Genomic DNA, 57,671 nt, shown 5'->3' with positions numbered 1-57,671 from the left:
ATGCGCGTGGCCATGTCGCAGATGACCCGTGTCGGCGCGGAAGTCGCGCCTGATGCGAGCACGTCACGTTATCACAACGCCAAATTCGCCGTGTTTCAGGCGATGCATGACGAGCAGCTTCACCATCGTGCCCTGATGGCCGAAGCCCTCGCTCACTAGACCTCAAAGCCCCCACCTCACGTGGGGGACATCATCCGGACTGCCCACAAGACACGCTGAACTTTTCCCTTACAGCCAGGACGAGCGGCCTTACGCTCGTGGAGCTTGCCTATGGAAGCTGTCATCGCCACACCAGAGCGGGTGAAGCGCAAAGCGGGAGCAGGTGTATTCCTCTCCCCTGCGGTCATCATCCTGCTGATCTGGTCTCTGATCCCCCTCGTCCTGACACTCTGGTATTCGTTCCAGAACTATAATCTGGTCGACCCGACCCTCAAGGGTTTCGCCGGGTTCAGTAATTACGTCTACCTGCTGACTGACCCGGATTTCCTCTACGCGCTGCTGAATACCGTTCTGCTCGTGCTCGGGGTTCTTGTCATAAGCGTTGGCGGCGGCGTGCTACTGGCCGTGCTGTATGACCAGGATTTCTTCGGGCGCGGCATCGCGCGTGTGCTGGTCATCTCGCCGTTCTTCGTCATGCCCACAGTGTCAGCCCTGTTGTGGAAAAACCTGATGCTGCACCCAATTTATGGCGTCTACAGCGCCATGATGCGGGCAGTCGGGCTACAACCCATCGACTGGCTTGCCCATTATCCCATGCAGACAGTCATGATGATTGTTGCCTGGGAGTGGCTGCCTTTTGCCGTGCTTATCCTGCTTACGGCGGTCCAGTCGCTCGATCATGAGCAGAAAGAAGCGGCACGTATGGATGGTGCGGGGCCGATCGCCCGGTTTCGCTACATCGTCCTGCCGCATCTGAGCCGCGCCATCACGGTCGTGATCATGATCGAGACCATCTATCTGCTGACCGTGTTCGCCGAGATTTCGGTCACAACCTCAGGCGGACCGGGCGTTGCCTCCACCAATCTGGCCTTCCTGATCTATGCACGCGCCCTGCTGCAATTCGATATCGGGGGTGCCTCGGCCGGTGGCGTGATTGCAATCATCATCGCCAATATCATTGCCGCATTCCTCGTTCGTGCGGTCGCCCGCAATCTGGAGGCATGAGATCATGGCCCGGAAAACGCAACTCCTCCCCAAAATCGCGCTTGGTGTCGTCGGCTGGGCCGTCGCGCTGTGGATCTTCTTTCCGATCCTCTGGATGGTCCTTACCGGCTTCAAGAGCGAGATGGACGCAATCTCGACACCGCCCCATCTGATCTTCAAGCCGACGCTGCAAAGCTATCACGACGTCTTTGCCCAGGAGAATTACTGGCACTTTACCTTCAACACCGTGTTCATGTCGGTGCTTGCCACTGGCGGCGCGCTGCTTCTTGGCGTTCCAGCAGCCTATTCGATGGCGTTTTTTCCCACCAAACGCACACGTGGCACCCTGCTCTGGATGCTCTCGACGCGCATGTTGCCGCCTGTCGGCGTGCTCGTGCCGGTCTATCTGATCGCGCGGTCGACGCACATGCTCGACACGGTGATCGGTCTCGCGATCATCAATCTGCTGACCAACCTGCCGATCATCGTCTGGATGCTTTACACCTTCTTCAAGGAAGTGCCGGTGCCAATCCTCGAGGCCGGACGTATGGACGGGGCCAATCGCTGGCAGGAGATCAGCGTCGTGCTGCTTCCGCTCGCCCTGCCTGGCATTGCCTCTACCGCGCTGCTCTCTCTCATCCTGTGCTGGAACGAGGCCTTCTGGTCGCTCAACCTTACCTCGTCGCGCGCTGCCCCTCTGGCGAGCTTCATCGCCTCGTTCTCGTCGCCCGAGGGACTGTTTTTCGCCAAGCTCTCCGCCGCCTCCACGCTTGCCGTCGCACCGATCCTTGTCTTTGGCTGGTTCAGCCAGAAGCAGCTCGTACGTGGCCTTACGTTTGGCGCCGTGAAATGACCCTCTCTGAAATGACCTTCCCTTTCGGCTTCTCACGCTCTTTCGGAGTGAACAATGGCTAAAGTTGAACTGCGCGATATCCGCAAGACCTATCACGCCGAAGAAATCATCAAGGGCGTCTCCCTTGAGATCAATGATGAGGAATTTGTGGTTTTCGTTGGCCCCTCAGGCTGCGGAAAATCCACTCTTCTGCGTATGATCGCCGGACTGGAAGAAATCTCTGGCGGTGACCTGCTGATTGACGGCAAGCGCGTCAATGATGTCGAGCCCGCCAAGCGCGGCCTCGCGATGGTCTTTCAGTCCTATGCGCTCTACCCGCATATGAATGTCTACCAGAACATGGAATTCGGCCTGAAGCTGGCCGGCATGCCCGAAGCCGAACGTCGCCAGAAAATCACCGACGTGGCCAAGACCCTGCAGCTCGATTCCTATCTCAAGCACAAGCCAGGACAACTCTCGGGCGGCCAGAGGCAGCGCGTTGCAATCGGCCGGGCCATCGTGCGCAACCCCAAGGTGTTCCTGTTCGACGAGCCCCTTTCCAATCTCGACGCGGCACTGCGTGGCCAGATGCGTGTCGAGCTTGCCACCCTGCACCGTCGCCTCAAGGCAACGACCATTTACGTCACCCATGATCAGGTTGAAGCCATGACAATGGCTGACAAGATCGTGGTCCTGCAAAAGGGTGTCGTGGAGCAGGTTGGCTCACCGCTCGAGCTCTACCATCACCCCCGCAATCTGTTCGTCGCGCGCTTCATCGGCTCACCCCCAATGAATTTCCTGCCCGTGACCGTGCGCAGCATCGGTGAAGAAGGCATGACCGTTGCCCTCGATCACGGAACGCCCATCACAGTGCCCGTGCTTCCGGGTGAGTCCGCTTCTGCCGAAGCCATGACACTGGGTGTTCGACCAGAGCATATCGTGCTCGACCCACATGGCGAGATCTCAGGTGTGATCCGCATGGTCGAGCGGCTTGGCGCCCTCACGCTCTTGCATGTCGCGCTTCCGGATGGCGCGTTGATTATCGTGCAGACAGATGGCGATCACGGTGGCGAAGTGGATGCTACCGTCGGTCTGCGCCTGCTCTCGGAAAATTGTCACCTCTTCGACGCAAGAGGGATGGCGCTGACAAAGCTCGTGCGCCACCGTCTCGCCGGTTAACAAGAAAGTCACTCCCCATGTATATGGAAAAACTTCGCCTCGATGGTCGTGTTGCAGTGGTCACGGGCGGCGCGCAAAACATCGGTCTGTGCTGTGCTACCGCGCTAGCCGAAGCTGGCGCCCATGTGGTCATCGCCGACCTTGACGCGGCCAAGGCAGCTGAATCGGCCAAGAGCCTGACCGATCAGGGTATGAAAGCCTGCAGCGTCGCGATGGATGTCACTTCCGAGAGCAGTGTCACCCAGGCCGTGGATACCATTGTCCAGCGTCATGGTCGCCTCGATATTCTGGTCGCTAATGCCGGTCTGTGCATCTCCGAGGTCAAGGCCGAGGACATGACGGAAGATCAGTGGCTCAAGCAGATCAATGTCAATCTCAACGGCGTGTTCCGCTGCTGCCAGGCCGTTGGACGGGTGATGATCAAGCAAAAATCGGGCGCGATTGTTGCAATCGGGTCGATGTCCGGCCTCATTGTCAACCGTCCGCAGGAGCAGGCTGCCTATAACGCTTCGAAGGCAGGGGTGCATCAGTACATCCGCTCACTGGCCGCCGAGTGGGCCCCGCATGGCATCCGTGCCAATGCCGTTGCCCCCACCTATATCGAAACCACCCTCACCCGCTTTGGTATGCAGAAGCCCGCGCTGTACGACCGCTGGGTCGATGGTACCCCGATGGGCCGCGTTGGACAGCCTGAAGAAGTGGCTTCGGTTGTCCAGTTCCTGGCCTCGGATGCAGCAAGCCTGATGACCGGCTCAATCGTCAGTGTCGATGGTGGCTTTACCGTCTGGTGATTTGACGGGAAACGGGCCGCAACCCGCTCTTTGCGACCTTGAGCATGAAAAAACACCCGGTACCGTAATGGCACCGGGTGTTTTTCTTTGAGGCAAGAGTGGAAGCAAACCGAATGATGCCGTCCAACCATCTGAGCTTTCAGGACTTCACTTCATCTGCACGCGCCAGGGCACGCTGTGTGGCCGGTCGCGCCTCGATGATCTCGCGCCAGGCTTTCACCGCAGGGAAGGCTTCGATATCGATCCCCTGCTCTTTCCAGGTGCGTGTCCACGGATAGGTCGCCATATCGGCAATGCCGTATTGCTCCCCACTTACGAAGGCGCTTTCTTTCAGGCGTGTCTCCAGCACCGCATAGAGGCGCTTCGTCTCGTCCTGATAGCGCTTGATGGCATAAGCGATCTTCTCGGGGGCATAGAGCGTGAAATGATGGTTCTGTCCCAGCATGGGCCCGAAGCCCCCCATCTGCCAGAACAGCCACTCGAGGGTCTTGATCTTCTCACGTGGCGCGGAAGAGAGGAATAATTCGGTTTTCTCGGCCAGATAAAGCAGGATCTCGCCGGACTCGAACACGCTGACCGGTTCACCGCCGTCAGCAGGCGCGTGGTCGACGATCGCTGGCATCTTGTTGTTGGGCGAAATCTTGAGAAATGCGGGAGCGAATTGATCGCCCTTGCTGATATTGACCGGAATGATCCGGTAATCCAGCCCGGCCTCTTCAAGGAAAAGCGTTATCTTGTGGCCATTAGGCGTTGGCCAGTAATACAGATCAATCACGCGTCGAACTCCTGATCACAGTTGATCAGGTGGCAACGTCCCCCAGCACGTAACGTTCGAGCCCAATCGCAAAGCCCTCTTCCTCACACGAGGTTGAGACATAGGTCGCCGCAGCCTTGACCGTGTCATTCGCCTGCCCCATCGCAATCGACATACCCGTCTTTGCAAACATGAGCATATCGTTGGGCTGGTCTCCCAATGTGACCATCGACGCGGCCGGAATGTCGAACAACGCTTCGAGCGTCGTCACCACGCCGCCCTTGTTGGCCTCGCGATTGGTTACATCAACATAATAGGGCTGCGAACACGCGGCCGACGCTGTCTGGCCGAGCGCTTCCTGCAGGTCACGCTCGAGTTTCTGCATCAGCGTAGCATCGTCACTGACACCGGTAATCTTGACGACGTCGTCCAGATGACGGGAGACGTCATCCACTCGAGGCGCGAACTTCACCGTCCATTCCTCACGCGAGACATGGGGCGCATCGTGGTCATGAACAAACCAGTCCTGGCTCGTATAGACCCAAGGGTCGGCCCCATGATCGGTGATGATCTTGAGCACCTGCTCCGCCTGGGCATGAGTCAGGCGTTTGGTTTCGAAGACGCTCCAGTCCGGATGGACCAGAACGCCACCATTGAAACCGGCAATCGGCATGTCGATTGCCAGCGGCTCAATCAGCATCGCCATGCCGCGAGGCGGTCGCCCGCTTGTCACGGCAAATCGTATACCCTTCTCCCGAAGGGTATGAACGGCGCGGATGGCGCGGGGTGTCAGGATCTTGTCCCTCGTCACCAGTGTTCCATCCACGTCGGCGAGGACGAGTTGAACCGCTTGCTTCATCAGCCCCGGCTTCCCTGCCACTTCCAGTTGAGGATCTCGGGCATATCCTCACCATACTGGGCGATGTAACGCTTATGCTCAACGAGCTTGTCATTGATCATCTGCGTGACATAGGCGGCATGTCCCGACAGGGCCGGAACACGGCGAACGGCGTTCAGCACGATGTGGTAGCGATCGAGGTTGTTGCGCACGGTCATGTCGAACGGCGTGGTGGTGGTGCCTTCTTCGCGGAAACCGTGCACGTGGAAGTTGGCACGATTGCTGCGACGATAGATCAGACGATGCACGAGCTGCGGATAGCCATGGAAGGCGAACAGTACTGGTTTGTCCTTTGTGAAGAGGTTGTCGAAAGTCACGTCGTCCAGACCATGCGGATGTTCGCTGGGTGATTGAAGTGTCATGAGATCGACAACGTTCACGAAGCGCACCTTGAGATCAGGCGTATGCTCGCGAAGCAGCTGCACAGCGGCGAGTGCCTCGACCGTGGGAACGTCACCCGCAGAAGCAATGACCAGATCCGGCTCGGAGCCCTTGTCATTGCTGGCCCACTGCCAGATGCCGATACCCTGGCTGCAATGCGCGATGGCCGCATCGATATCAAGCCACTGATGTTCCGGCTGCTTGCCAGCCACGATCACGTTGATACGATCCCAGCTTTCAAGGCAGTGCTTGGCCACATAAAGCAGGGTGTTCGCATCAGGCGGCAGATACACGCGGGCGATATCAGCCTTCTTATTCACCACATGATCCATGAACCCCGGATCCTGATGGCTGAAGCCGTTATGATCCTGACGCCAGACATGCGAGGTCAGCAGATAGTTGAGTGAAGCGATCGGACGGCGCCACTGAACTTCCTTCGCCGACTTGATCCATTTCGCATGCTGATTGACCATCGAATCAACCAGATGGACGAAGGCTTCGTAGCATGAGAAGAAGCCATGGCGCCCGGTCAGCAGATAGCCTTCCAGCCAACCCTGAATGGTATGCTCACTCAGAATTTCCATGACGAGACCATCCGGTGCCAGATGATCATCATAGGAATACGTTTCCGCTGTCCAGGCACGGTTTGTCACCTCAAGGACGTCATTGAGGCGGTTCGAGTTGTTTTCATCCGGCGACAGCACGCGGAAATTGCGGCTCTCGAGGTTCATGCGCATCACATCACGGAGCCATGCTCCGAGAATTCGTGTGCTTTCGCCCTGCACAGCGCCCGGAGATGGAACGGTAAGCGCGTGAGTCTCAATCTCAGGCATGCGAAGGGGACGACGGAGCTGGCCACCATTTGCATGGGGGTTATCGCTCATACGAAGGGCACCTTCGGGCGCCAGTGCTGCGATTTCAGCGTGGAGACGACCGTTCTCGTCGAACAGCGTCTCAGGCTTGTAGCTGCGCATCCAGTCTTCGAGGATCTTCAGATGGCCCGGCTTTTCCAGATCCGTCAGGGGGACCTGATGGGAACGCCAGTAGCCCTCGCAACGCTGGCCATCGACTTCCTTAGGGCCAGTCCAGCCTTTAGGCGTGCGCATAATGATCATGGGCCAGGTTGGACGATCCGCGCTGTTTTCGCTGCGCGCGTGCTTCTGGATCTCGGCGATCTTGTCGAAACAGGTGTCCATGGCCTTTGCCATGAGCTGATGCACGGTGTCACGATCATCGCCGGCAACGATCACCGGATCGTAACCATAGCCGCGGAACAGGGCCAGAAGCTCTTCCTCGGGGATACGAGCCAACACCGTCGGGTTGGCGATCTTGTAGCCGTTGAGATGGAGGATCGGCAGCACCGCACCGTCATTGCGCGGGTCCAGGAACTTGTTGCTATGCCATGAGGTTGCGAGCGGGCCAGTTTCGGCTTCACCATCACCAACAACGCAGGCCACCACCAGATCTGGGTTGTCCAGCACGGCGCCATAGGCGTGAGAAAGCGAATAGCCGAGTTCACCACCCTCATGGATTGAGCCAGGTGTTGTCGCAGCGACATGGCTCGGAATACCGCCGGGGAAAGAGAACTGCTTGACCAGACGGCCAACACCTTCCACATCTTGCGACACCTCCGGGAAGTACTCGCTATACGTCCCTTCGAGATAGGTCGCAGCGACAACACCCGGCGCGCCATGGCCCGGCCCCGCAATGAACAGGATGCTCTTCTGGCGCTCCTTGATGATGCGGTTGAGGTGCAGATAGAGCAGCGTCAGGCCGGGTGTGGTCCCAAAATGCCCTAGCAGGCGAGGCTTCACGTGCTCAAGCTTGAGCGGGTCACGCAGCAGTGGATTGTCGAGCAGATAAATCTGCGCAACCGAGAGATAATTGGCAGCCTGCCACCACTGGTCGAACAGGGCGATCTGCTTTGCAGAGAGCGGACCTTGAATGGTCATGATCACTGTTTTCCTTTCATTATTCTTTTTGTTTGACGGAAGATCGTTGCTTCTTCATCCGCAGGGATGACCAGAACAGTCACCCTGCCCGATCTCTGACTAATTGTGGGGCGTCCGGCGAGATTGGCATCTTCACAAAGCTGCACATCGAGCCATTTCAACCTCTGACATACGGTGCGCCTGAACGACGCATCGTGTTGTCCGATCCCCCCTGTGAAAACAATAGCGTCCACACCACCCATCTGGGCAATCAGACCACCTGCCTGCTGAACGAAACGCTCAACAAACATCTCAAGAGCGAGCTGGACATTCTCGTCAGCATCATGCTCTCGCAGAACGCGCATATCGCTGGATAGCCCAGATACACCCTTGAGGCCCGACCGGTAGTAGAGGGTGTCCTGCACCTGAGCCGGCGTCATGTTTTTCTGCTGCAACAGGTAGAGGATAGCGCCAGGATCAATCGTCCCGCACCGCGTTCCCATCATCAGACCGTCGAGAACGGTCAGTCCCATTGTTGTGGCTACGCTGCGACCGTGCATCAGCGCGCACAGGCTGGCCCCGTTGCCGATATGCGCAATGAGGACACGCTTCGAGGCGATCGCCGGAAAACGTAGCTCGAGCTCACTCGCGATATAATCGTATGAGAGGCCATGAAAACCGTAGATCCGCGCTCCATGATCCAGAAGATCCTCAGGCAGCGGAAGGCGGGTACGGACCGTCGGAATGGTATGATGGAAAGAGGTGTCGAAGCAGGCAACCTGCAGAAGCTCGGGCTTTTCCTCCAGCAGCAGTTTCATTGGTGCAATGCTGGGCGGCTGGTGCAAGGGCGCGAGAGACACCAGCTCTTCGAGACGACCGAGGACCTCGGTGTTGATCGCCGTCGGCCCCTCGAAATAACTGCCGCCATGCACGACGCGATGTCCAACCGCCCCGATCCGGTTACCGCCATCATGACTTTCAACAAAATTCAGAACATGGCGGATCATGTCTCCATGGGCCGAGCCATGTTCCCCCGCTGACTCTATGACCATGCGCTTGCTGACCCCATCGGGGGTTCGCGTCGTGAGTACGGCTCCACCAGGCTGATATTCAACCAGACCGGTCAGAAGGCGCTCCGCCGAGCTCTCTTCGTCGAACAAGGCAAACTTGATGCTTGACGAGCCGGAGTTGAGGGTAAGGATAATTCTGCTCTGGGACACGTGGGAACCTCGGGTTGCCTGGCGTCATTGCCAGCATCCGAAGTGTTAAACCGCGTAATCACCCGATGGTTTTAACATAACGTGGCGGTAATTAGGGAGGAGAATAATCCTGATTGCGAAAAATCCAAGTATTTCATCAGATTTTCGCTTGGATTGAGGTCAATCACACACGAATATGTGAATTCTCATGGCCTCTATGCGAGATAAGCGGCAGAAACTTGAGTGCCAACGTGTATATTTTGGCCCGATTTCACACAGATTTCTGACCAATCTTGTCTGATTTCCTGGAGTGTTCGACACCCCTGCCCCAACCGTATGGCCGACTGGGGAACGGTTCAGTTTGGAACGTGATACGCCATGACTCCACGGTCAGACGCACCCTGGCCCATTTGGGGCGAGGTGCGAACCGGATGCAATGACCACCAAACCCAAGTCGCAGCATCACATGATACGAACGGGCTCGATCCTGATGGAGCAAACTGAACTGTAGCACCTTGCTGGGTGGCGAGACATAATTGCCTCTTAAGGTCACCCTAGCCCACCCTGATCAAGTTCTCAGCGAGGACGCGGCGAGCGATTGCCAGAAGGTTTGCCACCACCACCCTGGCGCGGAACGCCGCCAGGACGTCCACCACCACTCGGGCGCTGTCCACCACCCGGACGACCGCTGCCACCAGCGCGCTGGCCACCGCCACGCGGCTGATTACGTCCGCGACCGCCACCTCCCAGTACGGGTGGGCGCATCGTGGAATTCTGCGCTTCTTCCGAATGATAGGGATGGTCGGTCACGACCGGTACCAATTTACCAATGAGCTTCTCGATGTCACGCAGCCAGGCGCGCTGCTCTGCATCGCACAGCGAGACAGCCCATCCATCACGCCCGGCGCGCGCAGTGCGTCCAATACGGTGGACATAGCTCTCAGCGACATTGGGCAGATCGTAGTTGAACACGTGGCTCACGTCGTCCACGTCAATGCCGCGCGCTGCGATATCAGTGGCTACGAGGACCTTGACCGATCCATCACGGAAACCTGCCATCGCACGCTCACGTGCACCCTGCGACTTGTTGCCGTGGATTGCCTCGGCACGGATGCCTTCGGCGTTGAGGAAGTCGGCCACCTTGTTCGCTTCATGCTTCATGAGCGTGAAGACCACCGCGCGCTGGACCTTTTCATTCTTGACCAGCAGCAGCGTTGCGGCGCGCTTGTCCTCGGCCTTGACGAACATCACGGCCTGGCGAATGCGGTCGACAGTCGATGATGGCGGGGTTACCTCAACCTTGGCCGGGTCACGCAGAAGCGAATGCGCGAGCTCTTCGATGGCCTTCGGCATGGTGGCGGAGAACAGGACCGTCTGACGCTCCTTGGGGAGCAGTGCCACGATGCGGCGAATGTCGCGCACAAAGCCCATATCGAGCATACGATCAGCCTCATCGAGCACCAGCATCTCGAGATCATGCAGATCGATATGACCCTGACCGATCAGATCGAGCAGACGGCCAGGGGCCGCAGTCAGCACATCGACGCCCCGACGCATTGCCTCGACCTGCCGCCCCTGACCGACACCACCGAAGATGACAGCGTGGCGCAGCTTCATGTGGCGGGCATAGGCCTTGAAGCTGTCGTCAATCTGGGCTGCCAGCTCACGGGTCGGCGCAAGCACAAGGACGCGAGCGCTTTTGGGTGTCAGGGGACGATGATGCGTTGCGAGACGATGAAGGGCGGGAAGCGCAAAGGCTGCGGTTTTGCCGGTACCTGTCTGGGCCAGCCCCAGAAGATCGCGACCCTGCAGCAGGTACGGGATGGAGCCTGCCTGAATTGGCGTCGGGTTGGTGTAACCCTCTTCACTCAGGGCACGCTGAATGGGCATGGCGAGCTGAAGATCGGCAAAACTGGTCATGGTCGAAAACGCCTCCTTGGGCACGAGCGATGCCAACGGGGGCAGGCTCACAGGATGACGTCTCTTGGCCCGGACGTCGTCAGGATAAGTAAAGATCCAGAAACGACGACGCAGGAAACACGGCGGCTGCCATAAGCATGACAGCCGGGCCACCTGGATCAATCTGGACCGGGAAGAGCCCATATAGGCAGAGGCTTGCTTTCGTGCAAGCCATCACGCTCATCAAACCGTGATCGGAACCAGATGATCTACAGAGCTCTAGTGCTAGGCCAGACCTATCAGCCAAACCGATTATGGATAATGGTTTCCTCCAACGGCAGATGGCCGCCATGCGGGGGATAATCGCCAGCCTTTTTGCCTATGGCGACGAACATGACAACCTCATGATCCTTGGGCAGGTTGACCAGTTCACCTACGGCCTTGAAGTCGAATCCATCCATGGGGCAACTCTGATATCCATGGGCCGCTGCGGCCAGCATCAGGGCATACGCCGCCATGCCACATGACCGGATACCCTCGTCGCGCTGCATCTGCTCGTTGCCGCTGTAGAACTTCTGGATCATGCCCTCATAGGTCGCCTGCATCTTCTCAGGGGCTTCGGCCCAGTAACGCGCCGGGTTCTTTTCCCAAGCCTTGAAATCGGCGCAGAGCACAATAAGGGCACTCGCCTCTTCCACCTGCGGCTGGTTCCATGAAACTGCCCGGATTTGCTTGCGTAGCGCCGGGTCTGACACGACGACAAAGCGCCAGTGCTGGATGTTGAATGCTGTAGGCGCATGACGCCCGGCATCAAGAATGGCGCGCAATTCATGCTCGGGAATCGTCACATCCGGCTCGAAACGCTTGGTCGCTCGACGTTCGGCAATGGCAGTCAGAATGTCTGTCATGAATAACTCCGCTATCCTGAGAACCCCGGCAGGGTTGTGAACTCTGGAAACGCGTGATGCAAACACAGGGTTCACGCCGACGTAAAGCGATATTTCGATTAAATTCGTAATATGCCGTTGCGAAGGGTGCGCCCGCTCAACGCTTGCGCAAAAGAAAGAGCGCCTGTTCGCCAAACAGATTGGCCAGACGGATCGACCGACGCCACGGCGCACGCTCTCCGGCCTCATCAATGGCCAGCCAGCGATCAATCACATAGCCTTCGCTCTCACAGAGCTCGAGAAAGTCCTGAATGGTGCATGGATGGATATTGGGTGTCTCGTACCAGGGCGTATGCCACACCTTGTTCATGGGCATACGCCCACTAAGCAGGATCTGCAGGCGCAGGCGCCAATGGCCGAAATTCGGGAAGGAAATGATTGCGTGACGCCCGATGCGCAACATCTGGCGTAGCACCTCGCGCGGCTTCTCGACCGCCTGCAGCGTGCGTTGCAATACCACATAATCGAAGGCGTCATCGGAGTAGTGGATCAGATCCTGATCGGCATCACCATGCATGACCGGCAGGCCATGCGCGACCGAGCGCGTTACCTCGCGCATGTCGATTTCGATGCCGCGCGCATCGCACTGGCGGGTGCGAAACAGATGGTCGATCAGGGCGCCATCGCCACTGCCGACATCCAGAACGCGCGTTCCGGGCTCGATCATCTCGGCGATAAGGTGCTGATCAAGGCGCATGGCTTGCCTCCATCACTTTGTCGATGAGTCCGGCCTGTTCAGCCGCGCCGTTGATGAAGCCGCGCATGGTGCGATCGAGATCGGGCTCCTCCAGCAGAAATGCGTCATGACCCCGGTCGCTCTCAATCTCTACAAAAGAGACATTCACCCCCGCCCGGTTCAGGGCGCGGGCCAGAAGCCGCGACTGCGACGTGGGAAACAACCAGTCGGAGGTGAAGGAGATGATACAAAAGCGCGTCTTGCAGTGGCGGAAGGGTGCCGACAGATCGCCATCGTAATCCGCGCTCAGATCGAAATAATCGAGAGCACGCGTAATGGTGAGATAGGAATTGGCATCGAAGCGACGCACGAAGCTCGATCCCTGATGACGCAGATAACTCTCGACCTCAAAGATCTCGCCAAAAAGGGAATTCCCTGACGCAGCAGGCTCCTGCGAGGGGATGGCATCACGCCGCGTGCGACGACCGAACTTCTGGGTCAGGGCCTCTTCGGACAGATAGGTGATATGCGCCATCATACGTGCCACGGCGAGGCCCTTGGCGGGTATCGTGCCATGCGCCCAATAGCGACCACCGCACCAGTCGGGATCTCCACAGATCGCCTGGCGACTTACCTCATTGAACGCGATGTTCTGGGCGGAATGAAACGGCGCCGTTGCGATGGGCATCGCGGCACCGACACGCTCGGGAAAACTCGCCACCCATTGCAGCACCTGCATGCCCCCCATCGAGCCGCCAATGGCGGCGAACAGGCGCTCTATCCCCAGATGGTCCAGCAGCTTCGCCTGGGCAAAGACCATATCCCTGATGGTGATGGGCGGAAAATCGGTACCCCAGGGTTCGCCATTGTCTCTCACGGTACGCGGGCCCGATGACCCCATGCAGCCGCCGAGCACATTGACGCAGAGAACATAGAACCGTTCGGTATCGATCGCGCATCCAGGCCCGACAGCACGGTTCCACCATCCTGGCTTGCCAGTCACAGGATGGGTTTCCGCGACGTACTGATCACCCGTCAGGGCATGGCACACGAGAATGACATTATCCCGCTGAGGCGAGAGCGTTCCATAGGCGCAATAAGCAATATCAAGCGGAGCAATATGCGCTCCGCATTCGAGCGTCATCCCCTGATCAAGCCTAACCTGAAACGATGTCGGAGAGATATTTTTCACTCTCTCCGGTGCCCTGCCGTGCTCGCCCCCCGCGGACGTCTCTACCGAAGGGTTGCTACCGGGAGGCTCTGCTTTCGCGTCAGCCCTGGCACGATCGTTCGTCAGGCGCACGGCGGGGTCAAGATGATATTGCATGGCTCCATGTTCCGCCCCGGCCCGCCAGAACACGACGCTGCCTTTCGACGATTGCTGATGGTGACAAATGCTTCCTGTCAGTGCCGATAGCCTTCCAGGCCCGGGCACCGCACGAAGCACAAGATATGGCACCGGATTTGTCCGGCTGCAATTCCACTGCGCCACCTGTCAATGCCCTCATACCTTTTCCTGCGGAAAGCACGGGCATGCTCACAAGAATGCGTGGCGAAGAGTCAGAATCTGGTTTAATGTTTTTTTAACGAATCGCCGGAGAGAAAGAGATGCCAACCATCCTGAAAATGATCGGACATTCCGGGCTTTTCGACACGGCATTTTACCTCTCCCGCAATCCTGACCTGCGTGACATCGGCAGCGGCGCCCTTCTTCATTACCATGCCACTGGCTGGCGCGAGGGGCGCAAGCCAAACGCCTTTTTCGATCCTGCCTGGTACCTGATGACGAACAGGGATGTCACCGAGGATCCTTTGATTCATTATCTGACCAAGGGTGAATATGAGGGGCGACGCCCCGTCGCCTGGTTCGATCCTGTCTGGTACCGCCAGGCCAATCTGGTTCCTGCCAACACAAATGCTCTTGCCCATTACCTTGCCAATCGTCAGTCATTGCATGTGCGGCCCATGCCAGAGTTCGATACGGCCTTCTATCTTCGCACCTATCCTGACGTGGCGGCATCCGGCATGGATCCGGTCGAGCATTATATGGTGCAGGGTTATCGTGAAGTACGCCGACCATTCGAGGGTTTTGACCCCGCATTCTACCGGATGCGCTACCTGCGCCATCAGCCCGACACAAACCCGTTCCTGCACTGGCTAGCCCACCGCCACGATAATGGCGTTTTTCCTTGCCTTCCTGAGCATGAGACAACGATCGCTCGCGAAGTCAGGCGACGGACCCAGCCCGGCCCGCAGTTCGAGACCCATCATCCGCTACCGGATGCGGCCATACGTCGCGCGCGCGTGCTCGCCTATTATCTTCCCCAGTTCCATCCCAATGCCGACAATGACACCTGGTGGGGAAAAGGCTTCACCGAGTGGACAAATATCGCACGTGCCCTGCCGCGCTTTGCCGATCACTATCAGCCACGTATCCCACGCGATCTGGGCCATTACCGACTGGATAACGAAGCGCCGCTACGCGAACAGGCGAAAATGGCGCGAGAAAGCGGCATCGAGGGTTTCGTCTTTTACCATTACTGGTTCAGCGGCAAGAGGCTGCTCGACACGCCCATGGAAACGCTACTGCGTTGCCCGGATATCGACATTCCCTTCTGCCTGATGTGGGCCAATGAAAGCTGGAGCCGTCGGTGGGACGGCAGCGACAAGGATGTTCTTATCTCGCAGGACTATTGCGAGCATGACGACGATGCCATGATTGCCGATCTTGCTCGCCATATGGCGGACCCGCGGTATATCAGGATTGATAATCGCCCTCTCTTCATGATCTACCGCCCCGGCACCATCCCCGATGCATCCCGTCGCATCGCGAAGTGGCGCAACCTCTTTACAGAGAGCCACGGCGTGACGCCCATCGTGATCATGGCTCAGGCCTTTGATGATCATGACCCGAGACAGTTTGGCCTGGACGGTGCGATCGAGTTCCCTCCCCACAAGCTGACACTGGACTGCACGCCCATTGAAAGCGGGTTGCAGATCCTCGACGAAGACATGACGGCGCGCGTGTACGATTATGCCGAACTGGTCGATAAGGCGCTGGCCGACCCCGAACCGGATTTCCCGCGCATACGCACAGTGAGTCCATCATGGGACAATGATCCCAGACGCCAGGGCGCAGGCCTTGTCTTGCACGGATCGAGCCCGCGGCTCTATGAACGATGGCTGGGGGAGACGATCCGCCAGGCCCACGCTGCGCCGTTTTTCAACGAGCCCATCGTTTGCGTAAATGCCTGGAATGAATGGGCCGAAGGCGCCTATCTCGAACCTGACGTCCACTTCGGTGCGGCCTATCTCAATGCGACAGCACGTGCCGTAACTGGCTTTCACAGCTGTTTTTCACCGCACCGCCTGCTCCTCGTTGGTCACGACGCGTTTCCTGCCGGAGCGCAAATGTTGCTCCTCGCGATCGGCGAGACGCTGCGATGCAATCATGGGATAGAGATTACGTTCATTCTCCTTGGTGGCGGTGATCTCCTCGGGCGATACCGTCAGGTTGGCACCGTCGAGATACTCAAGCCAAACACGCCTGCGGGACGTGAGCGCCTTCAAACGCTCAGGAATGAGGGCTTTACCGCTGCTCTGGTCAATAGCGCGGCCTCGTCCTGGCTGGCTTCTGACCTCACCGGCGCCGGGATCGACTTCACCCTTCTCGTGCACGAACTCCCCGGCATGATAAGGCAGCACGCCCTGGAAGCACCGCTTGCCGCAGCGCGCCTCGTGGCAAGATCGGTTATCGTGCCCGGCGCTCAACTGACCCGGCTGTGCCCCGAAGCCATTATCCTGCCACAAGGGCTTTATCATCCCGTGGTTTTTTCGGATTCTGACCGCCGCCGCGTGAGGCTTGCCTATGGTATCGGCTCGAACGATCTTGTTGTGATTGGCGTTGGATATGGCGACATACGCAAAGGATTCGATCTGTTCCTGCAACTCTGGCAGATGATCAGAAGCCCGGCATTTCAGCCGACAAATGCTCCGGTCGCTGGCATACCCGACCCCGGTGCGCGCGGTGCGAAAGCACCCGGTAGTTCACGGTCCATTCATTTCATGTGGTTGGGTGCCATTGATGAAAGCCTCACACGGGCGCTCGCTTCAGATATCGAGGCCGCGCAGGCGACCCATTTTTTTCATTTGCCCGGTCGTGTTGAGGATGTCGGTCCCTTCCTGGCGGCAGCCGACCTTTTCACTCTCACATCCCGGGAGGATCCTTACCCCTCAGTCGTGCTCGAAGCCCTTGCCTCAGGTCTCTCCTGTATGGCGTTTGCCCGCAACGGCATGATACCCGATCTGCTCGATGAACTCAGGCAGGAGGGTGACAACGCTCACGCAGTAATCGCACCCGGAGATCTCCCAGCCACCGCAGGCTGGATTTTATCCAGCCCCGCCATCAGCAAGGCTGCACTATCGGAACGTAAGCAGCGCGGTAAATCTTTGGGAGAACGCTTTTCATTTGATCGCTATGTGCAGCAGCTCCTCACATTGGCAGTGCCGGACCTGCCAACGATCTCGGTGGTGGTTCTTTCATACAACTACGCACAGTATCTTGCTGCAAGGCTAGCGACGATCTTTGCCCAGAACTGCCCCGTGATAGAAATCATCGTTATCGACGATGCATCATCTGATGGCAGCGCAGAACTTGCTGAAAAGACAGCTTCCTCGTTCAACCGGACGATCAGGCTTGTCAGACAGACCAGGCAGAGCGGCTCTGTCTTCAATCAGTGGCAACTGGCTGCGCAGCTGGCGCAAGGCGAATGGCTCTGGATCGCCGAGGCTGACGATTTGTGCGAACCAGAGTTCCTGAGTGAACTTGCAGCCGTGGTAGGCCAAACACCGCAATTGAGCATGGCATTCTGCGACAGCCGGTCGATAGACCGGGACGGTGTTTCCATCTCGCCTGATTACAAGGGTTATTACCACAGATATGTTGGTCATGATTTCGACCGCGATCTGCTGATGGATGGCGAACATTTCGTCCGTCACTGTCTCTCGAGTTGCAATCTGATCCTGAACGTGAGCGCAGCCCTTTTCCGACGCTCGGCGTTCGAGGTCGCCATGGCAAACTGCCGGGCCGATCTGGATAACTTCCGCCTAGCTGGTGACTGGCGCCTATACATAGAGCTTCTGCTACAACCCGGCGCCCAAATAGCCTACCTCGCCAAGCCCCTTAATATCCATCGCCGTCATGCGCGCTCGGTTACGGGCGCCCTCGATCTGACCGAGCATCTGGACGAGATCGAGACCATGCATGATCTCATCGGGCGAAAACTTGGCCCCGGCAAGGCGCTGGCGGCGAGACAGGCTCAGTACCGTGCGGAGCTTAGGGCACAGTTCGGTCTCCGCACACCCGCAAGGAAAAAGCGCTTGAGACTCTCCTGACCCGCCTTTTCCTCAGACTATCTTTCAAGCAGACGCGGCATGAGCTCCACGAAATTACACGGCTTGTGCCGGCTATCGAGCTGGTGAACAAGGATATCATCCCATCCATCGCGCACGGCGCCGGTTGAGCCTGGCAAGGCGAAAAGAAAAGTACCTCGCGCTACGCCAGCCGTGGCGCGCGACTGAATGGTCGAGGTCCCGATCTTGGCGTAGGAAAGCATACGAAAGAGCTCGCCAAAACCGGGGATTTCCTTCTCGATCACTCGAGCGAAGGCTTCAGGTGTAACGTCCCTCCCGGTCACGCCAGTCCCGCCGGTGGTAATCACGACATCCACATCATCGCGGTCGATCCACTCCCGCAGACGCGACACGATCAGTTCGAGATCATCGGAGACGACGTCACGCGAAGCCAGCTCATGCCCAGCGGTCTGCACGCGTTCGGCGAGGATCGCACCTGAGCGATCCGATGAGAGATCGCGCGTATCCGATATGGTGAGTACGGCAATCCGACAAGGTAGAAAGCTGACCTGTTTTTCTGCCTGGCTCATGGCTGGAAGCACCTTGCTGATGGAGTTCGAACATCCGGGATAGCGCCAACCGTACCGGGCCGCCAAGGGTAACGCCTGATGGCGCACGAAATGTATGGCGCGACACCCTGTTGCGGTGTCGTGCCGGGCCCGTTACTGTCGCATTCTCCTTCTGCGTTTCCCCATTGGAATGGACAGATCGTTGCTTATTGTCAGGTTAGCTCAATCGACCCTTGTACAGCGGTGTGTGGCGCTGGGATGACCCTTGCACCCACGCCCCAACGCTGGTTCAGGCAGCCGCCACAACGTATCGCTTTCCTTGCCTCCCCCACCGATATTGCGCAGAAAACCCGCCAGCGATTTATCGAATGCCACGGTGATTGCGCTATCGAGCAGGCGGAAGTGGTGGTTTGCCTGGGTGGCGATGGCTTCCTGCTCGAGGTCCTCCACAAGGTCGCCGAGCACGGCATTCCAGTTTATGGACTGAATTGCGGTTCTGTCGGCTTTCTGCTCAACACGATCTCCGACGAAGACCTGATTTCACGCCTGACGCGAGCACAGTCCTCAGAACTCCACCCTCTGCGCATGAAAGCGACAGGGCGCGACGGAACATTGCATGAAGGTATCGCCTTCAACGATGTCTTTCTTTTCCGACAAACACGCCAAGCCGTCAAAATCAGAATTGAGGTTGATCAGCGCGTCAGGCTACCCGAACTTATTTGTGACGGCGTAATCGTCGCCACGCCGGCAGGTTCAACGGCCTATAATCTCTCGGCACATGGGCCAATCGTCCCGCTCACGGCAAATCTTCTTCCCCTCACCCCCATTTCGGCTTTTCGGCCGCGGCGCTGGCGCGGTGCCCTGCTTCCATCATCCGCGATCGTGCGCTTTACACTGCTCGAGCAGGATAAGCGCCCCTGCGCTGCCGTGGCGGACTTTCTTGAGGTCCGTGATGTTGTGGAGGCTGTGGTCTGTGAAGACCGCTCGATAACTGCAACAATTCTGTTCGACCCCGATCATGGCCTTTCCGAGCGGATCATCGCGGAGCAGTTTGCAGAATAAGCGCAGGCAAAATCGGTATAACAAGCAAGAAGGCGCAGCCCATGAGCAGTCCCGTCATAAAACCGAGTTTTGACCCTTACCCCGATACGTTGGTCAGCGCAGCGCACCGTCTGGAACGAGGAGATGTTTCCAGCCGCTCCCTGGTCGAGCATTGCCTCGAGAAGATCGAGACCTGCGAGAATGCGCGAGCCGCCTATACCAGCGATTTCTCGCCCGAAAGGGCACGTCAGTATGCCGATGCAGCGGACAGGGTGAGAGCAAAGGGCTATCACGCCTCACCTTGGGCCGGACTGCCAATCTCGATCAAAGATCTTTTCGACATCCGGGGTCAGATAACACGTGCTGGGTCGCTCATTCTGGCAGACAGGCCCCCGGCCCTTGCCGATGCGCAAGCCATCGAGCCTCTTCGCGCTACGGGGTTTCTCTTCATCGGTCGTACGCAGATGACCGAGTTCGCCTATTCCGGGCTCGGGCTTAATCCTCACGCCCCGCAACCATGGAATACGCTGGTTGATGACATGAAGGCCGTTCCGGGTGGCTCCAGTTCCGGAGGGGCCGTCTCTGTGGCCACGGGGGCCGCTCTTGCGACAATCGGGTCCGATACCGGAGGGTCATGTCGCATACCCGCTGCCTTGAATGCGTTGACCGGTTTCAAGCCCACGGCCGGTCGCATCAGCCGTGCGGGGATGATCCCTCTCTCACCCAGTTTCGACAGCGTGGGCAGCATCGCGCAAGATGTCACCGATTGTGCATTGCTCGACCATCTCATGTCGGGAGGGACGCCAGCAGAATGGAACCCTCCGGAGCCTGTCGACGGAAATCTTCGGCTGCTCCTGCCCACCTCTTTCATTCGCGATGATGCCGATGCCCAGATCCTGGCGGTGTTTGAGACTGTCCTGCGTCACCTTGAAAATGGCGGGATCACAATCGTTCGCCAGCCTCTCCCGTTACTTCAGGATATCGCAGATCTCAACATTCAGGCTCAGGTCGTTGCTGCAGAGGCATTTCATTTTTTCCATGATGATCTTATCCATCATGCAGGCCAGATCGACCCACGCGTCAGCGAAAGAATGATGACCGGCGAGCACATCGGCGTGCAGACCTTGCGACAACTCTTCATCGAACGACAAAGGCTGATCGCACGCTTCAACGCCGACATGACAGGGTTCGATGCCATGATCTGCCCGACCAGCCCGGTTTTACCACCCGCCATAGAGGCTTGTGCGAATACCGACACCTATGCGCGCTACAATCGTCTCGTTCTGCGCAATCCATCGCTCGCCAATCTTCTCGACGGCTGTTCCTTCAGCCTCCCCCTCAACTGGAAAGGGCTCCCCGCAGGAATCATGCTGACAGCATGCAATGGGCAGGACAGGAAACTGCAATGCATTGCCCGCCGATGCGAGACCCGGTTGAAGGCCTGAGAGATCAATGTTGAGAGCGTGATGTCACGCAGGCCCTTCAAGATCGGTGGCTCGCCTTGCGCTGTATCGACACGGTGATGAACAGATGAAATCCCTAATCGGCGCATCTCTTTGAAGGATAACGGCGTGACCTGACGCGTCACCACAGCGTTATTTGAGTGGTACCTGCAGAGACGTTAGCGTCATTTCCTTTCAACGGCACCGCCATATCGATCGATCGGGCCCGCTGGGCGGTTAAACACCCCTCTTGCCCACAGGTTAGCGAAGGGCGCAGCGTTCAGGGGAAGCATGCGATGAGCAGACAGAGCCACAAAGTTTGCACAAATTGCGACTCTATCGGGCGAGGTGACGCGGCAGACGGGACGGACCAGCGTTTTCTGCCGTTTCTCACCATAGCCCTCCTGCTGTCCTATATGGCCGTTGCCATGCCGCTTGCCGTTATACCGCCCTTCATTACTTCGTGGCCCGGCTATGGGAACGCCCTGGCTGGCATTGCTGTGGGATGTGCCTTTGTCTCGACCATTCTCACGCGCACCGTCGCGGGTAGCTTTGCCGATCGATGTGGCGGCCGTACCGCCATGCGGTTGGGCCTCTGCCTCTATGCCGTGGCAAGTGCGATCTGCCTGGTTTCGGGGTTTGGCTTTTTTCCCCGTCCGCTAGGTTTTGGCCTGCTGATCGTCGGCCGACTGCTTCTTGGTGTTGGAGAAAGTTATACGCTTGTCGGTATGCATGGCTGGGGTATTGGTCTGACGGGAGCCACGGGCGCGGGGAAAGTCCTGACATGGACCGGCGCAGCCATGTATGGAGCGTTTGCGTTTGGCGGACCGATAGGGCTTGAGATCTATCACTTTGCGGGGTTTATCCCTCTCATGGCCGCGTCTGTTACGCTACCATGTCTGGGGCTCGCCATTGTCCAGAGCGTACCTTCTGCTCCCGTATTATCGGGCGAACGGGACTCTTTCTGGCCGGTTTTGGGCGTTATACGCCCCTATGGCACCATTGTTGCCTTACAAGGCGTCGGCTTCGCTGTTCTCGGCGCTTTTCTCTCGGTTTATTTCCTACACGAGCATTGGCACTTTGGCAGTCTGGGCTTGACCTGCTTTGGTCTGGCCTTTGTCGCTGGCCGGATTTTCTGTGGGCATATGCCAGATCGATTGGGTGGACTTAACGTCGCCATGATCTCACTCATTGTCGAATGCATCGGTCAGGCATGTATTGCCCTTGCACCTGCGCCAGCCCTTGCCCTGGTTGGCGCCGTTCTGACGGGCGCCGGTTGCTCGCTCATCTATCCGTCGATGGGTGTTGAGGTCGTAAAGCGGGTATCCGGCACGATGCGCGCCACGGCTCTCGGCGGCTTTGCCGCCTTCCAGGACCTCTCTTATGCCGTGAGCGGCCCTGCGGCAGGTGTGATATCGGATTGCCTCGGCTACAAGGCAATCTTTCTGACGGGTATGATATGCGCTTTTCTCGGCCTCGTCCTGGTGATCAGACTACGCCGGAACGAACCGCAAGGAAGAAGCGATCAAACCCCGTGCTCGACATGAAATCGTGAAAATTCGAGGTTGCTGAAAAGATCATGCGCAGGCTCCTGACGGGGCAAACGACGGGTCGGGATCGGTATCTCGCGCATGCCCTGCCCTTCTCGCCCCTCCGCCGCTGCCTCGTGATCGACAGGTGCTGCGACTGGCTCGTGAACCATCTCGGGAAGGACATTGGAGACGTTTTCAGCCCCGGCGGATATCGTGGGAGATCCGGTATCATCTGATGACTGCAGGCTCGGGAGAAACGCCAGGAGAGCCTCGAAATCAACCGTATCAAAGCCGGATGGCCGCTCACCGCGCGCGCGTTGCGTCAACCAGCCATCAAGGGTCGTCCGCATATTCTGAAGCGCGCTATCCATTGCCAACCCAGCTTGGCCGGCCACCAGGCGGGTCAGAAAATCGACATCTTCATCTGCAATACGACGAGGCGAGGCATCAGTGTCACGCTTGACGACCCAACCCTTCGTGTAAGCTGCGATATAATCTGCAAGCATTGAGATGATCTCCTTTTTTAATAGTTCCTTTAGCATGATTTCTATTCAGGGCACAGGTGGCCAAACGCAAACATAGGGCATTTGATCGTGATTGTGATTCCTGGTTCGCGTAGCCATCCTGATTCCATATTCCACTACCCGGCCATGTTTTCGTCAGGGATCGGGCGCAGGGATGTGACATGCTGGAAATTAACATTGCGAAGACGATCGTTTCCTGCTCCCTGATATGAGACTTGCGGTCATCCGCATTGCAAAAACTCCGCTATCGCATAACTGGACCATGCCTGTGCCGCCCAAATCCCGAAAAATGCTCCTTTCGCCCCGTCGAAATGATCTGCTTTGTGGCGTCTGCGGGCTAGGGCTGTGCATCGCTCCAGCTCCCACTCTCGCTGCAGACGCATCGATAGGGAGTCATAAGGCTCAGGCGACGCGAAACACGATGACGCGCAGGCCTGAGCAGATTACGGTCAAGGCCACAGAGCCTGAAAAGCGCGATGCCGAACGCGGCGGTGGTCTCATCCATCCGCAGCACGGCATCAAGGCAGTCAGTACGGTCGATAGCACCTTCATTGCCAGACAGGCCCCGATATCGAGCGCCTATCAGCTTGTCTCCATGTTGCCAGGGGCCAATGTAGCCTCGTCCGACGCGATGGGGCTTTCCCCCCAGACAACAATCTCGGTGCGTGGGCTGAATACGGATTCCATCGGCTATGTGCTTGAGGGCATGCCTCTCAATGATCTGGCATTCTATTCCGGCTATCCGAGCCAGTTTGCCGATAGTGAGAATTATCGGCAGATCGCCCTTGCCCAGGGTGAGGCGGATCTGGACAGTCCCGTGCTCAACGCCGCGGGCGGATTGATGAGCCTCGATTTTCGCGATCCGGCGCACAAGGCCGGGGGGACGATGTCGGCCTCCTATGGCTCGTACAACACCAACCGCGAATTCATCCGGCTGGATACGGGAATGATCGGGCACACAGGGCTGCGGGGCTTTGTTTCCTATTCCCATACCAGCGCCGAGAACTGGCGTGGCCCCGGCCATGACATGCGCCACCATATCGACTTCAAGCTCGTGCGTGACATCGGAGAGCGTTCCCACGCAGGACTTGTCGGCAGCTTCAACAGCACGATCACCAGTTATTACCCGCAGGTGTCGAAGGACCAGTTCAGGGAATATGGGGTCTCGTCGGGCAATGCGCTGGCATCGCGCTACGACCCGCAGGACCAGGAAGCTGGCCCCTATTATCAACGCCTGTGGCGTGCGCCCGAACGGACGCTCTACATGGGAGCGCCGGTCTCGCTCGCGCTCACCGATCACCTTACGCTAAAGGCCACACCCTATGCGCAGGGCGCCTATGGCAATGTGCCGGGCGGTTCGACCCTGCCGCTAAGCGGTCTCTATACCGGTACGCAGGCTCTTACGGACACGCTTACCCTCCCCAGCTCTGATGATGGTTCGGCCATCGTACGTGCCAATTATACCCAGCGCAGCTATCGCTCAGGATTCACATCGGAGCTTGCCTGGAAACAGGGATGGAATGAACTTTATGCCGGCTACTGGTTCGATTACGGCGATGATCACGAAATCCAGTCCTTCTCACCCGTGAGCGAGAACGGCGCTTCGGCCAACATCTGGGGCAGCGGTACCGGCAATTTCGTGCGGCTGAGCAACGGGCGCATCTATCTTGCAGGCGACACGCACACCATCAGCATGGCGAATGCGCTCTATGTGGGTGACAGGATGCATTTCCTGTCTGACCGCCTGCTCGTCGAGGCCGGGTTCAAGGAGGTTATGGTCAGCCGCGTTGGTACCAATGCCGTCCCCGGACCGCAGTATCGTGTTGCAAGCAATAGCGCAGTGCCGCTCCCCCGTCTGGGTTTGCGCTTCCAGATCACGCCGACGCATCAGATCTTTTTGAACGCCACGACCAATTTCCGCGCTCCGGCTTTCACTGCGCTGTACAATGTTTATGACACCAGTTCCGGCGACATCAGTACGACTGGCACGCATAATCTGCGCAACGAATATTCGATCTCTGAAGAAATCGGTTATCGCTATACCGGGCCACTCGTGACTGGAAGCCTGACTTTCTTCAACTACAACTTCACCAACAGGCAAATCCAGACTCAGGTGCTGGTCAACAACACGCCCATCCAGTCCACCATGAATGCCGGTGGCCAGACATCGCGTGGTGTGGATATCGAGCTTGGATTGAAACCCTGGCATCATTTTGCGCCATATCTCTCAGGCGAGTACCTCCATGCAACGATCGACAACGATATCGCGAGCGGCGGTGACCTGCTGCCCACCTCCGGCAAGACAGCCGTGCGCAGCCCGAAACTCCAGGCTTCAGCCGGCCTGACTTATGATGACGGGCACGTTTTCGGTTTTGCAGCGGTTCAGTACACGGGACGCCAATACGCAACGTTCATGAATGACGAGCGCATAAGCGATCATACGACTGGCAATCTCACGGTCGGATATCGTTTCTCGGATCTCTCCCGACTTAAGGCACCGTCTCTGCGGCTCAACTTCATCAACATCACCAATGAGCATTACCTTTCGGGGATTGCCGACCCCACACTCAATGCCCGCGACACGACAGGGCGGTATGGATCGACCATCGCAGGATCATCGCCGGATTATTATATCGGCGGAGGGTTTTCGGCCCTGGCCACTGCGACCGCCGGGTTCTGATGACAGAGCCGGGCGCGTCAGAACAGATCGGGCAATTCGGCCTCTGGGGTAAGGAGGCACAGCGCGACTGGCCGCTCATCACCAAGGATGAGGCAAAGCACGTCCTCGCAGCTTTCGGACTTGAAAGCAAAGCGCCGATCTCGTGGCATAGCGCACGGCCCTTTTCTGCGGTCGCGCGTGTCAGCAATCCGGGCGGTCAGGTATGGTTCCTCAAGCGCCACCATCATCAACTTCGTGACAGGGGGGCGCTGGCGGAAGAGCACCGTCTGATCTCTCACCTCTCACGGAATGGCTTGCCGGTCGCCTGCCCCCGCGAATGCGCGAACGAAAGCGCAGGGTCACGCAGCACAATCCTTGTGAGCGGCGCATGGTGCTATGAATGTTTCCCCGCCCTCAACGGGCTGGACGTCTACCGTGACACCATGTCATGGGAGCCCTATCGCAGCCCTGACGAGGCTTTTGAGGCAGGGAGCGCCCTCGCCCGGTTTCACCGCGCTGCGTGCAGTTTCAAGGCATCCTCGCGTTCGACACGCCCACTGGTTTCTGCCCTCACCCCTTTTCTCGGAGAGGCTGATCCCGAGATAGCCTTTCGCGGCTGGATCAAGGCTCAACCTGCGCTGAGCGAAGCGCTCGACCGGCAAGGCGGATTGTCCCCGCTGATTGCAGCGCTCACGCCCGCCATCACGCAGGCCCGACCGTTTCTCAAAACGCCGGCCCTGCATTGGGGGCATGGCGATTGGCACGGGTCCAACCTGATCTGGGACAGCGAGGCAGGAGGGCAAAGCCTGCCTGACCGCATGATCGTCAGGGCACCGTTCGATTTCGGGATGGCCGATCTCACGACCCGCGCTTTCGATATCGCCGTAGCCCTAGAACGCAGCATGGTTGACTGGATGAACCCGCACGCCGTGTTGCGAACCCGCGATTGCGACGCTGGGCAGGTGGAGCAGTCGGTGGATTATGCCACAAAGCCCGATCACACGGCCGCTTTCCTCGCCGGATACGATCAGGAAGAGGGGCTAAGCCTGCGTGATCGGGAGGAAATCGCCGCCATGCTCCCTCTTGCCCATGTCGCCTTCGCCTGCTCGGAGGTCTGGTATTACGACACGCTGCTGCGCGCTCCTGATACCGCACGAGTGACGTGGGAGACCTATCTGATCGGTCATCTCAGCTGGTTTGCTTCACCACCCGGTCGTGATCTTTGCAAGCTTGTCGCCACGCCTCCGGCGAGAGCCTGATGTCCCCTCTCGAAGCCATTGCGGCGCTGTTCACCGTGGCGGGGATCTGGCTGACTGGCCAACGCCGGGTGTCAGGGTGGCCAGTTTCCCTGATTGCGGCTCTGCTCTATCTGCTCGTCTTTGCCCAGGCACGACTTTGGGCAGATTCGGCCTTGCAGCTTGTATTTTGCGCGTTTCTGCTTCGTGGCTGGTACGCATGGTCTTACGCCCCCCGCGAGCAGACTGGCGTGCGTGTGGAAACACACCGTCATACGGCGTTGGCACGAGATATTCTTGTTGGCCTGATCGCCAGTGCGGCACTGGGCTATGGTCTGGCTCGCTGGACGGATGACCCGGCCCCATTCACTGATGCCGTGCTGAGCGCGTTGAGCCTCGTCGCGCAGATCTGGACCGCCCGGCGAATCATGCTGTGCTGGCCGCTCTGGGTTGCCATCGATACCGCCTACGTGGCGCTGTTCCTCACACGTAGCCTATGGGTCAGTGCTGGTCTTTACGCCATACTGGTCGGGCTGGCTGCCAATGCCTGGTATCACTGGCAGCGTACGAGCAAAGGGCAAGGACAGGATACGACCTGAGCCCCTGTTGAGGGACGGCACCACCCCGGTCTTCCTGCCTGCATCTCAAAGCGGCGCCTGCCGAGGCATCCGGGGTGCCGCGTGGAGCGCAAACCTTGACGTGTTTTCAGAGATGAAAAGCTTAAGCGACCCTCCCGCCTTCGCTTGCATCCGGCACTCAATGGCCCTACCAGCTTGACCCCGATTTCATGATGGGAAAGGCATACGCGACGTGCTCAAGAAACGGATCTTCTATCCGCGCGCGCCGAGGCAACTCATCGCACAGTTCATGCGGTTCGGTATCATCGGTGCAATGGGGCTTGTCTGGGACATCCTGATTGTTACCCTGCTTCGCCCCGAACTCGGCCTGACAGCCGCCACATTGCTGTCCTATTTTCTGGTGGCCAGTCTCAACTGGCTGCTCAACCAGCTCTGGACATTTCGCAGCGTCGCCCATCGCGACCACCCCATACTGCAATGGCTGCGTTTTCTGGCAGCCAACAGCTTTGGGTTCCTGCTCAATCGCGGGACGGTCTACGCGCTGTGCTTCACCATTCCGTTCTGTGCGCAGCACGTCGCCCTGCCTCTGGCGGCGGGGTCCCTCATGGGGCTGATGGCCAATTTCAACCTGTCACGCAAGCTTGTCTTTCGGGCCAAGGTTCCTGAAACGCCCATGGAACTGGCGCAGATGGCGGTCGATCTGAATGTCGACCCTGCCGATCACGATCTGGAATCCTGAGCCGACACGCGCAAAACATTTCCTTTGCAGTCTCTTTGCTCTAGTGGAGATGCCATCTTCACGCCGCAATCGGGATTTTCTGCTCGCGCCATGACCACACCGATCCATAACACCACCACAAATGAGCTGCGCAGCGCGTTTCTGAAGTATTTCGGAGACCAGGACCACAAGATCGTTCCCTCGGCCTCGCTGGTGCCGCAGAACGATCCCACGCTGCTCTTCACCAATGCTGGCATGGTGCCGTTCAAGAACGTGTTCACCGGGCAGGAAACACGCCCCTATACGCGTGCAACAACGGCGCAGAAGGTCGTGCGCGCAGGCGGCAAGCATAACGATCTGGACAATGTGGGCTACACGGCTCGCCATCTGACCTTTTTCGAAATGCTCGGCAATTTCTCCTTCGGTGACTATTTCAAGGCCGAAGCGATCGAATTTGCCTGGAACCTCCTGACCAAGGGCTACGGTCTGCCCAAGGAAAAGCTGCTCGCGACGGTCTATGCCGAGGATGAAGAAGCGGCTGGCCTGTGGCGCAAGATCGCGGGCCTTCCTGAAGAGAAGATCATCCGTATCCCGACGGCCGATAATTTCTGGCGCATGGGCGATACGGGTCCCTGCGGTCCGTGCTCGGAAATCTTCTTCGATCATGGCCCAGATGTCTGGGGCGGCCCTCCGGGCTCGCCCGAGGAAGACGGCGACCGGTTTGTCGAGATCTGGAATCTCGTTTTCATGCAGTATCTCGAAGGTCCTCCGGGAACGCGCGCGCCGCTGCCCCGCCCTTCGATCGATACCGGCATGGGGCTTGAGCGCTTTGCAGCCGTGATGCAGGGCAAGCGCGACGTGTACGACACCGATGTGCTGCGCAGCCTTGTCGAAGCCACGGCAAACGCGCTCAGCACCGATCCTGATGGGTCGCTGCGCGCAAGCCACCGTGTCGTGGCCGATCATCTGCGCTCGACAGCCTTCCTGATTGCCGATGGGGTGATGCCGTCCAAGGATGGTCGTGGCTATGTGCTGCGTCGCATCATGCGGCGCGCCATGCGCCATCTCCAGCGTCTGGGCGCGACCGAGCCGGTTTTCTATCGTTTGCTCCCTGCCCTGATCCGGCAGATGGGATCGGCCTATCCCGAACTCGTGCAGCATCAATCCCTGATTGCTGAAACCATGAAGGGCGAGGAAGAGCGCTTCACCGCCCTGCTGGAACGCGGCATGTCGCTGCTTGAGGACGAAACCGCTCGGGTGGCCGAGGGCGGCGCCCTCCCCGGTGACGTGGCCTTCAAGCTCTACGATACATTCGGCTTCCCGCTCGACCTTACGCAGGATGCGCTGCGCGAACAGGGCCGCACTGTCGATGTGGCCGGTTTCGAGGCCGCCATGGCAGAGCAGCGCGCCCGTGCCCGTGCGGCTTGGGTGGGCTCTGGCGATGCCGCTGCGGAAACCATCTGGTTCGATGCCCGCGAGCGCTTTGGCGCCTCGGAATTCCTCGGCTACTCGTCGGAAAAAGCCGATGCCGAGGTCGTACTGGTGGCCAAGGCCGGAATCGAGAGCGAAAGCGCGTCGGCCGGTGATGAGATCGCCATCCTGCTGAACCAGACCCCATTCTACGGCGAGAGTGGCGGCCAGGTAGGCGATCACGGCGTGCTGGTTGGCGAGAATTTGCGCATCGAGATAACCGATACCCAGAAGCGCAATGGCGATCTGCTCGTGCATTATGGCCGTGTGATCGAAGGCGTTGTACGCTCTGGAACATCGGTCACAGCAGAGATCGATCATACGCGCCGACAGGCTGTGCGTGGTCACCACTCTGCCACTCACCTGCTTCACGAGGCGCTGCGCCGCCAGCTTGGCGACCATGTGGCCCAGAAAGGCAGCCTGAATGCGCCGGAGCGCCTGCGCTTTGACGTGTCGCAGCCTCGCCCCATCACGGCAGAAGAACTGGCGCTCGTCGAGCGCGAGGTAAATGCCCGTATCCGTGAAAACAGTGCTGTCGAAACGCGCATCATGACCCCCGAAACCGCGGTCGCTGAAGGCGCCATGGCATTGTTCGGCGAGAAATACGGTGATGAGGTCCGCGTGGTCTCGATGGGGCTGGGCGATGAGACGCGCGGAGCCTATTCCATCGAGCTTTGTGGTGGCACCCATGTGGGTCGCACGGGCGAAATCGGGCCGTTCCGCATTGTCTCGGAAAGCGGTGTTTCGGCTGGCGTGCGTCGCATCGAGGCCGTTTGCGGTGTTGCCGCAGACCGTCTGGCCATTGAGGCGGATGAGCGTCTGCGCCGTATGGCCGATCTTCTTAAGGCCACAATTGCCGAGGCCCCGGATCGCCTCGCCGCGCTGGTCGAGGAGCGTCGGGCACTGGAACGTCAGGTTTCGGAGCTTCAGAAGCGTCTGGCAACGGGTCAGGCCGATTCGGCCAGCGAGTCCATCAATGGCGTAACCTTCGTGCCGCGTGATCTGGGTGACGTGGCACCACGTGAGCTCAAGAACATGGCCGAGGCCATCACCAAGCAGATCGGGAGCGGTGTTGTTGCCCTGATCTCGACGGCTGAGGGCAAAGGCAGTGTCGTCGTCGCTGTCACGAAAGACCTGAATGACCGTTTCAATGCGGTTGATCTGGTCCGTCTGGCGTCAGCCGAGATGGGCGGCAAGGGCGGCGGCGGTCGACCGGATATGGCGCAGGCTGGTGGTCCGCAGCCCAACAGCGAGGCCGTGTTCGATTCACTCAGAAAAACGCTTTCAGCCTGAGCGTTCATGACAAAGGGTGAACCATGCCGTTCAGGCATGGACACCTAATCAAAACCACGGCATCCGAGTCATCTGAGTTCCAGGTGTGGCGCAAAACTCACAGCAAGCCACACCCCTTTTTCAGATGAGGTCACGATGAAAAGTGAAATCGAAAACAGCCTGGTTGCCCTTCTCAAGGGCGTACAGCATTTCGACGACGAGGTTTATCAAGAGCACCGCGAGCTCTTTGAAAGCCTTGCCGATGGCCAGTCGCCTTCCACCCTGTTCATCACCTGCTCCGACAGCCGCATCAATCCGAGCATGATCACCCAGACATCGCCGGGCGATCTCTTCATTGTGCGCAATGTCGGCAATATCGTTCCTCCGCATGGCGAAATGCTCGGTGCCGTCTCTTCGGCTATCGAGTACGCAGTGCTCGTCCTCAAGGTGAAGCACATCGTTGTGTGCGGTCACTCCAATTGCGGTGCGATGGGCGCCCTGTGCGACCTGAACAACCCGAAATTCGATGCCATGCCAACGGTACAGCGCTGGCTGCGTAACGCCGAGGCGGCCCGCGCCGCGCTTGGTCCCCTCAAGGCCGAAGATGCTGGCCCCGAGACGGTCAAGGAGCTGGCACAGCAAAACGTTCTGCTTCAGCTAGCCCATCTGCGTACCCATCCAGCCGTGGTGGGTGCCCTTGCCGCTGGCGAGATCGCATTGCAGGGCTGGTTCTACGATATCGGGTCGGGGCAGGTCGTGGTAATTGACGAGCAGACCCGTCAGGAGCGAACCGTTCGTGACGTTCTGGGCGACCTTGGCGTCAAGGTCTGATCGCTCACGACTCGTCTTTCTGGTTGTCTGGGCCTTCATCCAGACAGCCAGTGCGGCACCCGGTACATCGGTCAAACTCGCCACCGGGAATCTTGACTGGTTGACCCTGCTCCCAGCGACCAGTCCTCTCCTTCCCGACGATGTGCCCCGTCGAAACACCGATGACTGGCGAGCCCTGCGTGAGTACGCGACCCGCCTGGACGCCGATATTGTGGCGATTCAGGAAGTCAGTGACGAGACAGCCGCAAAAAAACTTTTTCCTTCCTCTGCCTATTCGATCACCCTGACCGATGCGCCAATTGCCCAGAACCTCGGGCTTGTCCTGCGCGCACCCTGGCATGTCGAGAGTGCCGCAAGCCTGGAGGCGTTTGATCGTTCATCGGCGCATGGTGGGCATGCACTTCGTCCCGCCATGGATGCCATTGTCTCCAATGGTCGGGCAAAGCTGCGTTTGCTGGTCGTGCATCTCAAATCAGGATGCTGGGATCGCAACTGGGTCGAGCACGACCATGCATGCCCGATCCTGCGCGAACAGATCCAGCTCGTGGCTAACTGGATAGAAGAGCGCGAGGATGAGAACGAACCGTACATCGTTCTGGGAGATTTCAACCGGCGCATGACGCTCACTGATCCATATTTCCGGCATATGGTCGACGCGCATGATCCAACTCTCACCACTGCGGGCCGGGCAAGCCCCTGCGAGGGGGGCTCTTACTTCATCGATCATATCCTGGTCGGTGGGCCAGCGCGCCCCTGGCTCGTTCCCGACAGCCTGCGTGTCATGACTTATGCCGGCGACACGCAGCACCTTCTTTCAGATCACTGTCCGGTATCGGTCAAACTCGCGCTGCCGTGAGACGTGTAACGCAAGCCGCTGCCTTGATCACTCGGCGAACCGGAATGTGGCCGGGAGCAAAGCGTGAACCACGCATTTAGCTCCCGCAAAGCACCCTGTTCCCGATAAGGTGAAGGGCCGGCTGGGATTGCCGTAAGCCCTGGCATTGAGCGTGGCACCACTTGAGGTAAATATCTCGATAACGCTGCCATCGACATAGATATCAAGGGAGGCACTCGGCATTTTCGGTAGAGGAGCATGATCCTCATTGCAGGAAAATTCGCCATGCGGTGTGGTCGGGTCGAAATCCAGATGCAGATAGCGATCAGTATGCGCAAAGACGATACTGCCTGGGGTCATCGCAGCGAATTGGACACGTATCCTGACCTGCGGGCCGTCGACATTCATCCCATCACTCAGGGTGCCATCGAAAATTTCCTCACCGAGCAACGCCTCCATAGCAGGATGAAGGCTGGAAGAGACCTTCCCCTCTTGGTCTGCGGTCAGGACGCGCGGGTAGGACATCACACCACTCCATCCACGTGCGGCGGCTTCCCCCGCCTGCCAGGGTTTCTCAGGAAGCCATCCCCACACGGTGCGACGCCCCTTCGCGTCGAGAAAGCTCCTCGCGGCGTAGAATCCGCCATAACCGAGCACATCCTGACGCGCTGGTATGAACTGCCCCTTCGCGTATCGACCGGTGATGACATGCACGACGGAATTGATGGAAAACACCAGAGCGTGGCAGGTACCGAGGTCAAAAAAATCAGGGCACTCGAGGACATCATCCCCTCCCCGCAGATCGGACGGCCCGTAAAAGATACGTTTGAATGACCATGTTTCCAGGTCCGCGCTCTCGTATCTGAAGATGACCCCGCCGAGACCCTCGATCTTGCTGCCTACCAGCATGACCCAGGTCTCACCCTCCTTCCATAGCTTGGGATCACGAAATCCGCCGATCTTGAGATGGTCGGGACCATTCGCCAGGAGCGGTTTTGTGCGCTGCCGCCAATGAACCATGCTCAGATCGGACGAGGCCACGCATTGAAGCTGGGGTTGGGCACGATCAAAACGAAAGCCTGTGTAGATCGCAACCGCCCGGTCCTGATCGACAACGACATCGCCAGTGAAAACGCCGTCCCTGTCGGGACCCTCTCGCTGGGGAGAGAGCGCGACCGGTTGATAGACCCAGTTGACCAGATCGTCGCTGGTTGCATGCCCCCAATGCATGTTGTCCCAGATCGCCGCCTCGGGATTCCATTGATAGAACAGGTGATACACGCCGTCTGACCATATCGGGCCACATGGATCATTCATCCAGCCTCGCGGCGCCACGAAATGACTGATGGGTCGGAAGGGGTCCGAAGCGATCATGTGATCTGGCGGAAAGCGCTGCGCCGCTACAGCCTTTGCCAGACTCCTGCCAGCAAGAAAAAAGGTCAGACCACCAATAAACGACCGGCGACCAGGCAAGTCAATATCGCAAATCCGCGAGCGACCCCGGCACAAATTTCGATCTTTCGTCTCTACATGTTCTATCCGGTCGTCCAACGTGCTTGTCTCCACCAGTAAAATATTTGACTATTAACGAACAAATACCATGGAGCCCGGACATATACCCCATGACTATCGTACACGAAGGTGACATCACGCTATCCAGATCTTACCGAACCCTCAGGAGAGGGTTTTTATCGGCCCTTGCCGCCATGAGTTTCTGCACGGGTCCGAGCGCCCATGCCTCTCCTGACACATCGCTGAACGCTTCAGGTCTTCTGCGGCTCCCGATGAAGGCCGAACTAACGAAAAGAACAACATCGTTTCAGGTAAAGAATCTCTACGCGTTCAGATTACCAGACAGTCTATCGCAAGACGTTAACTTCAGGGGGATTGTCGGTACTCTTTCGACAACAAGCACAGCGAACCCCAGTTTGCATGGTGCCGTCAATTCCGAAACCCTGTTTGGCATCGCCTATACGACGCAAGGGAACTGTCCGGTTTCAGGCCAGACGATCGGAAGCTATGCCGAGATCTATGCCCGGTTTCCTAGCCAGGGTTTGGCAGGGCTGATCGTCAAACAGGCGCGCCCAGGCAAGCAAACCTTTCCTGTAGCACTGGTTCTGCCAGAAAGGCTGCCCATGCATATCAAGCCTGGGGGATGCATCTTTGTGAGCTTTGACGGCACCGACTTCGCCAACGAGCCCTATACGATGAGCAGCGATCTGCAGCTCCTCTATGACACCGGCGCCCCACGCTGGCCTGACCAGACCTATACAGGTCTCGACTCAGAATTCATCGTTTCACCCAGCACGGCCCACGGCCCAGTGCTCAATGCCTACACGGTGCTACCGGTATCGGCCAAAGGCCCAATATATCCCGGCAAGCTGATCAGCCTTTATGGCAATGTTTCAGCTACGGCGCCTCCCGAATTTGCCAATATCCCCCACGGGCAAGGTGAATGGAGCGTGCGCGATATCGTTGCCATCTACCAGCATGGCAGTTGTGAGCGCGCTTTTCCTCACCACTCGGCTAACAAGTTCATGTGGAACGATCGGAGCGGAGGAGGAAATGCCCCCAACCCGAGTCTTGTATTAGGCCCCGACACGACCAGACTTCTCGATATGACTCTCACTGGTGACGGTCTCGACTCAGTCATGACGCAGGCGAACGCGATCAAGACGGTTCCGGCCACAGTTACGGAAGGAGACTGCGTAGCCGTTGCGATCCTTCCGAACTCGGTCAATGCGGCCATCAATGGAGCGGTCAACGTCGAGATACAGATCAAGGTGGTTTCGTCACCCTGATTCCCGTCCTGCGCAAATCCGGCCATCATCCCACCATGAGCCCTCGCGGCCGAAGAGGAAAAGCTCCACGGGACCAAATATAACTGTCCGTGGAGACGCAATCGAAAAATACAGTGTGAGACGTACCCGCTTCCCCATTCAGTTATGACAGAACAGGGAAGCACATTTATATTTCTAACCATGTTCACATCACGTGAAGGTGTTTCATCATAAGTAATGTTCCTGAACTTGCGTGATAAGCGGGCCCAGTGCTTTAATCCTCGGCACATAGAAACACTTTCCCTTCACCTTCAGAAGGGTTTGGCGCGTTCGTGTGCTCATCAGGGGAAGAGGGTCCTGCTTTATGAACGGAATATCCGGTGTCGCCACTATCACGGCAAGCTCGCATGGCTCTCCGCGCGCGGCCGGCGGCTTCAGGTCAGGCCGGCAGTGGTTCCCCTGGTGGCAGATCGACCTGGCTGAGCAAACGTGTCTTGATGGTTTTTCCCTGAGCGGATTGCAGGGCGATGAGCGCCAGCCTCCCCTGTTCACGATCCTGATTTCCGATGACGGAGAGCAGTGGTTACCCGTGTGGACCCAGGCTCTGCACGAACCCCACAACGCGCATGATTTCCAGGCGACCTTCAACCGGATTTTCGCTACGCGATATATTCGTGTGCGAGCGGACAGCTACGGGCAACTGGCTTTCGACACTCTTGCCTTCTCTACATGTGAGCCGAACGGTCATGAGCGCCCTGTCGGCGCAGCCATCGCCCTCTATCAACGGCAAGCCGCTGATTCCGTGGTCGTGTTTTCGACCCTTTTCAATGAGTCAGATGCTTTTCTAAGCCGGTATATCGACAATTTTCTCGCCTATACGCCTGAGAATGTGTGTCTAGCCCTGAATTTCCCGCGTGACCGTCAAATCCCCAGGGACGCGTGCACACGCAGCCCCCGCATACATATCTTCAATGGCCAAACCCAGAGAGAGAAATGGGGGCACACGCTCCTCATAGGGCACATCGAGGCATACGAAGAGGCCAGATCGGTATTTCCTGAATTTCGCTACTTTGCGACAATGGCTTCGAACAGCCTGCTCGTCAGACCATTTGATGTCGCTGCGGCCATCATGCAGCTGCCCCTTGCCTCCCATGTTCCGATCGCATGCGAACGAGCCTATGAGCTTGACCAGGATGTGGACCCGGTTAATCCCACCTATCATGGCACCTGGATGTGGCATCACCTCAGAAACAGCGAGGGGCTGGGTCAATACCTCAAAAACAGGCTCGAACTTGACCGTATATCGGTGACGCAGATTGAAGGCCTGTTCGCCAGGCGCGAAGAGTGGGAACAGATTCAGGAGAGACGCAACCTCATTACCGGTCTTGAGTCATTCATCTCTTTCGAAAACTTCATGGCACTTGAGGAACTTCTCCCGACCTCGATCTTCAACAGGTTTGGTAGCGGCGAATACACGCATATCTGCAGGGTACTCTGGTCGGGAACCCGCCAGACCACTGTTGAAGATCTGATAGATGTCGCACCTCATCTGCCGTCCCATCTATGCGCCATGAAATGGTTCGATCGTGCGCCAATCGCGCAGTCGACGGTGGCAGTTACCACAGACTGGGGGCGTGCCCTCGTCTCAAGGACGCATGATGAGCACACTACCCTGGCACGTTTCCAGGAAACAACACTTATCACGACGCTCCTGAACAAGATAACAAAGTCGGAACATTTCGGTCCGATTACCGACAAATGGTGGAACACGGATGCTCAAGGCAAGAGCGGGTTTCACTGGTCGATGCGTGATATTGCCTGCGAGCGTCAGCAGATCTTTCCCGAAATTCCGGGATTGCAGAGTTCGCGCGTCTCACCCGCGATCCTGTTCATGGAAGCCACGGGTCAGCTCGTCTCACTCTCCGTGTCGATGCATGAGAACAAGGAGGGAGACACAACACTGCGCATGTCCTGCAGTGCCGTCTCGAAAGATGGAAGCCCTGTTTCTGGTGTGCACCTCCAGGGCTATCTCTACCTTTCCGGAATGCAGGGTGGCTCAGTGTTTCGCATGACGGTACGCAAGGACCGCTGCGTACCGCACGACATCCTGTCCCGTACCGTGTTTTACGACGAATTCGGGTACACGGTTGACTACTCTGACCGGTTGGAACGCGATCACGAACTCGAGCGGCATTACTTCGTCCGCGAGGCACGCGGAGACGGGCTGCAGGTCTGGATTGGCCTGCCAGTATTCTGCAATGCAACGGCAGAAGTGTCCCTCGCAGTGGGACCCGACTTCAAAACAGGTCGCGAAAAGCTGAGCTGAGAGACACAACAATGAATAAAATGATCGATCTCGCGCTTGGTAGACCAGCGACGCAAAGCTCGAAACACCCGGATTTCGTGTTGCCCCTCGAGCAGATTGCCAGCGAGGGCGTCTCACGGGACGACGAAAATTCGAGCTTCCACACGGCTGCCGAATGGTTCCCCTGGTGGCAGGTCGATCTGGAGCGGCCCTGCTCGATTGACAGGATCCTGCTGATCAACACGGATTACTGGCCTGTCCGTAACCGCATGTTCACCATCCTCGTTTCGATGGATGGAAAAGCATGGGACGAAGTCTTTTCCAAAACTGATCACAGGCTCTTCGGAAGCAGTGCAGAAGAAGGCTTTGAGGTCATTCTTGATGCGACGGTTTGTGCCCGTTTCGTAAGGGTGAGGCTGGACAACTGGGACTATCTGCACTTGAAGAGCGTACGCGTGTTCGGCCAGGAACTGGATGGCGAACATCGATATCTCTCAGCAGCCCAACCTCCCTTGGCCGCTGCGCCAAAGGTGGTTTTTGCAGCCAACTACAACGAGGAGGATGAGTTCCTCCCCGTTTACCTCCAGAACTTCCTGAATTTTACAGACGAGAACTGCTTCCTCGTTGTCAATTTCCCGTCCGGGCGCACAATCCCTCCGCACCCTTTGCTGTCTCATAATCGCATCCATGTTTTCAATGGTCGCGTCGAACGCAAAAAATGGGGTGGTACCCTCCTGCTTGGACATATGGAGTCATATGGTGAAGCGCTCCATATCTTCAGCGGGTTCGAGTATTTCTGCACCTGTGCCTCGAATGGGCTCTTCATACGTCCTTTCGAGGCAGCCAAGGCCGTACAGCATGTTGCCACAGGTGCGCTCGCACCCGTTGGTATGACACGACATTATCTCATCGATGTCCCTCTTGAAGATATCCCCAGAGGCGAAGCCTGGGTTTGGGATAATCTACAGGAAGCTGAGCCCTTCAGGCGTTACCTGATTGACGAGGCCGACATCTCCCTCATTTCGATCAACCAGATCGAAGGGTTGTTTGCAGATCGCGAGGAATGGGACGCACTTTATCAGCGCATCTCAGTTCTCAGGCGTTGTGATGGCTATTTCGCAAACCCGACACAGAAAACGCTGGCGCTGGAGGAATTCCTGCCCGTCACGTTCTTCCGTCGCTTTGCCAAGGGGGAATTCACGAATATCTGCCATATGTTGTGGGAGCCAATCAGGGAATTAACCTTCCCGGACCTGCTCGAATTTACGCAGAAACTCCCCGCCCATATGTGTCAGGTCAAGTGGTTCAGCAGAAATCCTGACTCGATGCCTACCGCTGCCCTGTCCAACGGATGGAGCCGCGATCTGCTTGCTGATCTGGCGAGGGAGAAGGTTTCAGGACAGCAACACAACCGCATTCTGAACCGCGCTCTCACAGCCCATTACAACGCGGCGCTGCGAGCCCTTGAGACCTATACACCGTTGACACGCGCCTGGCGCAGTGATGCGCGCTGGGGAAGGGTGCAATGGATGGGCTCCCAGATAATCACCCATGAAACAGATCGCATCATCAAAGGCGCCGATATCTTTTCAGGCCTCCCCCTGACCGCGCACGACAGGGGCGCCGCGTGGGTCCGGATTGCTCCCCGCGTGGAGCGTGAAACCCGCATAGAGGCCATGCTCGCCGAGGACGGTGCCACGACGACACTTCATCTTGATGCCGTGCCTCAATACGGTCACCCGGGCGAACATGGGTGGAGCGAAGCTTGGGCGGTCCTCTTTCTATCTGCCCTGCAGGACGACAGGGCAGAGGTATTCCGGATCAGCCTCACCAGACCCTTCGAACACAGTCACGAGCAACTGCTGATGAACGTCCGGCGCTCGAATGGCTCCAATGATGAAGCATGGCTACCCATTCTGCAGGAAGACGACGGCGACAAACGTCATTTCTATTATCTGCGCCCAGAATGCCAGAAAGGTGAGATATGGCTGGGTATACCGATGTTCCATAGCACCTCCATCAAGCTGGAGCTGAGTTTCGGGATCGCGCCAGTCTGAGTACGGAAACTACTCTCCCTTCGGGCATCTATCGGCCCGAAGGGACTGCCCTGAATCAGTTGTGTACCGCGGCCTCGCATCACACGCTTCGATCCTGCCACTACCGCGAGCTCACTACTGTGAGCCACTCCGGGGCAGCGTATGACGGACCTCACTCATGCAGCACACTTCCGTACAGATCGCAGTGACCGGGCCTGTCGAACGGATTATGCTGCCGCCGGATCAAGCCGCAGGAGTCTCGTATGCGCTATCGCAGTCTCGGCCGATCGGGCCTCATGGTTTCCGCCCTTGGCCTCGGCTGCAACAATCTTGGCGGACGCATAGACCAGAAACAGTCAACCACGCTGGTTCACGCGGCGCTCGATCAGGGTGTGACGCTATTTGATGTGGCCGATGTCTATGGCCGTCGCGATGCCTATGCAGGCGCGTCCGAAGAGGCTCTGGGCAAGGCCCTGACCGGCAAGCGTTCCCAAGCCATCATCGCCACAAAATTCGGCATGAAAATGTGTTCGGGCGATGATCCGTCTGCCCAGCACTCCGGGGCATCGCGGCGCTATATTCTTGAGGCGGTGGAAGCCAGCCTGAAACGCCTTGGGACCGACTGGATCGACCTCTATCAACTCCACTCTCCTGATCCACGCACCCCGCTTGAAGAGACGCTTCACACACTCGACAGCCTCGTGACGGCGGGCAAGATCCGCTATGCTGGCGTTTCCAACCTGCCGGCGTGGCAGGTGGCCGATGCCTGTCATATCGCAAGGCGGGATAATCTGGCCGGTATCATCAGCTGTCAGGACGAGCTGTCGCTCCTGGCCAGATCGGCCGGGAAAGAGCTCCTCCCTGCCCTGACGCATTTCGGTCTGGGCCTGCTCCCCTACTTTCCCCTGGCTTCGGGCATGCTGACCGGAAAATATCGCAGGGATGCACCACCACCTGAAGGATCACGTCTGGCAGCCTGGACCTATCTACAGGAGCGCTATCGTGATCCCGCCACATGGTCCCTTATCGAGGCACTGGCAGAGCTGGCAGCACGTCATGAACGTTCGATGGCCGATCTCGCTTTCGGCTGGCTGCTGCACAAGCCACAGATCGGCAGCGTGATTGCAGGCGCCACATCAACGGCGCAACTCGAAGCCAACATAGCGTCCTGCGCAGCCCCTCTGGACGAACCGCTGCTCGAAGCCCTCGAACATCTGCTCGAAGAACACGGAGCACCCTCATGACCAGTGCCAGACACCCGGTAGACGCTCCCTGGAGCGTCACCGCGCTCTTACCGGACATTCAGGTAACCTGCCACGAGGCCCCGACTCTGGTCGATCCCGAGCTTGAGATGGGCATCGAGACAGTGTGGCAAGAGGCGTTGAAGAAACACCCCAGGCTCTACAATGGCCGCGTATTTTGCCTCTCGCAGCTGCAGCACGACCGGTTGGACGGGTTCTGGTGCGAATATCGCTGGGTTCTGGCCCAGATGCGCGCGCCAGAACTGGCCGTCAGGCTCCAGCTGAGATCGCTCGCCGTCACCGGGCTCCTTGTCTGCCGCGACGGCATCGTTCTGGGCCGACGTAACCCGAACTCGCTTTATCTGCCCGGTTTCTGGCAAGGTGTGCCCGCCGGCAGCGTCGAGGCCCGCAGCGAAAAGGATCCGATCGACCTTCGCGCCCAGCTCCTCGCCGAACTCGAGGAAGAAATCGGCCTGACCGACGCGGTCACTCTGTCCGGTCCGTTACTGGCCTGCGAACATGACACCACCCATATCGTCGATCTCGGCTTTCGCATCGATACTAATCTCCCCTTCGAGGCCATTCGCGAGGCCTGGCAGAAAAAGGCCAATGACGAATACGACCAGCTTGAATGTCATGCGCTGGATCGCATTGATCTGATCAGCCCGCAGGTATTGCCGACAACCCGCGCCATGATGGAGCGCCTTGCCCAATGAGCACCTATCGCCCCCTCACAGCGTCAAGCCTTATCGATTATCTCGCGACACACCCTGCCCTTGCCGCCCGCCTTGGTGGTGAGGCCGCAAGCTGGACTGCCCGCGAGGTCAGTGACGGCAATCTCAACACGGTGTTCATCGTATCAGGGCCGGCTGGCAGCATGTGCTGCAAGCAGTCCCTGCCCTATGTGCGCGTCGATCCCGCCTGGGCCATGCCACTTGAGCGAAATCTCTTCGAGGCGCGCTGGATGCAGAGCGTCACGGGTGCGGTGGGTCATCAGATACCGGCGCTCTATCATCTCGATGAAGGGCTTTTCCTGATTGTGATGGAAAACCTCGCGACGCATCACGTCCTGCGTACCGCCCTGATTGCCGGTACCGCACCGGCCGGTTTTGCCGCCCGTATTGGCGAGTTTGTCGGTCGTACCGGCTTTGCCACGTCATGGCGTGCCCTGCCCTTCGAGGACGTGCACGCCTTGCGTGATGTGTTCTCCCGCAATCTGGCCCTCACGCGCATCACGGTCGATCTGGTGCTGACAGACCCCTACCAGAATGACTGCGCACGCAATCGCTGGCTCAGCCCGGAGCTCGACGACGTTGTGGCCTCGATTCAAAGCGACGCCAGCCTGCATGCAGCGGTCGAACGCCTGCAGGAGCGCTTCCTTTCGACGGGGCAAGCCTTGCTTCATGGTGATCTGCATACCGGGTCCGTCATGATCAATGGCGACGATGTCCGTGTGATCGATGGCGAATTCTCGCTTTATGGCCCGATTGGCTTCGATATCGGGATGTTCATCGCGAATCTGGTGATGAATGCCTGCGCGCAACCCGAGCATGATGAGTGGATGCGCGACGAGATCACCCTGCTGTGGTCCGGATTCAAACGCGCCTATCTGGGGGCATGGAAGGCACCGGGAGCGAAAGGTGATCTTGGCGCATTGACAGGGAACCAGCCTGAAAGTGCTGAATATGCGCGATTCTTCCAGCAGGTCATGCATGATGCGGCTGGTTTTGCCGGTCTTGAGATGATCCGGCGCACCATAGGCTTCGCCCAGATCGATGATTATGACTCAGCGCCGGACCGTCAGAGCCAGGTCGAGGCCAGGCGACGCGCCCTGACGACTGGCCGAGGCCTGATCCAGCGCGCAGGGCAGACCGGGACGATCGAGACGTTCCTCGATCATATCTGACCGCCAGATCGTATGGTGGGCCAGAACAGGGCCCACAGACGAACCGAATACTCTCGATCAGGCCTTGCGGTAGGCGCGGTCGAACCAGACGAGACCTGAGGCCTCTTCGCGTGCAAACTCGGCGCAGAGGGGCTCGACGAAGAAAACGCTATGCGTACCGATTTCCTGTGTCAGGCTGATGCGACATTCCAGTGTGACCAGCGCCCCTTCAAGAAGTGGCATGCCGAGCTCGCCTTTGCGCCACGCACCACTGGCGAAGCGGGTCTCCATGTCATAGCGCGAGCTGCCGAACAGGGTTGAGAGCGCTTCCTGCTCGTGAGCCAGGATATTGATGGCCAGCATGTTGTGACGCACCAGATGCGCATGGGTCGACGCCGAACGATTGACGCATACGAGCAGCGTCGCCGGGTCATCGGACACGCTGCATACCGCAGAGGCCGTGAAGCCGTGACGACCATTCTCGCCGTCCGTGGTGATGATGGTCACGGCACTGGCCAGTCGCGCCATCGCATCGCGGAATATTTCTTTGGACAGAGGGGCACGATCCGGCATCGTTCTGGCTCCTGGAATGTTTGTGTGAACCCGTATGCGGCAATTTCACGTGGCTGCAAGGGGGCAGAGCAGATTTCCACGGCCGGGTCACGGTTTGATGCCTTGCCCCCGAAGTGGTTCTCTGAGATATAATTACACGATCAGCGTGGATAGTTTATAAACCACGCCAGTCTCAGTTCAAGCAAGGCGGAATGGTGGATGAAACGGGCGATACGCATAGGCGCCGGAGAAGCTCTGGTGCTGACAGCTAACAGATTGCTGGATGGCCACATCGTATGGCGTGATGCCAGCGGCGCCTGGCAGCGTTCCATCGCCCATGCCGCCATTCTTGCCCCCGAGAACTACGAATCGGCGCTCGAAAACGCCATACAATCGGCACAGAACGATGGTGTCGTCGGTGTTTACGAAGTTGTCGTGCGCCCGGCGAAGGTCGCTGAGCCAGTGAGCGTGCGCGAGCGTATCCGGGCCTTTGGCCCCACGGTTCACCCCCAGTTTGCCACGGAGTTGGACGCATGAACGCGCCTGTCGGTCTTTATCAGTATCAAACGGCTGATCGTGAGTTTCTCGCCTCCCGCATCGCGGAATTCGAAGGGCAGGTGCAACGACGCCTGAGTGGTGAGCTGAGCGAGGATGAGTTCAAGCCGCTTCGTCTCATGAACGGGCTCTATCTTCAGCTTCATGCCTATATGCTGCGTGTCGCCATCCCCTATGGCGTGCTGGACTCCCGCCAGATGCGCAAGCTGGCCCATATCGGCCGTCATTACGACCGCGATTATGGCCACTTCACCACGCGACAGAACATCCAGTTCAACTGGATCAAGCTGGAGAACACGCCGGAGATCCTGCGTCAGCTTTCCGATGTCGACATGCATGCCATCCAGACCAGCGGCAACTGCATACGCAACGTCACCTGCGACCAGTTTGCCGGCGCTGCCGCCGACGAACTGATGGATCCACGCGTCCATGCAGAGATCCTGCGCCAGTGGTCCACGCTGCATCCCGAATTCACGTTCCTTCCGCGCAAGTTCAAGATCGCCATTTCCGGAAGCCCTCAGGACCGGGTCGCGGCACGCTTCCACGATATCGGCATACTGGCACGCCCCGGCGAGAATGGCCCCCTCTTTCGCATCTTCGTCGGTGGTGGTCTGGGGCGTACCCCGCTGGTTGGGCATGAACTGTTCGATGCCGTGCCCGAAGCGGATCTGTTGATGACCCTCGAAGCCATTTTGCGCGTCTATAACGCCTATGGCCGGCGCGATAACATCTACAAGGCCCGTATCAAGATACTCGTGCAGGCGCTGGGTGTGGATGGCTATCGCGATGCCGTCAGGCAGGAACTGGCCCGCATGGACCCCACCCATTATCGTCTTGCCCCGGAAATTGTGGCGGCCATACGGGCGCGCTTTGCAGCCCCCGATCTGACGGTCGCGCCAGGTGGAGAGGAAACACTCAGGCAGGATCGCGCCAATCACCCGGATTTCGATCGATGGGTACGCAGCAATACCATGCCCCATTTCGCCCCCGGGCGGATTGCCGTGACAGTTTCCATCAAGCCGGCTGGCGGTATTCCGGGCGACGCAACCTCGGACCAGATGGACCGTCTGGCTGACCTCGCGGACCAGTTCTCTTTCGGTGAACTCCGTATCACCCATCTGCAGAATGTCGTGCTGGCCCATGTGGCGCAGGATCGGCTGCTCTCCCTGTGGCAGGCGCTCTGCGAGATCGGTCTGGGCGATGCCAATAACGAATTGATCGGCGATATCGTGGCCTGCCCCGGCCTTGATTACTGTGCACTGGCCAATGCCCGCTCGATACCGATCGCACAGAAACTCAGTGCTCGTTTCGCCGACAATGCCCTTCAGGAAGAAATCGGCAAGCTGCGCATCAACATTTCGGGCTGTATCAATGCCTGCGGCCATCACCATGTCGGGCATATCGGCCTGCTTGGGGTGGATAAACGCGGTGAGGAGTTCTTCCAGATCACCCTTGGCGGGCGCGATGACGACAAGTCGCGCACGGGCGACATTCTTGGTGCGGCCCTGCCGGAAGACGACATGGTGGATGCCATCGCACGTATCGTCGATCGCTATCTCAGCGTTCGGGAAAAAGGCGAGCAGTTCCTCGACACTCTGACCCGTCTTGGTGACGCCCCCTTCAAGGAAGCGGCTTATGAAACTGTTTGAACTGGCCCCTGCGCGCCACCCGGCCCCCAGGACGCTCGATATCATCCCGGTAGCGGAGATGACCGAATGCACGCGGGCCATCCGACTCTCACCGGAATTCGACGTCGAGACGCTTGGGACCGCCATCGATCATCTTGATCTGATTGTCATCACCTTTCCCATTTTCAGGGACGGACGCGGTTTCACGCAGGCGCGCGCCCTGCGCGAGTATTTCGGTTTTGCGGGCGAGATCCGTGCAGAGGGTCATCTGATCCCTGATCAGGCCCAGTTCCTGCGCAGTTGCGGCGTGGACAATGTGCAGCTTGCCGATGACGCCGACACGACACCGTGGCTGCGGGCGCTCTCGCTCTTTCCTGTGACCTATCAGGCCCGCCTCGGCCTGCGCTGAACACGATGCTGCGCCGGGGGAGGATCGCTCCCCGGCGCGCTTTGAGAGACTCGTCCCGAAGGCGCGTGGTTGTCAGAAGCGGTAATTCGCCCAGCCAGCCACGAAATCCGAGCTGGTATAACCCGCCCGTGTCAGGGCAGGCCCTGCCTGACGATGCTCATAACGCCCCGTGAAGCTCAAACGGGGTGTCCATGTCCAGACGGCCTGAGCGCGGGTGGACTGCGCCACGCGATAGGCCTTCGTGTTCTGCGTTCCTGCGAAAGCCGAGCCATTGGCCCGATAGACGGCATCGTTCAGGCTCGCTTTCCAGGCAAACTGATGCTCAAGCGTGAGACGCAGGCTCTCTATGGGTGAGACCGTGACGTTCGGCGCCAGCGCCACCAGATTGGTGGGCGTCAGGAAGAGCTGGTAGCTGTAATAGATATTGTTGCCAAAAGGTGCGAGCGCACTGCGCAATGTGCCTTTGCCATAGGCCCCTCCGCCACTTGCATAATCGACGTGAAAGCCGATTCTTGGCGCGGTAGGCTTCGCCCCGAGACGCCATGTCTGCGCGAGAAAGAACTGCCAGGCTGCAATTGTACGGCCATCATAATGGCCCCCCTGATAATTCCCCACCCAGTCGATGGTCAGACGCTGGACATCTCCCCAGAGCCTCATGCCATAATACATCCGGTCCTCACGTGCGGGGGCGCCCCCCAGACAGCGCGCCGGTTGCGCAGACGCCAGACAAACGGATCGAGATAGAGCTTCGATTTCCCCAGGAAATCATGGGGGATGACAAGCCCTCCGGTCCCCCCTGAGAAGCGTATGCCGCGATCAATCACATCGTCTCGCGCACCGCCCCGGCCGAGACTTGTGTAGCGGAAATCAAAAAAGTCGCCGCGTATGATCTTGCCGCGCACCCAGAACCGCGTACCGTTGAGGACGAAACGCAGCGTGTTGTTATCGCGCTGCGAGGTCATCAAATTGGCGCCATCGGTAAATTCCTGCCGGCCATAGCGTGCCCCCAGATGAACACGGGACAGCGGCACATTCGCCTCGGCGAAATACTGCTGCAGCAGAAGCTTGTTACGCATGCTGGCAGCCGGCACGCCGATATTGGGCCCGGATATTCCGCCATGCGCCAGCTCGCCAAACGCACGGAAATAACGCGTGACATGCAGATCGGCCCCCCCCACCAGGCGCATAATATCCTGTCTCTGCAGAGGGCCCTTCTTCAGATTAGGGTTGCTGGTCTGGTTGAGCCGAAGGCGCATTTCCCCCGACAGGGTAAGATAGATAGTCTGGGCAGGGTTAAGGGGCAGAAATTTCAGACGATCCAGCCAGTCGCGCCGGTTTTTCGCATAGCGCATCCGGCTCCAGTCCTCAGCCCAGCGCGACAGGTTGTAGCCCGAGGTCGTCAGCCCATCGCCCGCTGCGGGAGCAGGATAGGTGGTCACGGCAGGCTCGGCCGGTGCGCGGGTCTGGAAGGGGTCAGGTGCCGGGTTATAACCGACAGAGAGCGCCTGCATGGAAGCTTTCGGCGAGGATGTTTGACCCCACTTCGCAACCTGTGCGCCAGCCGACGCCTTTGCCTGCGGACTTACCGGCGAAACGGGCCCCGAACTGCCCGCATTGGCGCTATCAGGATGCAATACCCTCCCGCGCGCTATCATGGGCCCCTGCGGCTGAGCCCCCGCCAAGGCAGGCTGCACGCAAAGCGCCGACGAGAGACAAAGCAGGGCCGGCAGACAGCGTCTGTTAAAGCTAACGCCTAGCATCACGGGGACAGTCCCGGTCAGTCGGTGAGCGCGGGGGAAGCGTTCGCCGACCCTCCACCGGGTTTGAGCGCCTCCGCCAGTTTGGCATCATCCACCACGCCCTCCCATCGCGCCACCACGACCGTCGCAACAGCGTTTCCGATGAAGTTGGTGAGGCTGCGGCACTCGCTCATGAAACGGTCGACGCCGAGAATCAGCCCGATCCCGGCCACGGGAATGGACGGCACAATCGAGAGCGTTGCTGCGAGCGTGATGAACCCCGCCCCCGTGACCCCCGCCGCTCCCTTGGATGAGAGCATGGCCATGCCGAGCAGCAGGACCTGCTGGCCGAGACCCAGATGGATGTCATAGGCCTGCGCGATGAAAAGCGCCGCCAGCGTCATGTAGATATTCGTGCCATCGAGATTGAACGAGTACCCCATCGGCACCACGAGACCGACAATGGCCTTGGGGCACCCTGCCCGCTCCATCTTGGCCATAAGGCTCGGCAAGGCGCTCTCGGACGATGACGTACCCAGCACGAGCAGAAGCTCTGCACGCAGATAGGCAATCAGCCGCAGGATCGAGAACCCGGCGAGACGGGCCACAACACCCAGAACCACGACAATAAAGACGATTGCCGTCAGGTAGAATGTCAGAACAAGCGTGGCAAGATCTGCCAGGCTCGATGCGCCGTATTTGCCCACCGTATAGGCAATGGCGCCAAACGCACCGATCGGCGCGGCTTTCATCAGAATACCGACAATCCGGAATGCCACGGCCGAAATTTCGTCAAGCACATCGAACATGCGCGCGCCGCGCTCACCCATCAGGGCAAGGCCGATGCCAGTAAGAATGGCAACGAAAAGCGCCTGCAGGATATTTCCCGTGGTCAGGGCTGAAACGAAGGTGTCCGGAATGATGTTGAGCACAAAATCGACAAGACTGGTCTCGTGAGCCTTGCCAATATAGCGCGCCACGCTAGCCGTTCCGGCAGATGACGTATCAATCGTGGCATGGAGCCCAGCTCCCGGGCGGATGACATTGGCTGTTATCAGTCCGACCACGAGGGCGAGCGTGGAGAAGAACAGAAAGTAGGCGAACGTCTTCGCTGCTACGCGCGCCACCGCCCTCAAGTCACGCATCCCCGCAATACCCGTCACGATAGTCAGAAAGATGACAGGAGGGATGATCATCTTGACGAGACGGATAAACCCGTCTCCCAGAGGTTGCAGGGCCTGCCCTGTCTGAGGGGCGAAATGACCGATCAGCGAACCGACGATGATCGCGACGAGAACCTGCACATAGGTATGCCGCCAGAGCGGAACGCGCCTGGCGTGCTCATGACTACCCTCGTCGCCGTTCAGCCCGTGTTGAGCCGTACCCGGGGTACTTGCGATCGAATTGGGCTTCATCATGTCTGGTGTCCGTGGCAAGGCGGCGGTGCAATTCAATATTACACGGATGTAATCAGGACAGAACTACGATATCTTGCCACACAAGCAATGCACAAATTCTTGACATAGAATGACAGATTTTTGTGCAGGAAAACGATCACTCTGTGCAGATGCGACCGAGACAGCGATTACTCCCGCACTGTCGACGAACATTCATCCTCGCGCTTGACCCACGCTGTGTCTGAATCAGCCCCCCCCTGACGGCGGAACAGAGCGCATGGAGAATTCTACTCCGAGGGCAGACTTCATGATGCGCCCTGATCGACCGGGCGCATCACGTAAACTCAGAGTGAGGGATGGTCCGAGGCGAAGGCAGCCGCGGCACCGAACAGGCCGGGTTGAGGGTGAGTGATGATCTTGACCGGCATATCGCCCATCATGCTCTCGAACCGCCCCTTGGCAACAAAACGCTCGGCGAAGCCGGAATGGGGCAGACGGTCAGCCACGCGCAGGCCAAGGCCGCCAGCAATGACAACACCCTGGGCGCGATGGGCCAGGGCCAGATCACCCGCCACGGCACCGAGAGAGAGGAAGAAGCGCTCAAGAGCAGCGGCCGCCATCGAATCACGGCCTTCCATGGCCATCTCCCAAAGCGCCTTGTTGTCGCGCATGGTGATGGGCAGACCCTGCATCTCTGCGATGATTTCGTAGAGATTGGTCAGGCCGGGGCCAGATACGATGCGCTCGGCCGAAACACGGCGGAAACGGCGACGCAGCGCACGCAGGATCTTGTCCTCGAACTCGTCGAGCGGTGCGAAATCGATATGGCCGCCCTCGGTCTCGATCACAAAATACTGGCCCTTGCGGCGCAGCAGACAGGCGGCGCCAAGCCCCGTGCCCGGACCAACGATGGTCGTTGTGCCTTCAGTCGGCAACGGGCGATCGGGGCCACAGAGATGTTCGAGATATTGCTCGTCGATCTGGGCCACGGCATGACCGACCGCCCCGAAATCATTCACGAGCGTGAAGTCTTCCAGATGCAGACGCTCTGCCAGCATGGAGGGCTGGATGATCCACGGGTTATTGGTCATCTTGAGCGTCTCACCCTGGATCGGGCAAGCGATGGCGATGCCCGCGTAACGGGGCAATTCACGACCGAGGGTACGGCCGAAAGCCTCCCATGCCAGAGCAAGGCTCGCATGATCTGCCGTGCGCAGGGTCGTGGCTTCACCCAGCTCGACCACACGCCCCTGATCGACCTTGGCGATCGCAAATCGTGCGTTCGTGCCTCCAATATCGACGGTGACAATATCCTGCATTGCTTGCTCCAGTTTCCGGGGGCGATGTCCGATCCGGCATGGGCCCGCCCCATCCCGAACCCATCCTCAAACATTTCGTGAGGAAGCAGTCGCAGGCTATTATCCCTGCGTCAACACCCTTGCAAAAACAGCTTTAGGCAAACACCCGATACGCGCACGCGTCACGCAGCAGCCTGCTTGACTTTAGCAAGCCGCAGCAGACGATGCGCGATGGTGCGGGGTACAACGGCAGAAAGCAGCTTGAGCAGCAGGAAGATACGAGGGAACACCAGAACCGCATCGCCGCGCGCAACGGCGGCAGCGATGAGGGCCGCAGCAGCGTCAGGCTTTACAAGAAAGGGTCTCGCACCCTCAAGCCGTCGGCTCATAGCCGTATCGATATAACCAGGCTCGACGAGAGTGACGCCCACCCGGTGCGGTGCCATGGCCGCATGCAGACAGGTCGAGAAGCGCGCGAGACCCGCCTTCGAGCTACTGTAAGCGGTTGCGAAAGGCAGGTCATGATGCGCAGCAACTGACCCGATCATGACGATACGCCCCCGCCGACGAGGTGCCATTCGCGCTGCTGCTTCCGTGGCCAGAATGGCAGGAACAGCATAATTCACAAGAGTGGCCTCGCGTACGGCGTCTGTCGTCTCTGTCAGGGCGCCAGCAGGACGTATATCTGAAACCCCGGCATTCAGCACAAGCACATCAACCGGTATCCCGTCGTCGCACTGCCTGAAAAGCTCCAGCGCATCATCAATCGCCGTCAGTGACAGCACATGGACATGCACGACGCTGCCTCGCTGCCTGCAAGCCTCTGCAACCGCAGAAATGCGGGATTCGTTTCGACCCCACAATGTAAGCACGATACCCGGGCCAGCATATTGCAGTGCCAGCGCCTGGCCCAAACCACCCGACGCTCCCGTAATCAGAACATGCCTGGGTGCAAACTTCAGCTTTGCAAACCGCTCTGGACGTGACATTCAACGCGCTTTCGTAAATTAAACGGAAACCCGGTCGTGCCATGGGGGCGAACCGAGCAGACCGCGATTGAGAGTGAGCCTTGTCGGAAGCAGAAGATATCCGCCAGTATGATGCCGGACTGACCGGTTCCGCACAGGCCGATGCCCACCGTGTCATGGCAGAGCGCAGATCAACGGCGGCGCCTCGCCCCACTCATGATACACCATCTTCTTCTGACTCATCTCCTGCAGGCAACAGCCTGAAGAGCGGCACCCTGACGATACGCCCCGTCATCTCCCGCAAGGATATGAAACTCTTCATCCGGCTCCCGCGGATACTCTACAAGGGGCGCGATGGCTACGTCCCTCCGCTCGACATGGAGCAGAATGATCTGCTCAATCCGTCCAAGAACGGCATCTATCGTCATGCTTCCGTGCGGTGCTTCATTGCATGGCGCGACAGCAAGCCTGTCGGGCGCGTTTCAGCCGTAGTGGATGGCAAGGCCCTCGAAGTTTGGGACGAAAAAATCGGCTGGTTTGGCGCCCTCGATGCCGTGTCCGAAACCGACGTCATAAAGGCGCTGCTCGATACCGCTGAACTTTGGCTGCGTGATCAGGGTATGGTGCGTATGCGCGGGCCTGTCACTCTCGGCTATCATGGTGAATCGGGCCTTATGCTAACCGGTCAAAGCGAGTCGCCTATGATCGGCACTCCCTGGCATCCCCCGGAACTACAGGGCCTGGTCGAAGCACTGGGTTTCGCGCCCACCCGCGACCTTCTGACCTTCAAGCTGGATCTGACAGAGGATCTGGATGAGCGTCATATCGTGCCGGGCGCTCTGAAACCGGGCGAGGGGAAGCTGGGCGATGTCACGGTCTCGCATCTCTCCAAAAAGCAGATTGCCGCACAGGGCGAAGTGCTGAGGTCGCTCTATAACGATGCCTGGGCCGGAACCTATAACTTCGTTCCGCTACAGTCCTACGAGATGGAAGGCCTGATCCAGCAGCTCAAGCTGGTGCTGCGGCCCGAGCATTACGTCCAGATCGACCACGCGGGCGAACCCGCCGCCATGGCGCTGGTGGTCCCTAATGTGTTCGATATCGCCCGAGGCATCGACGGGGCACCTTCACCGCTCGGCTGGGCGAGACTGGGGGCGAGGCTGCTGGCCCATCGCTTTGACTCGGCCCGCGTGATCCTGCTTGGCGTGTCTCACAAGGTGCGCGGCACGCTTCTCGGTGCCCTCATGCCTTCACTCGCTATCGACGAGCTCATCCGCCGCCGTGCAACTCTGCCCTATAAAACGGTGGAGCTGGGCTGGATCCTCGACACCAATACACCGATGCTGAACCTCGTGCGTCGCCTCGTGCCTGAGCCCAACAAGGTCCATCGCATGTACGAAAAAGATATCGCTCAATAAGCACTCTTGTAGCGTACCCCGGTTTGACCGGGGTATCCAACCGCCCGAGCGCTCCTGAGCGGTGTCTGAACACATCACGGGTCCACGCCAGAAGCGACCGGCATTCAGGCGTTACCGCGCCTCAGAAATGCTGCCAGCCCGTACGGGACAGGCGCATCTCCTTACCCTCTCCATCCAGAACCGCTACGCCGGAACCGGGGGTTACGCGCCCTATGCGGGTTGCCGGCACCCCTGCCTGCCTGGCTGCGCTCATGATCGCGTCTGTCTGCGACTCATCGGCCGTGAAGAGAAGCTCGTAGTCATCGCCTCCCGTCAGACAGGTTTCGAACCATGCCTCCCCGGCGGCGCGAGCCTGAGGAGAACGTGGAACCGCTGACGCATCGATTTCCAGATGCACGTCGCTCTGTCTGGCAAGATGGCCGGCATCCTGAACGAGACCATCGGAGATATCCATTCCAGCATGGGCGAAATCACGCAGAGGAAAGCCCGTGCGGGGTTGGGGAATACGGTAGCGCCCCGCCAGATAGCCATCGGGGTCCGGCAGTTCGCCCAGAAGGGCCTGAAGGCCGAGGGCAGCATCACCGATAGTGCCAGTAACCCATAAAACGTCGCCGGGCCGGGCGCCTCTCCGACGGACAGCCTTTCCGCGCGGTACTTCACCCAGGATGGTCAGGCTCAGTACCAGTGGGCCACGCGTGCTGGTTGTATCGCCCCCCAGCAGATGGACATCGAAAATGGCCTGATCCTGCACGAGCCCCGCGCTGAAACTGGCAAACCACTGATCGTCGAACGCCGCAGGACGGCTGATATTCATAAGATAGCCGCGCGGCCTTGCGCCCATCGCTGCACAGTCTGACAGGCTGACACGCAGCAATTTGCGGCTGATCGTCTCGGCCGGGTCGTCAGGCAGGAAATGGACGGCCTCGACCAGGGTATCGGTCGAGAGTATCAACTCGCGGTCCGCAACCAGATCGATCAGCGCCGCATCATCGCCAAGCGCCAGAGCGCCCTCACCCGCCAGCGGACGAAAGAACCTGTCGATGAAGTCGAACTCGCCGCCGCTCATTTCAGACCGGTTCTGATCCGTCATTTGCGGCATCATCGCCTTCCGCATTGTCCTGCACGGGGGCAGCCGGACGTGTCAGCGCATCGAGCACGCCATTGACCAGACGGGCTTCATCACCTGAGAAGAAACCGTGCGCCACATCGAGATATTCGTTGATGACAACGCGCGCCGGGACATCCTCACCGAGTTCCCAAGCGCCCGCACGCAAAAGGGCACGCAGCACGGGATCCAGGCGGTTGAGCGGCCAGTTGGCGGGCAGAGCTGCCGCCAGCGTCGTATCGATACGATCCTGGGCGAGCGTCACGCCTTTGACGATCAGACCGAAAAGGCGGAAATCGGCGTCCGGCACGTAGCCATCTTCAAAGCCGCTGCCCCGATCATCGGCCAGACGATGACGCTGGAACTGGCTGATGACCGTCTCGGCATTCTCTCCCCCCTGTTCGCACTGGAACAGTGCCTGAACGGCGGCGACACGGGCTACGGTGCGCGAACGCTTCGGTTGGTTCTTGGTCTTGATCTCATCAGTCATCGTCATCATCCCTTGTCTTTTCCGCGCTTGACCGGCGGGAGCGGCAGTTCAGCCTCCTCACCGGGACGCATATCCGTCAGCAGCTTCGAAAAAGCCTCAACCTCTCGAAAATCGCGATATACACTTGCAAAGCGCACATAAGCGACACCGTCGATGCTGTGCAATGCATCCATTGCCAATTCGCCGATACGCGCCGAAGAAATTTCCGCTTCACCCGAGGCCTCAAGCTGGCGCACCAACCCGTTGACGATCCGCTCCTGACGCTCCTCCTCCACCGGGCGCTTACGCAGGGCGATACGGATCGAGCGGGCCAGCTTGTCCCGATCGAAAGGCACCCGTCGACCGTCCATCTTCGTCACGACCAGTTCACGCAACTGTACGCGTTCGATGGTCGTGAAACGCTGGGTGCAGGCAGCACAGACACGTCTGCGCCGGATTGCCGCACCATCGTCAGTCGAACGACTATCCTTGACCTGCGTATCTTCATGGCCGCAGAACGGGCAGTTCATGAGAGTTTCCCCCTGATGGGCAGATGATGGCACGGGCCGGCCAAACGAGCCGGGCGCAGAAAGGAGCGTATCAGTGAAAAGAGTGCAAGCTATTCCAGCACTGCTCATGACAGTTTGCGTGACAGGGGCGCTGCTTTTCCCGGTGGGCGCACAGGCCCAGACGGATGACACCAACATTCCCGGACAGAAGAATGCCAATCGCGATATCACCATCGAAGGATGGATACGCCGGGCCAAGCATTATCCGGGGCTGGCCGCCGCCTATTTCACTGTCGTCAACAAGGGGCATGAGGCCCACCTGATCTCAGGCGTCACCTCGCCTGATTGCGCTGCCATTGAAGCATTTCATAGCGAGCAGGAGGTGACGAGTCACACCGCCAACCTGTTTTCGCATTTTACCATTCCGGCCGAGATGACAATGGTTTTCCCCGAGGGAGGCTACCATCTGATCTGCCGCAATTTCCCCGACACGATCAAGACAGGCGAGACTGTCCCGCTGACCTTCAAGTTTCTTGGCGGCACGTCAACGACGGTGAATTTCATGCTCAAGGACTAAAGGTGACAACTCGGGCTTGGTGACGAGGAGCAAGAGTGAGGGACACAACCTCGCGCAATGCCCTCCCCACCCGGGACCGGATCGTGGGTCCGCGTCATCAGGGCAGTCATGGAGCGGTCGTACCGCGATTGCCTTCAGTCGCCCTCCAGCGCGGCGATCACGGCATCGCCATAGCGCTTGAGCTTTGATGCCCCTACGCCCTTGATGTCTGCGAGGGCTTCGACTGAGTCGGGATTTTCCCGGGCGATCTCGGTCAGGACCGCATCGTGGAAGATGACATAAGGCGGAATTTCCTGCTCACGGGCCTCCTCACGTCGCCACCGGCGCAGAGCCTCGAAACGTGCACGTTCCTCCTCGTCCAGCGCGTCCACAATCGACGCAGCCGGCGCATTACGCGCACTGAAGCCTTGCGCCTTCATGGGATCGCTGCGCAGACGCAGCTTTTCCTCGCCACGCAGGATCGGGCGAGCCGCGTCGACATCCAGCCCTAATGTACCGTGCTCGCCACTCATCCTGATGGCCCCGCGCGCAATGAGCTGCCGGATCACACCGCGCCACCACTGTTCCGAATGCTCCTTGCCGACACCGAACACGGTGAGATGCTGATGGGCATGACGCTCAATCGCCTCAGTCAGCTTGCCACGGAGAACCGTCGTGAGATGAACAGCGCCAAAGCGCTGGCCGGTGCGGTAGATCGTGGAAAGCACTTTCTGCGCGGCCTCAGTGCCATCAAATGTCTCCGCAGGCGTCCTGCAATTGTCGCAGTGTCCGCAGGGTGTTGGCAAGGCTTCACCAAAGCAGGCGAGCAAGGCCTGCGTACGACAGCCGACGGTTTCCGTCAGTGCGATCATGCTCTCAAGACGCGCCTGCATGACACGCTTTTCTGTCTCTGGTGCGTTCGACTGCTCCAGCCAGTAACGCGCCCGCGCCATATCCTCACCGCCATAGAGCAGGAGAGTATCGGCGGGTGCCCCATCGCGCCCTGCCCGACCGATCTGCTGATAATAGGCCTCGGGCGAAGCGGGCATGTCCAGATGAACCACACAGCGGACATCCGGGCGATCGATACCCATACCGAAGGCCACTGTCGCGACGATGACCATCGGCTCGCCGCTGCGAAACCGCAGAAGCGTTGCGTGCTTTTCCTGTGGCGACAGCCCGGCGTGAAACGGCAGGGCGTTGAAGCCTCTCTCACGCAGGCTTTTCGCCATGCGCTCCGTCCGATTGCGGCTGCCACAATAGACGATCGAGGCATCGTCGCGATGCCGGGTGAGTGCATCCTGCACCTGCTTCGTCTCGGAGCCCTTGGGAGAGGCCGCAAGGAACAGATTGGGACGATGGAAACTGGATGTGAGGCGACGCGCCTGCGGCATGCCCAGCGCCAGCAGGATATCATCCTGCGTTCGTGAGTCGGCTGTGGCCGTCAGGGCTATACGCGGGACCCCCGGAAAGATCTCTGGCAGATCCGCAAGGGCCCGATATTCGGGACGAAATTCGTGGCCCCATGCCGAGACGCAATGGGCTTCGTCAATGGCAAGGACCGATACCGGGTTGCGCGCGAGCCAGCGCGCCGTACCGGGTGATACCAGTCGCTCAGGCGAGATATAGAGGATATCGAGCCGACCATCACGCAGATCGCTGCGTATGCGCTCAAGCCGGTCAGGATCGAGCTCGGAGTGCAGGGCCGCCGCATTGACACCCAGCTGGCGCAATGCCGCCACCTGATCGTCCATCAACGCAATCAGGGGTGAGATCACGATCCCCATGCCCGGTCGGCACAGGGCAGGAACCTGATAGCAAAGGCTCTTGCCGCCGCCTGTGGGCATGATGACGAGCACATCCTCGCCATTCATGACCGCTTCGATGACCTCTGCCTGCTGCCCCCGGAAACTCGAGAAACCGAAAACGCGGTTCAGTACCGCGTCGGGCGTTTCGCGCTCGTCGGAGACGATTGAGGAGAGGTCAGTCAAATCCAAGGTTCAGGTGGAACTTCTCAATGCGTGGAAGGATCGACTTCGATTGTCACCACGCGCGACGCTACGGCTGCATCCTCGTTGTTCTTGGGCGGACGCGCCATCTGGGTGATCTGGGCAGCGCCGACACCGGCCTTTG

Annotated in this window: 49 protein-coding genes (2 of these 49 cut by a window edge); 27 read left to right on the top strand and 22 right to left on the bottom strand. The window is 58.8% G+C overall.

Annotated features, from left to right (window positions below):
- The 5 genes from F3J08_RS06765 to F3J08_RS06745 all read left to right on the top strand — a co-directional run.
- A protein-coding gene (locus tag F3J08_RS06765) for an FGGY-family carbohydrate kinase (protein ID WP_166928893.1) crosses the window boundary here: on the top strand, positions 1-159 show its 3' portion. The gene continues 1,479 nt to the left of window position 1, outside the view; only the last 159 of its 1,638 coding nucleotides appear in the window; its start codon lies beyond the left edge, outside the window; it ends in the stop codon at positions 157-159.
- A gap of 111 nt (positions 160-270) precedes the next feature.
- A complete protein-coding gene (locus F3J08_RS06760; protein WP_166928892.1) occupies positions 271-1,164 on the top strand; it encodes a carbohydrate ABC transporter permease in 894 nt (297 codons plus the stop codon).
- Position 1,165: 1 nt separating this feature from the next.
- Positions 1,166-1,996, top strand: coding sequence for a carbohydrate ABC transporter permease (locus F3J08_RS06755; RefSeq protein ID WP_205836002.1), 831 nt, complete (start codon positions 1,166-1,168; stop codon positions 1,994-1,996).
- Positions 1,997-2,050: 54 nt separating this feature from the next.
- Positions 2,051-3,154: an ABC transporter ATP-binding protein gene (locus F3J08_RS06750; RefSeq protein ID WP_062164488.1), complete on the top strand. Its 1,104-nt coding sequence runs from the start codon at positions 2,051-2,053 to the stop codon at positions 3,152-3,154.
- Between the two features lie 17 nt (positions 3,155-3,171).
- Positions 3,172-3,945: an SDR family NAD(P)-dependent oxidoreductase gene (locus F3J08_RS06745; protein WP_166928891.1), complete on the top strand. Its 774-nt coding sequence runs from the start codon at positions 3,172-3,174 to the stop codon at positions 3,943-3,945.
- Positions 3,946-4,084: 139 nt separating this feature from the next.
- On the opposite strand, the gene F3J08_RS06740 is transcribed toward F3J08_RS06745, so the two are convergent.
- The 8 genes from F3J08_RS06740 to F3J08_RS06705 form a co-directional block, all read right to left on the bottom strand.
- A complete protein-coding gene (locus F3J08_RS06740) occupies positions 4,085-4,720 on the bottom strand; it encodes a glutathione binding-like protein (protein WP_166928890.1) in 636 nt (211 codons plus the stop codon).
- Positions 4,721-4,745: 25 nt separating this feature from the next.
- Positions 4,746-5,558 carry a Cof-type HAD-IIB family hydrolase gene (locus F3J08_RS06735; RefSeq protein ID WP_166928889.1) on the bottom strand — a complete coding sequence of 271 codons (813 nt, stop codon included), beginning with the start codon at positions 5,556-5,558 and terminating at the stop codon, positions 4,746-4,748.
- Entirely contained in the window at positions 5,558-7,930 is a 2,373-nt protein-coding gene (locus tag F3J08_RS06730) for a phosphoketolase (RefSeq protein ID WP_166928888.1), read from the bottom strand. The genes F3J08_RS06735 and F3J08_RS06730 overlap by 1 nt, the downstream gene beginning before the upstream one ends.
- Positions 7,931-7,932: 2 nt before the next feature.
- Entirely contained in the window at positions 7,933-9,129 is a 1,197-nt protein-coding gene (locus tag F3J08_RS06725) for an acetate/propionate family kinase (protein ID WP_122039405.1), read from the bottom strand.
- 555 nt (positions 9,130-9,684) lie between these two features.
- On the bottom strand, positions 9,685-11,028 hold the full coding sequence (locus tag F3J08_RS06720) for a DEAD/DEAH box helicase (protein WP_166929011.1): 1,344 nt from the start codon (positions 11,026-11,028) through the stop codon (positions 9,685-9,687).
- Positions 11,029-11,306: 278 nt separating this feature from the next.
- Positions 11,307-11,915: a nitroreductase family protein gene (locus F3J08_RS06715; RefSeq protein WP_166928887.1), complete on the bottom strand. Its 609-nt coding sequence runs from the start codon at positions 11,913-11,915 to the stop codon at positions 11,307-11,309.
- Between the two features lie 136 nt (positions 11,916-12,051).
- The gene (gene metW / locus F3J08_RS06710) at positions 12,052-12,651 is read right to left on the bottom strand and encodes a methionine biosynthesis protein MetW (protein WP_122039403.1); all 600 of its coding nucleotides are present in this window, start codon (positions 12,649-12,651) and stop codon (positions 12,052-12,054) included.
- A complete protein-coding gene (locus tag F3J08_RS06705; RefSeq protein WP_370458679.1) occupies positions 12,641-13,822 on the bottom strand; it encodes a homoserine O-acetyltransferase in 1,182 nt (393 codons plus the stop codon). The genes metW and F3J08_RS06705 overlap by 11 nt, the downstream gene beginning before the upstream one ends.
- Positions 13,823-14,238: 416 nt before the next feature.
- On the opposite strand from F3J08_RS06705, the gene F3J08_RS06700 reads away from it, so the two are divergent.
- Positions 14,239-18,024: a glycoside hydrolase family 99-like domain-containing protein gene (locus tag F3J08_RS06700; RefSeq protein ID WP_240149177.1), complete on the top strand. Its 3,786-nt coding sequence runs from the start codon at positions 14,239-14,241 to the stop codon at positions 18,022-18,024.
- Between the two features lie 17 nt (positions 18,025-18,041).
- Here the strand turns inward: F3J08_RS06700 and moaB are convergent, their stop codons facing one another.
- A complete protein-coding gene (moaB, locus tag F3J08_RS06695; RefSeq protein WP_122039401.1) occupies positions 18,042-18,572 on the bottom strand; it encodes a molybdenum cofactor biosynthesis protein B in 531 nt (176 codons plus the stop codon).
- A gap of 237 nt (positions 18,573-18,809) precedes the next feature.
- On the opposite strand from moaB, the gene F3J08_RS06690 reads away from it, so the two are divergent.
- The 3 genes from F3J08_RS06690 to F3J08_RS06680 all read left to right on the top strand — a co-directional run bounded on the left by F3J08_RS06690 (position 18,810) and on the right by F3J08_RS06680 (position 22,581).
- Positions 18,810-19,613: an NAD kinase gene (locus F3J08_RS06690; RefSeq protein ID WP_166928885.1), complete on the top strand. Its 804-nt coding sequence runs from the start codon at positions 18,810-18,812 to the stop codon at positions 19,611-19,613.
- Between the two features lie 41 nt (positions 19,614-19,654).
- Positions 19,655-21,037, top strand: a complete 1,383-nt coding sequence (locus F3J08_RS06685) for an amidase (protein ID WP_166928884.1) — start codon at positions 19,655-19,657, stop codon at positions 21,035-21,037.
- A gap of 293 nt (positions 21,038-21,330) precedes the next feature.
- Entirely contained in the window at positions 21,331-22,581 is a 1,251-nt protein-coding gene (locus F3J08_RS06680; RefSeq protein ID WP_166928883.1) for an arabinose transporter, read from the top strand.
- On the opposite strand, the gene F3J08_RS06675 is transcribed toward F3J08_RS06680, so the two are convergent.
- The gene (locus F3J08_RS06675; protein ID WP_166928882.1) at positions 22,560-23,072 is read right to left on the bottom strand and encodes a hypothetical protein; all 513 of its coding nucleotides are present in this window, start codon (positions 23,070-23,072) and stop codon (positions 22,560-22,562) included. The two genes, F3J08_RS06680 and F3J08_RS06675, sit on opposite strands and share 22 nt — an antisense overlap.
- Positions 23,073-23,511: 439 nt before the next feature.
- On the opposite strand from F3J08_RS06675, the gene F3J08_RS06670 reads away from it, so the two are divergent.
- The 7 genes from F3J08_RS06670 to F3J08_RS06640 all read left to right on the top strand — a co-directional run bounded on the left by F3J08_RS06670 (position 23,512) and on the right by F3J08_RS06640 (position 32,709).
- Positions 23,512-25,770, top strand: coding sequence for a TonB-dependent receptor (locus tag F3J08_RS06670; protein WP_240149176.1), 2,259 nt, complete (start codon positions 23,512-23,514; stop codon positions 25,768-25,770).
- On the top strand, positions 25,770-27,008 hold the full coding sequence (locus F3J08_RS06665; RefSeq protein WP_166928881.1) for a phosphotransferase enzyme family protein: 1,239 nt from the start codon (positions 25,770-25,772) through the stop codon (positions 27,006-27,008). Before F3J08_RS06670 ends, F3J08_RS06665 begins: the two co-directional genes overlap by 1 nt.
- Positions 27,008-27,583: a nicotinamide riboside transporter PnuC gene (gene pnuC / locus F3J08_RS06660; RefSeq protein ID WP_166928880.1), complete on the top strand. Its 576-nt coding sequence runs from the start codon at positions 27,008-27,010 to the stop codon at positions 27,581-27,583. The genes F3J08_RS06665 and pnuC overlap by 1 nt, the downstream gene beginning before the upstream one ends.
- Before the next feature lie 211 nt (positions 27,584-27,794).
- Complete coding sequence (locus F3J08_RS06655; protein ID WP_240386499.1) at positions 27,795-28,301, top strand: GtrA family protein; 507 nt, start codon at positions 27,795-27,797, stop codon at positions 28,299-28,301.
- A gap of 90 nt (positions 28,302-28,391) precedes the next feature.
- The gene (alaS, locus tag F3J08_RS06650; RefSeq protein WP_166928879.1) at positions 28,392-31,043 is read left to right on the top strand and encodes an alanine--tRNA ligase; all 2,652 of its coding nucleotides are present in this window, start codon (positions 28,392-28,394) and stop codon (positions 31,041-31,043) included.
- A 135-nt stretch (positions 31,044-31,178) separates the two neighbouring features.
- Complete coding sequence (locus F3J08_RS06645; protein ID WP_166928878.1) at positions 31,179-31,853, top strand: carbonic anhydrase; 675 nt, start codon at positions 31,179-31,181, stop codon at positions 31,851-31,853.
- A complete protein-coding gene (locus F3J08_RS06640) occupies positions 31,819-32,709 on the top strand; it encodes an endonuclease/exonuclease/phosphatase family protein (RefSeq protein ID WP_370458678.1) in 891 nt (296 codons plus the stop codon). The genes F3J08_RS06645 and F3J08_RS06640 overlap by 35 nt, the downstream gene beginning before the upstream one ends.
- A gap of 27 nt (positions 32,710-32,736) precedes the next feature.
- Here the strand turns inward: F3J08_RS06640 and F3J08_RS06635 are convergent, their stop codons facing one another.
- A complete protein-coding gene (locus F3J08_RS06635) occupies positions 32,737-34,062 on the bottom strand; it encodes a glycoside hydrolase family 32 protein (protein ID WP_166928877.1) in 1,326 nt (441 codons plus the stop codon).
- A 248-nt stretch (positions 34,063-34,310) separates the two neighbouring features.
- On the opposite strand from F3J08_RS06635, the gene F3J08_RS06630 reads away from it, so the two are divergent.
- The 6 genes from F3J08_RS06630 to mtnK all read left to right on the top strand — a co-directional run bounded on the left by F3J08_RS06630 (position 34,311) and on the right by mtnK (position 42,956).
- Positions 34,311-35,489, top strand: coding sequence for a hypothetical protein (locus F3J08_RS06630; RefSeq protein WP_166928876.1), 1,179 nt, complete (start codon positions 34,311-34,313; stop codon positions 35,487-35,489).
- 343 nt (positions 35,490-35,832) lie between these two features.
- On the top strand, positions 35,833-37,794 hold the full coding sequence (locus tag F3J08_RS06625) for a discoidin domain-containing protein (RefSeq protein ID WP_166928875.1): 1,962 nt from the start codon (positions 35,833-35,835) through the stop codon (positions 37,792-37,794).
- Positions 37,795-37,805: 11 nt separating this feature from the next.
- Positions 37,806-39,830, top strand: a complete 2,025-nt coding sequence (locus F3J08_RS06620; protein WP_166928874.1) for a discoidin domain-containing protein — start codon at positions 37,806-37,808, stop codon at positions 39,828-39,830.
- Between the two features lie 242 nt (positions 39,831-40,072).
- Positions 40,073-41,053 carry an aldo/keto reductase gene (locus F3J08_RS06615; protein WP_166928873.1) on the top strand — a complete coding sequence of 327 codons (981 nt, stop codon included), beginning with the start codon at positions 40,073-40,075 and terminating at the stop codon, positions 41,051-41,053.
- Positions 41,050-41,766, top strand: coding sequence for a hypothetical protein (locus F3J08_RS06610; protein WP_166928872.1), 717 nt, complete (start codon positions 41,050-41,052; stop codon positions 41,764-41,766). Before F3J08_RS06615 ends, F3J08_RS06610 begins: the two co-directional genes overlap by 4 nt.
- On the top strand, positions 41,763-42,956 hold the full coding sequence (mtnK, locus tag F3J08_RS06605) for an S-methyl-5-thioribose kinase (RefSeq protein WP_166928871.1): 1,194 nt from the start codon (positions 41,763-41,765) through the stop codon (positions 42,954-42,956). Before F3J08_RS06610 ends, mtnK begins: the two co-directional genes overlap by 4 nt.
- A 57-nt stretch (positions 42,957-43,013) precedes the next feature.
- Here mtnK and F3J08_RS06600 read toward each other — a convergent pair whose 3' ends face one another.
- Complete coding sequence (locus F3J08_RS06600; RefSeq protein ID WP_122039384.1) at positions 43,014-43,508, bottom strand: flavin reductase family protein; 495 nt, start codon at positions 43,506-43,508, stop codon at positions 43,014-43,016.
- A 198-nt stretch (positions 43,509-43,706) separates the two neighbouring features.
- Here F3J08_RS06600 and F3J08_RS06595 point away from each other — a divergent pair, with 198 nt between their 5' ends.
- Genes F3J08_RS06595 through F3J08_RS06585 form a run of 3 tightly spaced genes read left to right on the top strand, consistent with a single transcriptional unit; the run spans position 43,707 to position 46,079 of the window.
- Positions 43,707-44,024 (top strand): DUF2849 domain-containing protein, encoded by a 318-nt coding sequence (locus F3J08_RS06595; protein ID WP_062164463.1) that lies wholly within the window; start codon positions 43,707-43,709, stop codon positions 44,022-44,024.
- The gene (locus tag F3J08_RS06590; RefSeq protein ID WP_166928870.1) at positions 44,021-45,691 is read left to right on the top strand and encodes a nitrite/sulfite reductase; all 1,671 of its coding nucleotides are present in this window, start codon (positions 44,021-44,023) and stop codon (positions 45,689-45,691) included. The genes F3J08_RS06595 and F3J08_RS06590 overlap by 4 nt, the downstream gene beginning before the upstream one ends.
- Positions 45,678-46,079, top strand: coding sequence for a DUF934 domain-containing protein (locus F3J08_RS06585; protein WP_166928869.1), 402 nt, complete (start codon positions 45,678-45,680; stop codon positions 46,077-46,079). The genes F3J08_RS06590 and F3J08_RS06585 overlap by 14 nt, the downstream gene beginning before the upstream one ends.
- A 72-nt stretch (positions 46,080-46,151) precedes the next feature.
- On the opposite strand, the gene F3J08_RS16935 is transcribed toward F3J08_RS06585, so the two are convergent.
- The 5 genes from F3J08_RS16935 to F3J08_RS06565 all read right to left on the bottom strand — a co-directional run bounded on the left by F3J08_RS16935 (position 46,152) and on the right by F3J08_RS06565 (position 51,502).
- On the bottom strand, positions 46,152-46,736 hold the full coding sequence (locus F3J08_RS16935; RefSeq protein WP_205206773.1) for an alginate export family protein: 585 nt from the start codon (positions 46,734-46,736) through the stop codon (positions 46,152-46,154).
- Positions 46,733-47,590, bottom strand: coding sequence for a hypothetical protein (locus F3J08_RS16930; RefSeq protein WP_205206771.1), 858 nt, complete (start codon positions 47,588-47,590; stop codon positions 46,733-46,735). The genes F3J08_RS16935 and F3J08_RS16930 overlap by 4 nt, the downstream gene beginning before the upstream one ends.
- Before the next feature lie 266 nt (positions 47,591-47,856).
- Positions 47,857-49,236: a C4-dicarboxylate transporter DctA gene (dctA, locus tag F3J08_RS06575; RefSeq protein WP_240149175.1), complete on the bottom strand. Its 1,380-nt coding sequence runs from the start codon at positions 49,234-49,236 to the stop codon at positions 47,857-47,859.
- A 323-nt stretch (positions 49,237-49,559) separates the two neighbouring features.
- On the bottom strand, positions 49,560-50,534 hold the full coding sequence (gene glk, locus F3J08_RS06570) for a glucokinase (RefSeq protein WP_062164460.1): 975 nt from the start codon (positions 50,532-50,534) through the stop codon (positions 49,560-49,562).
- A gap of 161 nt (positions 50,535-50,695) precedes the next feature.
- Positions 50,696-51,502 carry an SDR family oxidoreductase gene (locus F3J08_RS06565; RefSeq protein ID WP_166928868.1) on the bottom strand — a complete coding sequence of 269 codons (807 nt, stop codon included), beginning with the start codon at positions 51,500-51,502 and terminating at the stop codon, positions 50,696-50,698.
- 287 nt (positions 51,503-51,789) lie between these two features.
- On the opposite strand from F3J08_RS06565, the gene F3J08_RS06560 reads away from it, so the two are divergent.
- Entirely contained in the window at positions 51,790-52,899 is a 1,110-nt protein-coding gene (locus tag F3J08_RS06560) for a hypothetical protein (RefSeq protein WP_122039519.1), read from the top strand.
- A gap of 121 nt (positions 52,900-53,020) precedes the next feature.
- Here F3J08_RS06560 and thiL read toward each other — a convergent pair whose 3' ends face one another.
- The 3 genes from thiL to nrdR are packed head-to-tail and all read right to left on the bottom strand — an operon-like array spanning position 53,021 to position 55,003.
- A complete protein-coding gene (thiL, locus tag F3J08_RS06555; RefSeq protein ID WP_166928867.1) occupies positions 53,021-53,989 on the bottom strand; it encodes a thiamine-phosphate kinase in 969 nt (322 codons plus the stop codon).
- On the bottom strand, positions 53,967-54,500 hold the full coding sequence (gene nusB, locus F3J08_RS06550; protein ID WP_205206808.1) for a transcription antitermination factor NusB: 534 nt from the start codon (positions 54,498-54,500) through the stop codon (positions 53,967-53,969). Before nusB ends, thiL begins: the two co-directional genes overlap by 23 nt.
- Positions 54,500-55,003 (bottom strand): transcriptional regulator NrdR, encoded by a 504-nt coding sequence (gene nrdR, locus F3J08_RS06545; protein WP_062164457.1) that lies wholly within the window; start codon positions 55,001-55,003, stop codon positions 54,500-54,502. The genes nusB and nrdR overlap by 1 nt, the downstream gene beginning before the upstream one ends.
- Positions 55,004-55,076: 73 nt before the next feature.
- On the opposite strand from nrdR, the gene F3J08_RS06540 reads away from it, so the two are divergent.
- Positions 55,077-55,559 (top strand): copper chaperone PCu(A)C, encoded by a 483-nt coding sequence (locus F3J08_RS06540; RefSeq protein ID WP_166928865.1) that lies wholly within the window; start codon positions 55,077-55,079, stop codon positions 55,557-55,559.
- A 134-nt stretch (positions 55,560-55,693) separates the two neighbouring features.
- On the opposite strand, the gene recQ is transcribed toward F3J08_RS06540, so the two are convergent.
- Together recQ and F3J08_RS06530 are read right to left on the bottom strand one after the other, a co-directional pair.
- Entirely contained in the window at positions 55,694-57,529 is a 1,836-nt protein-coding gene (gene recQ / locus F3J08_RS06535) for a DNA helicase RecQ (protein ID WP_166928864.1), read from the bottom strand.
- Between the two features lie 23 nt (positions 57,530-57,552).
- Positions 57,553-57,671, bottom strand: partial view of an OmpA family protein gene (locus F3J08_RS06530; RefSeq protein ID WP_023977364.1) — the end only. It continues 277 nt past the right edge of the window; the window shows 119 of its 396 coding nt (coding positions 278-396); its start codon lies off the right edge, out of view; it ends in the stop codon at positions 57,553-57,555.

This window comes from Asaia sp. As-1742 (genome assembly GCF_011753235.1).
GTDB lineage: Bacteria > Pseudomonadota > Alphaproteobacteria > Acetobacterales > Acetobacteraceae > Asaia > Asaia bogorensis_B.
This window is presented reverse-complemented; position numbering and strand designations above follow the sequence as displayed.

Excerpts from the sequence above, each read along its gene's own strand:
- F3J08_RS06760 (WP_166928892.1), top strand. The coding sequence starts at position 271 with ATGGAAGCTGTCATCGCCACACCAGAGCGGGTGAAGCGCAAAGCGGGA.
- F3J08_RS06750 (WP_062164488.1), top strand. The coding sequence starts at position 2,051 with ATGGCTAAAGTTGAACTGCGCGATATCCGCAAGACCTATCACGCCGAA.
- F3J08_RS06745 (WP_166928891.1), top strand. The coding sequence starts at position 3,172 with ATGTATATGGAAAAACTTCGCCTCGATGGTCGTGTTGCAGTGGTCACG.
- F3J08_RS06735 (WP_166928889.1), bottom strand. The coding sequence starts at position 5,558 with ATGAAGCAAGCGGTTCAACTCGTCCTCGCCGACGTGGATGGAACACTG.
- F3J08_RS06730 (WP_166928888.1), bottom strand. The coding sequence starts at position 7,930 with ATGACCATTCAAGGTCCGCTCTCTGCAAAGCAGATCGCCCTGTTCGAC.
- F3J08_RS06720 (WP_166929011.1), bottom strand. The coding sequence starts at position 11,028 with ATGACCAGTTTTGCCGATCTTCAGCTCGCCATGCCCATTCAGCGTGCC.
- F3J08_RS06715 (WP_166928887.1), bottom strand. The coding sequence starts at position 11,915 with ATGACAGACATTCTGACTGCCATTGCCGAACGTCGAGCGACCAAGCGT.
- metW (WP_122039403.1), bottom strand. The coding sequence starts at position 12,651 with ATGCGCCTTGATCAGCACCTTATCGCCGAGATGATCGAGCCCGGAACG.
- F3J08_RS06700 (WP_240149177.1), top strand. The coding sequence starts at position 14,239 with ATGCCAACCATCCTGAAAATGATCGGACATTCCGGGCTTTTCGACACG.
- moaB (WP_122039401.1), bottom strand. The coding sequence starts at position 18,572 with ATGAGCCAGGCAGAAAAACAGGTCAGCTTTCTACCTTGTCGGATTGCC.
- F3J08_RS06690 (WP_166928885.1), top strand. The coding sequence starts at position 18,810 with ATGACCCTTGCACCCACGCCCCAACGCTGGTTCAGGCAGCCGCCACAA.
- F3J08_RS06685 (WP_166928884.1), top strand. The coding sequence starts at position 19,655 with ATGAGCAGTCCCGTCATAAAACCGAGTTTTGACCCTTACCCCGATACG.
- F3J08_RS06680 (WP_166928883.1), top strand. The coding sequence starts at position 21,331 with ATGAGCAGACAGAGCCACAAAGTTTGCACAAATTGCGACTCTATCGGG.
- F3J08_RS06675 (WP_166928882.1), bottom strand. The coding sequence starts at position 23,072 with ATGCTTGCAGATTATATCGCAGCTTACACGAAGGGTTGGGTCGTCAAG.
- F3J08_RS06670 (WP_240149176.1), top strand. The coding sequence starts at position 23,512 with ATGACGCGCAGGCCTGAGCAGATTACGGTCAAGGCCACAGAGCCTGAA.
- F3J08_RS06665 (WP_166928881.1), top strand. The coding sequence starts at position 25,770 with ATGACAGAGCCGGGCGCGTCAGAACAGATCGGGCAATTCGGCCTCTGG.
- pnuC (WP_166928880.1), top strand. The coding sequence starts at position 27,008 with ATGTCCCCTCTCGAAGCCATTGCGGCGCTGTTCACCGTGGCGGGGATC.
- alaS (WP_166928879.1), top strand. The coding sequence starts at position 28,392 with ATGACCACACCGATCCATAACACCACCACAAATGAGCTGCGCAGCGCG.
- F3J08_RS06645 (WP_166928878.1), top strand. The coding sequence starts at position 31,179 with ATGAAAAGTGAAATCGAAAACAGCCTGGTTGCCCTTCTCAAGGGCGTA.
- F3J08_RS06635 (WP_166928877.1), bottom strand. The coding sequence starts at position 34,062 with ATGATCGCTTCGGACCCCTTCCGACCCATCAGTCATTTCGTGGCGCCG.
- F3J08_RS06630 (WP_166928876.1), top strand. The coding sequence starts at position 34,311 with ATGACTATCGTACACGAAGGTGACATCACGCTATCCAGATCTTACCGA.
- F3J08_RS06625 (WP_166928875.1), top strand. The coding sequence starts at position 35,833 with ATGAACGGAATATCCGGTGTCGCCACTATCACGGCAAGCTCGCATGGC.
- F3J08_RS06620 (WP_166928874.1), top strand. The coding sequence starts at position 37,806 with ATGAATAAAATGATCGATCTCGCGCTTGGTAGACCAGCGACGCAAAGC.
- F3J08_RS06615 (WP_166928873.1), top strand. The coding sequence starts at position 40,073 with ATGCGCTATCGCAGTCTCGGCCGATCGGGCCTCATGGTTTCCGCCCTT.
- F3J08_RS06610 (WP_166928872.1), top strand. The coding sequence starts at position 41,050 with ATGACCAGTGCCAGACACCCGGTAGACGCTCCCTGGAGCGTCACCGCG.
- mtnK (WP_166928871.1), top strand. The coding sequence starts at position 41,763 with ATGAGCACCTATCGCCCCCTCACAGCGTCAAGCCTTATCGATTATCTC.
- F3J08_RS06600 (WP_122039384.1), bottom strand. The coding sequence starts at position 43,508 with ATGCCGGATCGTGCCCCTCTGTCCAAAGAAATATTCCGCGATGCGATG.
- F3J08_RS06595 (WP_062164463.1), top strand. The coding sequence starts at position 43,707 with ATGAAACGGGCGATACGCATAGGCGCCGGAGAAGCTCTGGTGCTGACA.
- F3J08_RS06590 (WP_166928870.1), top strand. The coding sequence starts at position 44,021 with ATGAACGCGCCTGTCGGTCTTTATCAGTATCAAACGGCTGATCGTGAG.
- F3J08_RS06585 (WP_166928869.1), top strand. The coding sequence starts at position 45,678 with ATGAAACTGTTTGAACTGGCCCCTGCGCGCCACCCGGCCCCCAGGACG.
- F3J08_RS16935 (WP_205206773.1), bottom strand. The coding sequence starts at position 46,736 with ATGAGGCTCTGGGGAGATGTCCAGCGTCTGACCATCGACTGGGTGGGG.
- F3J08_RS16930 (WP_205206771.1), bottom strand. The coding sequence starts at position 47,590 with ATGCAGGCGCTCTCTGTCGGTTATAACCCGGCACCTGACCCCTTCCAG.
- dctA (WP_240149175.1), bottom strand. The coding sequence starts at position 49,236 with ATGATGAAGCCCAATTCGATCGCAAGTACCCCGGGTACGGCTCAACAC.
- glk (WP_062164460.1), bottom strand. The coding sequence starts at position 50,534 with ATGCAGGATATTGTCACCGTCGATATTGGAGGCACGAACGCACGATTT.
- F3J08_RS06565 (WP_166928868.1), bottom strand. The coding sequence starts at position 51,502 with ATGTCACGTCCAGAGCGGTTTGCAAAGCTGAAGTTTGCACCCAGGCAT.
- F3J08_RS06560 (WP_122039519.1), top strand. The coding sequence starts at position 51,790 with ATGAAACTCTTCATCCGGCTCCCGCGGATACTCTACAAGGGGCGCGAT.
- thiL (WP_166928867.1), bottom strand. The coding sequence starts at position 53,989 with ATGACGGATCAGAACCGGTCTGAAATGAGCGGCGGCGAGTTCGACTTC.
- nusB (WP_205206808.1), bottom strand. The coding sequence starts at position 54,500 with ATGACGATGACTGATGAGATCAAGACCAAGAACCAACCGAAGCGTTCG.
- nrdR (WP_062164457.1), bottom strand. The coding sequence starts at position 55,003 with ATGAACTGCCCGTTCTGCGGCCATGAAGATACGCAGGTCAAGGATAGT.